Annotated in this window: 50 protein-coding genes (2 of these 50 cut by a window edge); 35 read left to right on the top strand and 15 right to left on the bottom strand. The window is 61.0% G+C overall.

Going from position 1 to position 57,671, the window contains the following annotated elements; translation table 11 throughout:
• The 4 genes from ACIQWS_RS23335 to ACIQWS_RS23350 form a co-directional block, all read right to left on the bottom strand.
• On the bottom strand, positions 1-76 hold the start of the coding sequence (locus tag ACIQWS_RS23335; protein ID WP_403184753.1) for a glycosyltransferase. It extends 2,612 nt beyond the left edge of the window; only the first 76 of its 2,688 coding nucleotides appear in the window; its start codon is at positions 74-76; its stop codon lies beyond the left edge, outside the window.
• Positions 66-1,571 carry a DUF6212 domain-containing protein gene (locus tag ACIQWS_RS23340; RefSeq protein ID WP_346308360.1) on the bottom strand — a complete coding sequence of 502 codons (1,506 nt, stop codon included), beginning with the start codon at positions 1,569-1,571 and terminating at the stop codon, positions 66-68. The genes ACIQWS_RS23335 and ACIQWS_RS23340 overlap by 11 nt, the downstream gene beginning before the upstream one ends.
• Positions 1,572-1,835: 264 nt before the next feature.
• Positions 1,836-3,056 (bottom strand): glycosyltransferase family 4 protein, encoded by a 1,221-nt coding sequence (locus ACIQWS_RS23345; RefSeq protein ID WP_223615918.1) that lies wholly within the window; start codon positions 3,054-3,056, stop codon positions 1,836-1,838.
• Positions 3,057-3,097: 41 nt separating this feature from the next.
• The gene (locus ACIQWS_RS23350; protein ID WP_223615929.1) at positions 3,098-3,667 is read right to left on the bottom strand and encodes a MarR family transcriptional regulator; all 570 of its coding nucleotides are present in this window, start codon (positions 3,665-3,667) and stop codon (positions 3,098-3,100) included.
• Between the two features lie 200 nt (positions 3,668-3,867).
• Here ACIQWS_RS23350 and ACIQWS_RS23355 point away from each other — a divergent pair, with 200 nt between their 5' ends.
• The 18 genes from ACIQWS_RS23355 to ACIQWS_RS23440 all read left to right on the top strand — a co-directional run bounded on the left by ACIQWS_RS23355 (position 3,868) and on the right by ACIQWS_RS23440 (position 27,274).
• On the top strand, positions 3,868-5,637 hold the full coding sequence (locus ACIQWS_RS23355) for a type I secretion system permease/ATPase (protein ID WP_223615917.1): 1,770 nt from the start codon (positions 3,868-3,870) through the stop codon (positions 5,635-5,637).
• Positions 5,634-7,052, top strand: a complete 1,419-nt coding sequence (locus tag ACIQWS_RS23360; protein WP_403184756.1) for an HlyD family type I secretion periplasmic adaptor subunit — start codon at positions 5,634-5,636, stop codon at positions 7,050-7,052. The genes ACIQWS_RS23355 and ACIQWS_RS23360 overlap by 4 nt, the downstream gene beginning before the upstream one ends.
• A gap of 291 nt (positions 7,053-7,343) precedes the next feature.
• Positions 7,344-8,057 carry a calcium-binding protein gene (locus ACIQWS_RS23365; RefSeq protein ID WP_223615915.1) on the top strand — a complete coding sequence of 238 codons (714 nt, stop codon included), beginning with the start codon at positions 7,344-7,346 and terminating at the stop codon, positions 8,055-8,057.
• Between the two features lie 76 nt (positions 8,058-8,133).
• The gene (locus tag ACIQWS_RS23370; protein WP_403184861.1) at positions 8,134-10,395 is read left to right on the top strand and encodes a glycosyltransferase family 2 protein; all 2,262 of its coding nucleotides are present in this window, start codon (positions 8,134-8,136) and stop codon (positions 10,393-10,395) included.
• Entirely contained in the window at positions 10,392-11,234 is an 843-nt protein-coding gene (locus tag ACIQWS_RS23375; RefSeq protein WP_403184758.1) for a class I SAM-dependent methyltransferase, read from the top strand. Before ACIQWS_RS23370 ends, ACIQWS_RS23375 begins: the two co-directional genes overlap by 4 nt.
• Positions 11,231-12,493, top strand: a complete 1,263-nt coding sequence (locus ACIQWS_RS23380) for a glycosyltransferase family 4 protein (protein WP_403184863.1) — start codon at positions 11,231-11,233, stop codon at positions 12,491-12,493. The genes ACIQWS_RS23375 and ACIQWS_RS23380 overlap by 4 nt, the downstream gene beginning before the upstream one ends.
• Positions 12,494-12,514: 21 nt before the next feature.
• Positions 12,515-13,303 (top strand): hypothetical protein, encoded by a 789-nt coding sequence (locus tag ACIQWS_RS23385; RefSeq protein ID WP_403184760.1) that lies wholly within the window; start codon positions 12,515-12,517, stop codon positions 13,301-13,303.
• An 11-nt stretch (positions 13,304-13,314) separates the two neighbouring features.
• Positions 13,315-15,558, top strand: a complete 2,244-nt coding sequence (locus tag ACIQWS_RS23390) for a hypothetical protein (protein ID WP_403184762.1) — start codon at positions 13,315-13,317, stop codon at positions 15,556-15,558.
• Entirely contained in the window at positions 15,555-16,883 is a 1,329-nt protein-coding gene (locus ACIQWS_RS23395) for a glycosyltransferase family 4 protein (protein ID WP_403184764.1), read from the top strand. Before ACIQWS_RS23390 ends, ACIQWS_RS23395 begins: the two co-directional genes overlap by 4 nt.
• 38 nt (positions 16,884-16,921) lie before the next feature.
• Positions 16,922-18,109 (top strand): polysaccharide pyruvyl transferase family protein, encoded by a 1,188-nt coding sequence (locus ACIQWS_RS23400; RefSeq protein WP_403184766.1) that lies wholly within the window; start codon positions 16,922-16,924, stop codon positions 18,107-18,109.
• Between the two features lie 130 nt (positions 18,110-18,239).
• The gene (gene galE / locus ACIQWS_RS23405) at positions 18,240-19,259 is read left to right on the top strand and encodes a UDP-glucose 4-epimerase GalE (protein WP_346308369.1); all 1,020 of its coding nucleotides are present in this window, start codon (positions 18,240-18,242) and stop codon (positions 19,257-19,259) included.
• 190 nt (positions 19,260-19,449) lie between these two features.
• Positions 19,450-20,586 (top strand): transporter substrate-binding domain-containing protein, encoded by a 1,137-nt coding sequence (locus ACIQWS_RS23410; protein ID WP_346308370.1) that lies wholly within the window; start codon positions 19,450-19,452, stop codon positions 20,584-20,586.
• Entirely contained in the window at positions 20,583-21,164 is a 582-nt protein-coding gene (locus ACIQWS_RS23415) for an ANTAR domain-containing response regulator (protein ID WP_403184768.1), read from the top strand. Before ACIQWS_RS23410 ends, ACIQWS_RS23415 begins: the two co-directional genes overlap by 4 nt.
• On the top strand, positions 21,164-22,012 hold the full coding sequence (locus ACIQWS_RS23420; RefSeq protein WP_346308372.1) for an ABC transporter permease: 849 nt from the start codon (positions 21,164-21,166) through the stop codon (positions 22,010-22,012). The genes ACIQWS_RS23415 and ACIQWS_RS23420 overlap by 1 nt, the downstream gene beginning before the upstream one ends.
• A gap of 1 nt (position 22,013) precedes the next feature.
• Positions 22,014-22,934 carry an ABC transporter permease gene (locus ACIQWS_RS23425; protein ID WP_403184771.1) on the top strand — a complete coding sequence of 307 codons (921 nt, stop codon included), beginning with the start codon at positions 22,014-22,016 and terminating at the stop codon, positions 22,932-22,934.
• 30 nt (positions 22,935-22,964) lie between these two features.
• Positions 22,965-24,584, top strand: a complete 1,620-nt coding sequence (locus ACIQWS_RS23430; protein WP_403184774.1) for an ABC transporter substrate-binding protein — start codon at positions 22,965-22,967, stop codon at positions 24,582-24,584.
• A 72-nt stretch (positions 24,585-24,656) separates the two neighbouring features.
• Positions 24,657-25,601, top strand: coding sequence for an acetamidase/formamidase family protein (locus ACIQWS_RS23435; protein WP_403184776.1), 945 nt, complete (start codon positions 24,657-24,659; stop codon positions 25,599-25,601).
• Positions 25,598-27,274: an ABC transporter ATP-binding protein gene (locus ACIQWS_RS23440; RefSeq protein WP_403184777.1), complete on the top strand. Its 1,677-nt coding sequence runs from the start codon at positions 25,598-25,600 to the stop codon at positions 27,272-27,274. Before ACIQWS_RS23435 ends, ACIQWS_RS23440 begins: the two co-directional genes overlap by 4 nt.
• On the opposite strand, the gene pcaF is transcribed toward ACIQWS_RS23440, so the two are convergent.
• Genes pcaF through ACIQWS_RS23455 form a run of 3 tightly spaced genes read right to left on the bottom strand, consistent with a single transcriptional unit; the run spans position 27,275 to position 30,125 of the window.
• Positions 27,275-28,480, bottom strand: a complete 1,206-nt coding sequence (gene pcaF, locus ACIQWS_RS23445) for a 3-oxoadipyl-CoA thiolase (protein WP_403184779.1) — start codon at positions 28,478-28,480, stop codon at positions 27,275-27,277.
• Positions 28,480-29,253, bottom strand: coding sequence for a CoA-transferase subunit beta (locus ACIQWS_RS23450; protein ID WP_403184781.1), 774 nt, complete (start codon positions 29,251-29,253; stop codon positions 28,480-28,482). Before ACIQWS_RS23450 ends, pcaF begins: the two co-directional genes overlap by 1 nt.
• Before the next feature lie 11 nt (positions 29,254-29,264).
• Entirely contained in the window at positions 29,265-30,125 is an 861-nt protein-coding gene (locus ACIQWS_RS23455) for a CoA transferase subunit A (RefSeq protein ID WP_403184783.1), read from the bottom strand.
• A gap of 180 nt (positions 30,126-30,305) precedes the next feature.
• On the opposite strand from ACIQWS_RS23455, the gene ACIQWS_RS23460 reads away from it, so the two are divergent.
• Positions 30,306-31,061 (top strand): IclR family transcriptional regulator, encoded by a 756-nt coding sequence (locus ACIQWS_RS23460; RefSeq protein ID WP_346305940.1) that lies wholly within the window; start codon positions 30,306-30,308, stop codon positions 31,059-31,061.
• Between the two features lie 12 nt (positions 31,062-31,073).
• Here ACIQWS_RS23460 and ACIQWS_RS23465 read toward each other — a convergent pair whose 3' ends face one another.
• Positions 31,074-31,952, bottom strand: a complete 879-nt coding sequence (locus tag ACIQWS_RS23465; RefSeq protein ID WP_403184785.1) for a helix-turn-helix domain-containing protein — start codon at positions 31,950-31,952, stop codon at positions 31,074-31,076.
• A gap of 112 nt (positions 31,953-32,064) precedes the next feature.
• On the opposite strand from ACIQWS_RS23465, the gene pobA reads away from it, so the two are divergent.
• Both pobA and ACIQWS_RS23475 read left to right on the top strand, forming a co-directional pair.
• Positions 32,065-33,237 (top strand): 4-hydroxybenzoate 3-monooxygenase, encoded by a 1,173-nt coding sequence (pobA, locus tag ACIQWS_RS23470; RefSeq protein ID WP_403184787.1) that lies wholly within the window; start codon positions 32,065-32,067, stop codon positions 33,235-33,237.
• 96 nt (positions 33,238-33,333) lie between these two features.
• The gene (locus ACIQWS_RS23475; RefSeq protein WP_403184865.1) at positions 33,334-34,107 is read left to right on the top strand and encodes an APH(3')-II family aminoglycoside O-phosphotransferase; all 774 of its coding nucleotides are present in this window, start codon (positions 33,334-33,336) and stop codon (positions 34,105-34,107) included.
• On the opposite strand, the gene pcaQ is transcribed toward ACIQWS_RS23475, so the two are convergent.
• Positions 34,080-35,027, bottom strand: a complete 948-nt coding sequence (gene pcaQ, locus ACIQWS_RS23480; RefSeq protein ID WP_403184790.1) for a pca operon transcription factor PcaQ — start codon at positions 35,025-35,027, stop codon at positions 34,080-34,082. The genes ACIQWS_RS23475 and pcaQ overlap by 28 nt on opposite strands.
• A 99-nt stretch (positions 35,028-35,126) precedes the next feature.
• Here pcaQ and pcaD point away from each other — a divergent pair, with 99 nt between their 5' ends.
• The 12 genes from pcaD (at position 35,127) to ACIQWS_RS23540 (ending at position 45,571) form a co-directional block, all read left to right on the top strand.
• Positions 35,127-35,933, top strand: a complete 807-nt coding sequence (pcaD, locus tag ACIQWS_RS23485; RefSeq protein WP_403184792.1) for a 3-oxoadipate enol-lactonase — start codon at positions 35,127-35,129, stop codon at positions 35,931-35,933.
• Positions 35,930-36,334, top strand: coding sequence for a 4-carboxymuconolactone decarboxylase (gene pcaC / locus ACIQWS_RS23490; protein WP_346305946.1), 405 nt, complete (start codon positions 35,930-35,932; stop codon positions 36,332-36,334). Before pcaD ends, pcaC begins: the two co-directional genes overlap by 4 nt.
• 12 nt (positions 36,335-36,346) lie before the next feature.
• Complete coding sequence (gene pcaH / locus ACIQWS_RS23495) at positions 36,347-37,087, top strand: protocatechuate 3,4-dioxygenase subunit beta (RefSeq protein WP_403184794.1); 741 nt, start codon at positions 36,347-36,349, stop codon at positions 37,085-37,087.
• A complete protein-coding gene (gene pcaG, locus ACIQWS_RS23500; RefSeq protein ID WP_403184796.1) occupies positions 37,087-37,701 on the top strand; it encodes a protocatechuate 3,4-dioxygenase subunit alpha in 615 nt (204 codons plus the stop codon). The genes pcaH and pcaG overlap by 1 nt, the downstream gene beginning before the upstream one ends.
• Positions 37,702-37,704: 3 nt before the next feature.
• On the top strand, positions 37,705-38,778 hold the full coding sequence (locus tag ACIQWS_RS23505; RefSeq protein ID WP_403184798.1) for a 3-carboxy-cis,cis-muconate cycloisomerase: 1,074 nt from the start codon (positions 37,705-37,707) through the stop codon (positions 38,776-38,778).
• Positions 38,779-38,908: 130 nt separating this feature from the next.
• The gene (locus ACIQWS_RS23510) at positions 38,909-40,081 is read left to right on the top strand and encodes an ABC transporter substrate-binding protein (protein WP_403184801.1); all 1,173 of its coding nucleotides are present in this window, start codon (positions 38,909-38,911) and stop codon (positions 40,079-40,081) included.
• A gap of 225 nt (positions 40,082-40,306) precedes the next feature.
• Positions 40,307-41,170: a branched-chain amino acid ABC transporter permease gene (locus ACIQWS_RS23515; RefSeq protein ID WP_403184803.1), complete on the top strand. Its 864-nt coding sequence runs from the start codon at positions 40,307-40,309 to the stop codon at positions 41,168-41,170.
• Between the two features lies 1 nt (position 41,171).
• Positions 41,172-42,179, top strand: coding sequence for a branched-chain amino acid ABC transporter permease (locus ACIQWS_RS23520; protein ID WP_403184805.1), 1,008 nt, complete (start codon positions 41,172-41,174; stop codon positions 42,177-42,179).
• Positions 42,176-42,940: an ABC transporter ATP-binding protein gene (locus ACIQWS_RS23525; protein ID WP_346305952.1), complete on the top strand. Its 765-nt coding sequence runs from the start codon at positions 42,176-42,178 to the stop codon at positions 42,938-42,940. The genes ACIQWS_RS23520 and ACIQWS_RS23525 overlap by 4 nt, the downstream gene beginning before the upstream one ends.
• Positions 42,921-43,640: an ABC transporter ATP-binding protein gene (locus tag ACIQWS_RS23530; protein WP_403184809.1), complete on the top strand. Its 720-nt coding sequence runs from the start codon at positions 42,921-42,923 to the stop codon at positions 43,638-43,640. The genes ACIQWS_RS23525 and ACIQWS_RS23530 overlap by 20 nt, the downstream gene beginning before the upstream one ends.
• 28 nt (positions 43,641-43,668) lie before the next feature.
• A complete protein-coding gene (locus ACIQWS_RS23535; protein WP_403184811.1) occupies positions 43,669-44,472 on the top strand; it encodes an alpha/beta fold hydrolase in 804 nt (267 codons plus the stop codon).
• 193 nt (positions 44,473-44,665) lie between these two features.
• Positions 44,666-45,571: a DMT family transporter gene (locus ACIQWS_RS23540; protein ID WP_403184813.1), complete on the top strand. Its 906-nt coding sequence runs from the start codon at positions 44,666-44,668 to the stop codon at positions 45,569-45,571.
• 9 nt (positions 45,572-45,580) lie between these two features.
• On the opposite strand, the gene ACIQWS_RS23545 is transcribed toward ACIQWS_RS23540, so the two are convergent.
• From ACIQWS_RS23545 to ACIQWS_RS23570, 6 genes are read right to left on the bottom strand one after another with little or no spacing between them, the layout of a single operon-like run.
• On the bottom strand, positions 45,581-47,311 hold the full coding sequence (locus ACIQWS_RS23545) for a M14 family metallopeptidase (protein WP_403184815.1): 1,731 nt from the start codon (positions 47,309-47,311) through the stop codon (positions 45,581-45,583).
• Between the two features lie 16 nt (positions 47,312-47,327).
• A complete protein-coding gene (locus ACIQWS_RS23550) occupies positions 47,328-48,182 on the bottom strand; it encodes an ABC transporter permease (protein ID WP_130272160.1) in 855 nt (284 codons plus the stop codon).
• Positions 48,183-48,186: 4 nt separating this feature from the next.
• Positions 48,187-49,110 (bottom strand): ABC transporter permease, encoded by a 924-nt coding sequence (locus tag ACIQWS_RS23555; protein ID WP_223615886.1) that lies wholly within the window; start codon positions 49,108-49,110, stop codon positions 48,187-48,189.
• A gap of 57 nt (positions 49,111-49,167) precedes the next feature.
• Positions 49,168-50,703 (bottom strand): ABC transporter substrate-binding protein, encoded by a 1,536-nt coding sequence (locus ACIQWS_RS23560; RefSeq protein ID WP_403184819.1) that lies wholly within the window; start codon positions 50,701-50,703, stop codon positions 49,168-49,170.
• 35 nt (positions 50,704-50,738) lie between these two features.
• Positions 50,739-52,571: a dipeptide ABC transporter ATP-binding protein gene (locus ACIQWS_RS23565; protein WP_403184821.1), complete on the bottom strand. Its 1,833-nt coding sequence runs from the start codon at positions 52,569-52,571 to the stop codon at positions 50,739-50,741.
• Positions 52,572-52,581: 10 nt separating this feature from the next.
• Positions 52,582-53,169, bottom strand: coding sequence for a winged helix DNA-binding protein (locus ACIQWS_RS23570; RefSeq protein WP_105735062.1), 588 nt, complete (start codon positions 53,167-53,169; stop codon positions 52,582-52,584).
• Between the two features lie 120 nt (positions 53,170-53,289).
• Between ACIQWS_RS23570 and ACIQWS_RS23575 the strand changes: the two genes are divergently transcribed.
• Both ACIQWS_RS23575 and efeU read left to right on the top strand, forming a co-directional pair.
• Positions 53,290-56,907, top strand: a complete 3,618-nt coding sequence (locus ACIQWS_RS23575) for a hydantoinase B/oxoprolinase family protein (protein WP_403184824.1) — start codon at positions 53,290-53,292, stop codon at positions 56,905-56,907.
• Between the two features lie 274 nt (positions 56,908-57,181).
• On the top strand, positions 57,182-57,671 hold the 5' portion of the coding sequence (gene efeU / locus ACIQWS_RS23580) for an iron uptake transporter permease EfeU (protein ID WP_346305411.1). It continues 350 nt past the right edge of the window; only the first 490 of its 840 coding nucleotides appear in the window; its start codon is at positions 57,182-57,184; its stop codon lies beyond the right edge, outside the window.

Consider the following 57,671-nt stretch of genomic DNA (forward strand, 5'->3'; position numbering starts at 1 on the left):
GCGCTTCGGGAACGAGGGCCGCGTGACCGTAAAGCGGCATGGCGATGGCGATCAGGTCCTGCGATTTATCGGGCATTGGCCATCTCCTGGGCCGGGCGCGCCTCGATATGCTTGACAAGCCTGAAGTTGAACACCTTGAGCCAGGAGAAATCGACCGAACCGGTGGTCGCCTTGCTGAGAATGACAAGATCCATGGCGCGGGTGGTCGCCGCGTCCAGCATGAAATTGATGTCCACGGGCTGTGCCGCAGTGATGTCGGTCCAGCCGCTGAACAGTGCTGTCGGCCGCTTTTCCGTGGCGCGGCCCAATGCACCGATCTCGCCCTTGATATCCGCCGACAGGTTTGTCAGCAGGAAGCCGACCGCGCCGGGCTGACCCTCGGGATGATCGATGATCGCGCGCGCCGAGATGCGAACCGTCCCCGGCGATATGACGCGGCGGATCGCACCGGCCGTTATGCCCTCGTTGAGAGGATGGCAGACAATAGCGTCTTCGTGTTCCAGAAAGCGCACCGTGGGGAAATCGGGCTCGACGGTATTGACGGAAACATTGGCGACGCTGCGCAGCATTTCCACCGGCAGCCGGTAATCTTCGACGCGCCGTCCGGCGATCAGCGATGTCGGCACGAAGACGTTGCTGAGGGAGGTCGGGCGCACCCCCGGCAGGCCGGTAAAGACGCGGAAAGCCAATGGGCGCATGTCAAGGTCGGCATGCGGTATGCGTGCCCTGGCCGCATAGCGTTCGTTGGTGATTGCGTTGCCGAGGGAAAGCTCCGGCGGCACGCCTCCGGTTGCGGAGACCCGCAGCCGCAGCGTGCGATGGCCGCCGTCGCAGGCCTTGGGCAGGGAGAAGAAATTCCAGTCCGCAGCCACGCTGGCATAGGGCACCAGCCATTCCGCGATGCCTTCGCCATTCTCAACGTAGTCAAGCGTGACAATCAGCTGTCCCGACCGACCCGTGGGCAGGCCGCGAAAATGCAGGGCGAAGCCGGATACCGCATAGCTCGATACCGGGAAAAGCTGTTCGATTTCCGATTCCCGCAGAAGGTTGGCAAAGCCTTCATCCTTCGGGTCGATGCATGGCGTGTGGCCGAAAATCTCGGTGACGGAATCCCAGTTCCTGGCGTGGAAGGCATTTTCGATGGCGCGGTAATTCTCGAAGAGCGTCTCCCGTTCACGCCGCAGCATGACAAGCTCGCCGTGTACCTTGGTCACGTGGCTGGTGAGGCGATCCAGCCCGCATTCAAGCACCTGCGCGACAAGTGCCGCCTGTGTGGCAACCGTCGATGCGTCCAGCCGGACAACCGGTACTTCGGGGACGGTCCTGAACCGGTAGATGCGCTTCAATGCGTTCTGCAGCTCCGCCGCGCCGGTATCCGAAACGGCCACGCCGATCAGCGGAAAGGCATTCAGCAGCCGGAGCTGATCCGCGTCCGGTTCCACGAAAACGATGAAATCGGCCAGGGGCGAAGCTTCGAGCAGCGCCTGATCATGGCTGGAAGCGATGGCGTAGCGGCTTCGGCGAGGTTGTCGATGAACGGCTGCGGGCAGTGATGTGTTCAAAATAGACATCCCGTATCTTTGGCAGTGTAGTTGGTCGATTGTGCAGATGCGAACTGCGTCTCCCGTTAAGAGAAAATATCAACCGAGTAATGTCAACAGAATATCTTCGAGGTCTATAGTAAAATGTAATACAGATATAAGTTTTAATTATTTCAAAAATCGAAATATTTTATTTATACTTTCAATTACGTGGCAAAACCCCAGCATTTCCTGCAGGTTCTGCGGGTGCGCGCTCACAGCGTGGGTGGTATTGGGGGGTGAAAACAGCGCCGTTCAGGCAGCTCGCAAGACCGCGTCGATCAGAGATTTTTGCCGCACAAGACAATCGGTCAGCCGGAAACGGTGCTCGATCGTGCGGCGTGCTGCCGCACGCAGCGGCATGAAATCGTTCGGCCCGGCAAGCACGCGCAAAATGGTGTCGGCGAGCGCGTCCGTATCATAGAAGGGAACGAGCAAGCCATTCTGGCCGGACCGGATGATTTCCTGAACGGGCCTGGTGTCCGAACCGATCACCAGCGCGCCGCATGCCATGGCCTCGATGACGGACCAGGACAGAACGAAGGGATAGGTCAGATAGATATGCGCCGTTGAGATCTGATAGAGCTGGCGCAGGAGATCATGCGAAATCGCACCCGGAAACAAAATCCTGTCGGGCGGCAAATCATACTTGGAAAGCAGTGCATCTTTCCACGAGCCCCCACCGGGCGGCGGTGTGCCATAGCTCACCCCGTCGCCGCCGACAAAGACGAACAGGGCGTCGGCATTTTTCCGGATGACCTTTGCCGCCGCTTCGAGTGCCTGGGGGAAGCCGCGATAGGGCTCGAGGTCGCGGGCAACAAAGGTGATTACAGGCGGATCGCCCGCTCTGAGAATGCGGCCATCGGGCAGTTTCAGCGCTGCGTGCGCGTCGGGGCGAAAAATCCGGGTGTCGACGCCTTCGTGGCAGACGGCAATGCGTTTCTGCGCGGCGGCCGGATACAGGCTCTTCTGCCAGAACGTCGGGCTGATGCCGCCATTCATTGCCTCAAGGGAAATCAGCTGCGCAATGTTGCGCAGCCTTAATCTTTTGCGGGTTTCGGCATCCGGATTGTCATCCGGCGCAAAACCGACATCGGCGCCTTCGGCCCGATAGAAGAATTCGCAATAGCCGAGGGCCGGAACTTGCGGCAGGACATCCTTGACGAACATCATGCTGCCCCAGCCGATATGACCGATGACAATGTCGGGGCGTTCGCCCTGGCGCGTCATGGAATCGAGTGTTTCGGCAACGCGGTGCCCGATCCGCACGTGGTGATCGGGAATGCCGAGATACCTGGCCATCTGGCTGTCCGCCCGAGGGCCAGGTTCCATTCTGTGTCTGATCACGCGGACCGATGGGAGGCGCCGGTCCACTGTTTCACAGATAAGGCTGACATCATGCCCGCTTGCCGCAAGATGTTCGGCCAGGGCAGCAAATTGACCCAGGCCGCGCCTGTGCACGAAAGCCACATGCATGTCAGTCCTTTCCAGACATCAGAACACGAATTGACAGGGGCTCAGATGCCGTAACGCGCGGCATTGCCCCAAACCAGTTCGAGCCTGTGCAATGTCTGGAATGCGATTTCCAGATTGCGAAGATCGTCATCATCCCGGGCGAGTACGCGGTTGTAAGCTCCGCCTGCATTGCGCAGATTGGCGCAAAGCTGTTCGCCCTTGTCGGTCAAGCGGATCCTTGCGGACCGCTTGTCGCGCTGGGAGGCAACCCTGTCGATGTATCCCCCATCGGCGAGCTGCTTCAGATAGTAGGAGATATTGGAGCCGATATAGTGACCCCGGTCCAAGAGCTCCCCAACAGAAAGTTCGACGTCGCCAATCGCCAGGAGAACCATCGCCTGGGCTGGGCCAACGTCTTCGATCCCCAACTTCGTCAGTTCAGTCCTCAGCAGACTGGCGAACCGACGATTTACTCTCTCAATCATTCTGGCCAGCTCGAAGTGTGTCACCACAACGGTGTGAACTGGATGTCTATGTCCCTGTTTTTCCGCTGTAATTTCAGGAAAATCGGCGGCATCATAACCGTCAATAGATGTTTCGACTTCCACTCCTTCGTGTAGAAGTTTTTGTATCATCTTTGTCTCCATCATCAATTTTACTTCAAAATTTGAAGTAAGTTACAAGTATATTCCAAGGTCTCCTTTGCTTTTTTCCCCACCATATGAACTTTTTTCTGTCACATTCTGCACGGTATTACTTTACTAGTCTAATGCTATAGACCAAGTTCAATCGGGCTACCGGGCAGCTGTGTCATTTCCAAGGCAGATTACACATGAGTGATACTCGTCAAAACAATGCAAATGGCAAGAGCAATGTTGGAAAAAATGCGACGACGCATACGGTTCCGGCACCTCGGACCCTCATTCTGCGCGCACGCCGGGTGTTCTTGTCGGGCCTCCTTTATGCTGTTCTGCTGAGTGCGTGTATCAACCTTCTGCAGCTGACCGTACCGCTGTATATGCTGCAGGTGCATGACAGGGTTTTGAACAGCCGGAGCACGGACACGCTGGTCATGCTGAGCATTCTGGCGGCGGGCGCCCTGATCGTTTTCGGCATTCTCGAATTCATCCGCGCCATGTCGTTCCAGGCCATGGGCAGCGCGCTTGTGCGCCGGCTCAATCTGCCGATTCTGACCGCTGCCGTTCAGGCGTCGGTCGATCAGGGGCTGCCCAAAGCCACGCAGGCGCTGCGTGATCTGACGGAGCTGCGGACATTCCTCACCTCGTCAGCGGTCAGTGCGCCGCTTGACGCGGCCTGGTCCCCCATCTTCCTGACCGTGCTTTTTCTTCTCCACCCGGTTTTCGGCATTATCGGTGTCGTCTCGGTCATCGTGCTCGTCGCCTGCGGTGTCATCACGGACATTTTGACGCGAAGCCTGGTGAAGGATGCGAATCAGGCGAACATCGAAGCCGTCTCGAAAATCGGCAGCACGTTGCGCCATGCGGAAGTGATCGAGGCCATGGGCATGCTGCCCGCATTGGCCCGGCGTTGGCGTACGGCGCAGATGAGCGCCCTGGATTTGATGGATGCAGGCGGCGCGCGCAGCCGCGCCATGGGGACCATCGCCCGCACCTTGCGTTTCATGATCCAGATTGGCGCCCTGGGCGCCGGTACGCTGCTCGCCATGCAGCAGGAAATCACGGCCGGTGCGATGATTGCCACGACGATCATCGTCGGCCGCCTTCTCGCGCCGTTCGACCATGTGGTGGAGACGTGGCGCCAATGGGTGAACGCCATCGGAAACTGGCAGCGGATCCAGGCCCTGCTCGCGCAAAACCTCGCCGTCCGCCAGACCATGCCGACGCCGCGGCCCCATGGCGATCTGATCATCGACAAGCTTGTCTATGCGGCGCCGGGCGTCGAAATGCCGATCATCAAGGGCATTTCGTTTTCCCTTTCGCCGGGCGAGGTGCTTGGCATTGTCGGCCCGTCCGCAGCAGGTAAATCGACGCTGGCCCGGCTGATGATCGGTATCGTCAAGCCAACCTCGGGCGGCGTCTTTCTCGACGGCAACAACGTCTATCTGTGGGAGCGCAGCTCGTTCGGTGAAATCGCCGGCTATCTGCCCCAGTCGGTGGCGCTGCTCGACGGCACCATCAAGGACAACATCGCCCGGATGGGTGAAAGCGACCCGCACCGTGTTCTGGAGGCGGCACGCCTTGCCGATGTGCATGAGATGGTCGGCCGCCTGCCGCTGGGCTACGACACGCCGGTCGGCGACGGGCGCCTGACGCTGTCCGGTGGCCAGCGCCAGCGGATCGGCCTCGCACGCTGCCTCTACAACCGCCCGCGCCTGATCGTGCTGGACGAGCCGAATGCCAATCTCGACGCCGTCGGCGAAAGGGCACTGATGCGCGCCATCGAGCAGGCGCGCGATGACGGCGCTATCGTCGTCATGATCGCGCATCGCCCGACCATCATGCAGGTGGCGGACAAGCTGCTCGTGCTGGAAAACGGTCGAATCACCCAGTTTGGCCCGCGCACCGACGTCGTGGCCTCCATCACACCCACGGGTCCCAAAATGGGAGCTACAGGATCATGACCGGCAAATCGATTGTTCCGAAACGGTTCACCCAATTGCTGGCGCCGCGTGCCGAGTCGGGCGGCAAGCAGGCATTGACTAAATTTGGAATGGTGCGCCCGGAATGGGTCATCGATCTTGAGAATGAGGATGCGAAGTCGCCGCTGCGCCGGCTCATCATTGCGGGAATCATGACGATCGTCATCGCGTTCGGCGGGTTCTTCGGCTGGGCCTATTCGGCCGAGCTTGGCAGCGCCGCCGTTGCCCTGGGAACGGTCATCGTCGATTCAAAGCGCAAGACAATCAGCCATCTGGAGGGAGGCATCCTCGACCGCCTGCTTGTGCAGGAAGGCGACGAGGTCAAGGTCGGGCAACCGCTGATCCGGCTGGACGATACGAAAGCCCGGGCGGAACTGCAGTCGCTGCAGTCCCGCCGGATCGGGCTGATCGCCAAACTTGCACGGTTGCGTGCGGAACAGGCGGGTGCGGCGGAGATCACCTTTCCCGAGCATTTCGGCGGGCCTGACAATGTGGCTGCCGAGAATGCCGTCAAGGCGGAACGCATTTTCTTCCAGAAACGCTCGGCCCAGAAAATGAGCCGCACGGACGTGCAGAAGAAAACCATCGAGCAATATACCGAACAGGCAAAATCATCCGCCGCGCAGGTCGCTGCGACGGACAGGCAGACCGAGCTGATCACCGAACAGCGCAACGCCATTGCCGGGCTGGTCGCCAAGGGCTTTGCCCAGAAGTCCAAGCTGACCGAGATCGATACCAAGCTGAGCGAACTGGCGGGCAATCGCGGCCAGTATGCCGGGGACAAGGCAAAGGCCGAGCAGGCGAAGGCCGGCGCAGAGTTTGGCTTGATCGGCATTGAAAGCGACCTGCAATCCGAAATTGCCGGCGAGATCACCACCAACCAGACCGATCTTGCGGATACGGAAGAGCGGATCGTCGCAGCCAAGGACGTCATGCGCCGGGTGGAAATCAGATCGCCGCAGGCGGGCGTGGTTGCCAATATCCGCCTGCGCACGCCAGGCGGCGTCGTGGCAGCCGGCGAAGCGCTGATGGACATCGTGCCAGAAAACGAACCTCTGGTGGTTGAAATGAAAATCAGTCCGCGTGACGTGGACAGCGTTTCGATGGGATCGCAGGCGCAGATTCGCCTGACCGCCTACAATCAGCGTTCACTGACGCCGCTGGATGGCAAGATCAGCTATATCGCCGCCGATCAGGTGATCGATGAAAAGACGGACACGGCCTATTTCGTCGCCCGCGCGGAAATCATGCCAAAGTCGCTGGCGGCCAATCCGTCAGTCAAACTTTATCCAGGAATGCCCGCCGAGGTCATCATCGTGCATAAGGCGCGCAAGGCGATCGACTATATCATTTCGCCAATTTCCGACAGCTTGAATCGAGCATTCAGAGAGGATTGATTAGAATAAAATCCCTTAAACAAAGGGTTTTTGGCAATATTTCAAATTTTGAAATAAAATACAATCAAACAACGCCAATTGATGAAGTATTGTATAGGTAAATATAAATTATAGTTCTTTTTCAAAATGTTGAGTAATACGCATTCGTAATAATTTGTTACTCGCGAATGCCGCATTTATACTCTTAGTCTAGGTTGCATTTCGATTTGGTGCAGCGCACAATCGTCAAAGCATCGATGGCTGGAACATTTCCAGCTGGTCGAAACTCAAAGCAGACAGAAGGAGAAGCAGATGGCCACTTTAGAAGGCGGCGCCTACGACGACGTTTTGTTTGGCTCGCGTTTTGACGATTTCATTCACGCCCATGGTGGTGATGATCTCGTCTTTGGCGGAAACGGAAACGATATAATCTTCGGCGATGAGGGCAATGACATCCTTTTCGGTGGACACGGTAACGACACCCTGTTCGGCGGCACGGGCAATGACATTCTTTTCGGCGATCAAGGCAATGACACCCTGTATGGCGGTGAAGGCGATGACATCCTTCACGGCGGCACAGGCAATGACATCCTGAGCGGCGGCGACGGCAACGATATTCTGTTCGGCGACGCTGGCAATGACATCCTGCAGGGCGGAAATGGCAATGACATTCTGTTCGGCGGTGCTGGCAACGACGTTCTTCAGGGCGGTGCCGGTAATGACTATCTCGACGGCGGTGCTGGCAACGACATCCTCTCAGGTGGTGCCGGCAACGATATCTTCCACTTCAGCGGCGGCGGCGGCAACGACGTCATCCTGGACTTTACCCCAGGTGAAGACATCCTTCAGATTTCCAAGGATATCAACGGTCTCCATATCCATTCTCCCGAGGATCTGGCCGATCGTGTTACGCAGGTTGGCAATAATGTCGTGGTCGATCTCGGCCATGGCGACAGCGTCACCCTCGTAAACACCAGCTATGACGATGTGCAGGCACATCCCGACCAGTATTTCGTCGTACATTGATTTTTGCAAAAATTGGCGTGCCCAGCTTTCCGGCCGGGCACGTTTTTCTTTCCGCTGTGGATGAAAGGGCAACGTGTTGAACCTCGACCATTCGACGGATATTGCAGGCGATACGGAGAATATTTCCATCTCGCGCCTGTGCGGCGATGTCGCTGTCGTGATCTGGGATATTCCCGGCGCGGTGCGGGCCTCGACAAAATGCACGCTTGAAGCACCCGAACAGCTGGTTCCGCTCGTCAGCCTCAACATTCCGCTCGAAACCGGCGGCCAGCGCATCCTTTGGGTTATGCGCACCAAGGACGAGCCCGTCAGTCTGACCCTGTCTGCCGGATCGCTCGGGCCAACGGAACAGGCCATTCTGTATCCCGCCGATGAACTGGTATCCTTTGACGTCAACAGCGCCGTCGCCAATCTGTCCGCTGCCGGCCATATCAAGCTGCTCAACAATATTTTGAGCACATGGCGCAGCACGTTCCGGCTTTCGCAAAACCAGATCTTTGCCAGCGTAGCGCGTGAAATCATGCTGGCGCTGGCACCCGAGCCGCGCCCGGCGCGCCTGTGCGGCCAACCCGTCGACGGTCAATATCTGCTGGAAACGGCGATTGATCCGGTCCTGGGCGAAATCACCACGATCTATGCAATCAGTCCAAGCGCGGTGACGATCCTGCCGACGCGGCTTGTCATGGGAACCCAGTCGAAACGCGGCGGGCAGCCGTGTCACCTCCTGGTTGAATCCGTCCGTCCGCTGCCGCAGTCCTTGCATCTGGTCTTTTCCGGCCGCAACGGCGTTGCCGTCCGCAAGCTCTCCGAGGGAGACGGCCAGCCCGCGGATTTTGAAAAATGGTGGGCGAAGCGTCACGGGGACATGGACCTGCGCGAGTTTCTCATCCGGGAAATGGCGCAGGCGACCGGGCCTGGGCTCGCCACGGCCATCGACATGCAGACGCGCGCGCCTTTGACGGTGCGCCAGATCGCAAAGTCCGCAACGCATCCCGCCGCCGAGATCGATCTTGCCCTCGCGCTTCAGGGCGGGCTGCTGGTGGGCGGCTGGAGCCACGATCCCGCGGCCATGCTGGCGGGCATCGAATATCTTTCCGGCAGCAGCGGCGCCTTGCCGCTGCAGCCCAATTTCTACAAGTTTCCCGGCAAGACGGGGGAGCGGGAAGACGGGTTCGGCGCCGATGTGACGGGTTTTGTCGCCTGGCTTCCCCAGAGCAGGAACCTTGGACCCCTGCTGCAGCCGCGTTTCCAGATGCGGCTGGCTTCCGGCGCAACGGCCGCGCTGGTGCCGCCGCTGCAGCCATTCGAAGCGTCGGCCCAGCGCAACCGCATTCTGCGGGCAGTGCCGCCGCAGCACGCGCGCGATCAGGTCTTCGAGAATATTCTCGCCCCTGCCCTGCAGGAGGTCGAACACAAGCTCGGCAAGACGGTGAAAGTGGCTGACACCAAGGAGTACGGCGTCCTGCCCGAAGCGCCTGCCGTGTCGATCGTCATTCCGCTCTATCGCAACCTGGATTTCCTGCGCTTCCAGTTTTCAGCAATGGCCACCGATCCGTGGCTCGTTGCCAATGCGGAGCTGATCTTCGTGCTCGACTCCCCCGAAATCCAGGATGATACGGAGCACATGCTGGGCGGGCTGCATATCCTGCACGGCCTGCCCTTCCGGCTGGTGACGATGAACCGCAACAGCGGCTATGCCCGTGCCTGCAACGCCGGAGCGGGTTTCGCCAACGGGACGATGCTGGTCATGCTGAATTCCGATGTGGTGCCCTGTGCCAATGGCTGGCTCCAGGCCCTGACGCAGCCGCTGCTCGACCAGAAGAAACTGGGCGCCATCGGACCGCGCCTATTGTTCGAGGATGGTTCGCTGCAGCATGCCGGGCTTTACTTCGCCCGCGACCAGAAAGGCATCTGGCTCAACCATCATTTCTACAAGGGCATGCCGGGCGCCTATGCGCCGGCGCGGGTTTCCCGCACCGTGCCGGGCGTGACCGGGGCCTGTCTGGTGACACGCAAGGACATTTACGATCTCGTCGGCGGTTTCACCGAGGACTACATCATCGGGGACTACGAGGACAGCGATCTGTGCCTGAAAATTCGCCAGATCGGCTTCCACATCGCCTACGCGCCTGATGTGTCCCTCTATCATTTCGAGCGGCGGTCCATCCGCCGCAGTGCCGATTACATGCGGGGGTTGGCAAGCCAGTACAATTCATGGCTGCACACCCAGCGCTGGAACGATGACATTACAGAATTGATGACGACGTACCGGGACGAAGCGGCGCAAGACACGGTTGCGCCCTTCATCGCGGCAAAGTCTGAAAGGAGCGCTGCTTGACCGACGTTGTTGCACTCAAGAAAACCCAGGCCGAGCAGATAAGCCCCGTGAACGATGAGTATGTCGACTGGCTGATGGAAGCCGTCATGCGCAACCGGTTCCTGCCCTGCCCCGATCCGGACAGCGTGTTTGTCGGCGACGGCGATTTCCAGGCGGTTGGCTCGGAGTTTCTCGGCCATTTCATCCGCAAGGGCGGACTGCGGCCGGACAGCCGCGTGCTCGATATCGGCAGCGGCATCGGCCGCATGGCGGTGCCGCTCACGCAATATATCGATCCGGCCAAGGGCAGCTATTGCGGCATCGATCCGGTGTCCGGCGGCATCAACTGGTGCCAGCAGAAGATCACGCCGGTCTATCCGAATTTCGAATTCCGCTACATGGATATTGCCCACTCCCTGTACAATCCGAAGGGAGCGATCGACGGCCTCATGCTCCGTTTGCCCTTCGAGGACAAGCAGTTCGATTTCGTCATCATGACCTCGGTCGTCACCCATCTTCCCGATGAGGAAGTCAGCGTCTACCTGCGGGAAGTGGCGCGGGTGCTTGCGCCCGGCGGGCGCCTGTTCATGACCGCGTTCGTCGTCGACAAGACGGCTGCCGACAATCCGCTGGGCAAGCGCGACAGGCGCCTGGGTTTCCAGCGCTATGACGAGGGGCCGTGCTGGTTCGTGCCGGAGCTGCCGCCGCTTGCCGCCGTCGGCTTCGACGACGGGTTTCTGGATCGCGCCCTGACGCGGGCCGGACTGCAGGTCTTCAGCAAGTCGCTCGGGCACTGGCGCGGTGTTCCCGCCGAACATTATCAGGACCTCTTCATTGCCGGTCCCGGGGGCGACAGATAATGGCCCGTGTTCTCGTTGCGGCCCACAATCATCCGTCCCTGCATCCCGGCGGCACGGAAATCTTCGCGCACGATCTTTTCCGGGCCTATCAGCGGGCGGGATGTGAAGCGCTGTTTCTCGGTGCGACCAATCACATTCACCGGGAAGCCAGACCCGGTACGAGCTTTCAGAGCATCGGCGACAAGGGCGATGAAATCCTGCTGTGGTCCGGCCATTTCGACCGGTTCTTCATGAGTCAGGTCGACCTCTACGGCATTGTTCCCGACATTGTCGAACTGCTGCGGGATTTCAGGCCGGATGTCGTCCACCTGCATCACCTGCTGCTGCTGGGCGCGGAATTCCCGCATATCGTGCGCCAGACATTGCCGGAATGCCGGATTGTCCTGACCCTGCACGATTATTACCCCATCTGCCATCACGATGGCCTGATGGTGCGCACAAGCGGCAAGGAACTCTGCTACGGCGCCAGCCCGGACCGCTGCCACAGCTGTTTCAAGGACATCGCACTCGACAAGTTCGTCCTGCGCGAGCGTCATCTCAAATCGCTTCTGAGCGTGGTCGATGCTTTCGCTTCCCCCAGTGAATTTCTCAAGCAGCGTTATGTGGACTGGGGGATTGCCGCGGAGCTGATCCATGTGATCCCCAACGGGCAACCCGCGCGGGCGCTTGCGGCAAAGCCGACAGCGCCGGGCCGCAGCAAGCCTGTCTTCGGCTATTTCGGCAATCTCAACCCGTGGAAGGGCACGACCGTCCTTCTGGAGGCGGCCAGGCAGCTCATCGCGGAAGGCTTTGATTTCGAGCTGCGTGTCCACGGTGCGGCGCCATTCCAGAGTGAAACCTTTGTCGCCGATATCGACAGGCTCTTTGCCGAAACCGCGCCCTTTGTACAGAGGCGCGGTGCCTATCGGCGCGAGGATATCGGCAATCTCATTGCGGCGGTCGACTGCGCGATCATGCCGTCAATCTGGTGGGAGAATGCGCCGCTGGTGATTCAGGAGGCGCAGGGCCAGGATTGCCCCGTCATCACCAGCAATATTGGCGGTATGGCCGAAATGATCGAGAACGGCGTCAATGGCCTGACCGTCCCCCCGAACGATCCGCTGGCACTGGCAGCTGCCATGCGGCGCATCGCCGAAGATGCCGATCTGCGCGCGCATCTTTCCCTTGGGGCACGCCACCCCGATACCATCGACACAACAGCCGGACGGTATCTTGATCTGATCGAGACGCTGCGGCCCGAACGTGTCGAGGCTGCCTGATCAATCAGAAAGGACTCTCCCATGTCCATAGTGACCAAAGTACCAACGCAGGCATCTGTGAAGCCGACCGCCATCCCCGAACAGGATAATGCAAGACCCGCCAAGCCCGAGCCGGTGCGCGGCGAGCCCTTGAAGGGCCGCGTGGATGCCGTCGATGCCGGCCGGCTGTATGGCTGGGCTTTCGATCCGCAGGCGCCGGGCGCACGGTTGATCATTCGCGTCCTGCTGGATGGCAAGCCGATTGCTGAGGCGGTGGCCGACAAGGAACGTCCTGACCTGAAGCGCAACGGCGTCGGCGATGGTATTCATGCCTTTGACGTGATGCTGCCGCAGTTTGCATCGGCGCGCGCCGGTGAACTGGTTGTCATCGCCATCAACGGCGCAGGCGTCGAGCAGCCCCTGCGCGTGCCGAAGCCGGATGAGCAGGCGGCCGAAGCGCTGATCGCCGCACCGATGACCCGCATTCTCGACAAGCTCGACATGCTGATGGCGGCGCAGCGGCAGCTGCAGGTCAGCCAGCGTTCGCTGCAACGGCCCGCCACCACCATCGACGGCACAGGCGGGGCAACGCCGGGCGATCTTGGCGAGGTCAGCGGCGCGATCGAAGGGCTGCGCGGCGACCTCAATCAGCGCATGACGGAACTCGACGTGCATCTGATGCGGATGGACGGTGTCGTGGCAGGGCTGGAGAAGCGCCTGGAGCTTTTGCACAAGCGCGCCGGCGGCGATGCCAGACCGCTGTTTCTGCTGTTGTTTGTTTTGGTGGGGTTTGCCGCGGGCGCGCTCATGGCCGTCGCGGTTCTCCGTTGAGGGTGGCATAGATGACTCGCGACGACAAAAAACTTCTGCCTGTCCCGACGGGCGGAAAAGCGCCGGAGCGCAATTCCATTGTCATGGAAGGCGAAATGGTCGTCGGTTGCCCGGTCGAGGATACGCTGGTGCTCATCATGGGCATCGGCGGCAATACGCCCGAACAGCTCACGGTCTTTCTCAACGGCGATCCCGCCATGAGTGTCAAAGCGACCTTCATCAACTGGCCGCTGAAAGCCCCGTCGCCGGCCGGCACGCACGGATTTGTCGCAATCGTGCCGACAAACGTGCTGCGCCGCGCGCAGCTCAAAACCATCATGTTCCAGCACAAGGCAAAGGTATCCCGCTATTCGTTTGCCGCCCGTGCCGCCGCCATCGGCGATCTTGCGGCCATGATCGCCGATCTCGCCGGACCGAATTTGCCGGGTGCGATCGACGGGCTTGTTGAAGCGCTGATCTCGGGCCCCATCAGCCGCAAGAAACTGTCGGCCATCACCATTCTGCTGCAGGCTGGCGCGCGCTCCGATGGCGTTATCGAGCTGATCGGCGGCAGCGACGAGGGCGAGATTTTCGTGCAGGGCTGGGCACAGGACCTGACGCCCTCCGTGACGCGGCTGTTGATCAGCGGCCGCACGCCATCCCTCGCCGAATGCGCCATCGGCGTTTTCGCGCGCCCCGATGTGAGCGAGCAGGCATCCGGTTTTGCCGGGTTGTTGCTGGCGAACGAACCCATCTCGCCCAATGATATCGAGCGCCTGTTGTTTCGCGGCCGGCGCGGCTGGCGGTTTATCGAGGTTTATGACCGCCGCCTGCTTGCCGGGTCGCGGGAAACCCCCAACCATGTCCGCGCCATTCTGCCGAACATGCGCAGTTCGACGGAGATTCTGCTCCGCCTGCGTTCTGCCGCCAACCGCTTCGATGGCACGGAAACGATATCCAGCCTGCCCTTTCCGGTGCGCATGGGCATCGACAATGTGTTTCGCGTCGAAGGCAGCGGCCTGCTTGTCTCCGGCTGGCTGCTCGACCCCGACAATCACGTCCAGGGCGTGAAGTTGCGCCGCCACCGCGGCGAAATCCAGCTGGACGGCAACTGGACCCGGGTGGACCGGGCGGATGTGACGCGGGAGTTCGATAACCAGCCGCCGTTCAATGCCGGACTGGACCCCAATCGCCATGCGCACGGTTTCGTCGCCTTTGCCCCGGAGCTTACGGGCGACAGCACGGCTCCCTTCTACATCGAGCTGGAACTCAGCGATTCCCGCCGAGCCTTCATGCCCTTGACGCCAACCCGGATCACATCGCGCGATGCGGTCGTTCGCCAGATTCGCGCCATTGATCCGAATGCCTGGGCGCTGCGCCACATCGTCGACCAGCAGCTTGTCCCGCTGCTGCGCGGCGTCAGCCGGCCGGCTCCCGAGGTTTTCGGCGTGGTCGATCTCGGCGCGTTTGAAAAAGCTGCCGGACCCGCACTGATCATCGGTGTCGACGAGCGCGTCGAGGAGATCGGTCCGCTTCTCGCCCTGCTGGCGCTTGATCCGGAGACGCGCGAGGCGCCGATTGTCGTTGCGGCTGCCACGGATATTATCGACCGCATCGGCGTGCAATTGCGCAGGCTGGCGGATTTCTACGGGCTGCGTGTCCGCCTTGTCTCCGCCAGCGGATCGGAGGATCTGTATGATGCGCTGGAAGTCGGCGCGCGGGCGGTGTCCACCGAAAGCGTGGTCTTTCTTGCCGCCTCACTCCTGCCGCGCAGCACCGGGTGGTTCCGGAAACTGCTTGCGGCCTATGATGCCCGCAAGGAATGCGTGCTATCTCCGACCCTTGCCTATGAGGACGATTCCATCCGCTGGGCTGGAACATGGGTGGCGGGTGCGCAATCCGACCGCGCCCTGATCAGCCGCTATGCCGGCTATCCCATCGATGCCGTGGCGGGGATGGGAACAACGGAAGTGGCAACGGCGACATTCGAATGCTGTGTCCTGCCACGAAACGCCTTGTTCTCCGTCAATGGTTTTACCCGTGGATATCTTGGCACGCATGAAAAGGGCCTCGATCTTGGCCTCAAGCTCAAGCAGGCCAGTCTGAAATCCTATTGGCTGCCGTCGGCGCAGATGCTCGGGTCGGACGACATATCCGTGTCCGACAAGGCCTCAACCATTGCCCTGATCGAACGCATCGACCGGCAGGTTTTCGACGCGCGCTGGGCCAACAATCTTTCCAACAAGCGCAGTGTTTCTGCGGAGGAAACAGCATGACCGAACGGCTTCGGGTTCTGGTGATTTCCCATGCCCATCCCAGCATTTCCCTGGGAGGCGGCGAAATTGCCTCCTACAATCTGCACAAGGGGCTCAACAGCCTGCCCGGTGTCCAGTCCGTCTATCTGGCGCGCGCCGGACACCCCATTCCGCGGCATGGCACCACGGCGCTGATGAGCATGCGGCGCAGCAGCGATGAAATCCTGTTCCATGCCGACGAATACGACCACTTCTATCTGTCAAACAAGAACACCGATGAAATCCGCCGCGATCTCCTGCGCTTTGTCCGCGATCTCAATCCGCAGGTCGTGCATTTCCACCATGTGCTCGGCCTCGGGCTGGAAACGCTCTATGCCATCCGCGAGGCTCTGCCCGACGCGGTCATTCTTATGACCTTTCACGAATATCTGTCGATCTGCAACAATGACGGACAGATGGTGAAGGCAAGCTCGGCAAAGCTGTGCAACGAAGCCTCGCCCATCGATTGCCATGCCTGCTTTCCCGATGTCCCCCCTGCCCGCTTCCTCAAGCGGGAACGCTTCATCCGCGGCATGCTCGAGCTTGCCGATGCCTTTGTTTCACCCAGCGAATTCCTGGCCGGCAGGTACAAGGAGTGGGGACTTGATCCCGCCAAGCTGAGGGTGATCGAGAATGGCATCGCCGTCGACAGCGTGACACCGCCGCGCGAACTGGCGGGCCCAAGGCCGCGGCGCAACCGCTTCGCCTATTTCGGGCAGATAACGCCGTTCAAGGGCATCGACGTCCTGATCGATGCGGTGTCGCGTGTGCCCGAGGAAACCTGGGGCGAGGATTCGCGCCTGATGATCTTTGGCGGCAATCTGGAGAAGCAGCCGCGCGACTTTCAGGATCGCATGCGAAAACTGATCGAGGAAGCCGGGTCGCGCGTGCGCTTTTACGGCGCCTACCAGAATGCGGAAATGCCGCGTCTCATGCAGCCCGTCGATTGGGTGGTGATGCCGTCGATCTGGTGGGAGAACTCGCCGATTGTGATCCAGGAGGCCCTGCACCATCGCCGCCCGGTGATCTGTTCCAATATTGGCGGCATGGCCGAAAAAGTCCGGGACGGGTTGGATGGTCTGCACTTCCGTGTGCGCAGTGCCGAAGACCTGGCTGACCGTTTCACCGAAGTCCTCAGCGATACCTCGATCTGGGACCGTTTGCATCAGACCGTCCGGAAACCCGTGAACTATATCGACTGTGCTCAGGAACACCTTGCTCTCTATGGTGAATTGCTTAAATCTAGCCGGCAGCAGCCACTCACGATCGCTGCAAGAACTGACGTTGTTCTTTCCCAAGCAAGCTGAGGTTATCCAGCTTTCATCGCCAAAAGAAGGAATACCTCATGGCACGCGTCCTCGTAATGATCCCCGCCGGAGAAGTTTACGATCACGACAATGTCCGCTGGTACCAGCACAGTGACATTCAGCGCAGCATCGACCACTATCACAATATCGGTGATGCCTTCGTCTTTGAATCATCCCTGAAGCTCATGAACTACGAGAAGGTCGCGGAACTTCCCATTGCCGGACCGCCGATGGAGAAGATCGACCAGCTGCGCGAGGAGTATGACTATGTCATCCTGCGCGGGTCCAACTACATCAACAGGGAGATGAACTGGCGCGACACCATCCCGGTTCTCAAGCGCCTGGGGCTGCCGGTCATTGCCTTCGGTGTCGGCGCGCAGGCGCCGGTCAAGGGGCAGCTGGAACTGTCGGAGGAGTCCAAGGCGGTTTGGCGCCTCATTGCCGATTCGACCACCTCCGTCGGTGTGCGCGGCGCCTATTCCGCCCAGGTGCTCAACGATATCGGCATCAAGAATGTCCGCGTCATCGGCTGCCCCACGGCGTTCCGGCGCAACAACCAGCATCTGCGCATCAAATTGCCTGAGCTGGACACGGTGGAAAAGGTGGGTGTGACCGTCCGGCGCGAAGTCTCGCCAACCTATGCGCAGGATATCCAGCGCTATCTGACCCTGCACCGCGACCTGATCAAGGCGATGGCGAACCGCTTCGACATTACCCTGATGGCGCAGGGCGAAGTGGAAGAAAAGAAGATGGTCTTCGGCACCGACGAGCAGAAGGAAGACGCCATCGCCGCGCTGAAGGCGAACCGCTGGGTCTCGGACTGGTATTTCGACGATGCAATGGAAAAGCTCTACCGCGAGCGCATGTATTATTCCGACGTGGTCGCGGATTACGAAACCTTGGTTCGCACGCATCAGCTGGTTCTCGGTTACCGCCTGCACGGCAATCTCATGGCGCTGGCCAACGGCGTGCCGTCGATCTATTTCACCTATGACAGCCGCACGGCCGAATTCGCCGAAACCTACAAGATCCCGAGTTATGACGTGTTTGGCGGCAAGCCGTTCCGGCTGGAGGATTATTGGGATCAATCGCTCTTCGACAAGTACAATCGCGCCTGGTTCGAGACCTATGGCGAGATGAACGTCTTCCTGACCGAAAACGGCGTGGATCACAAGATGACCGAGACGGGCAGGCGCGCATCCGACTCCGCCCGACGAGTCGCTTAGACAGCAAACAATCAGAATTTCCCGGGAGGAAAGCAAACCGTAGGAAAGGAAGTGTAAGACAGACTATCGACATGGCATACGCCGCTCCACCCTATCAATCTCTCCAACAAAGTTGCAGGAGTTCCTCCCCATGACTGTTCTTGTTACTGGTGGCGCCGGCTATATCGGCAGCCACATGGTGCTTGCCCTCAAGGATGCCGGCCGCCCGGTCGTGGTCCTTGACGATCTGAGTTGCGGTTTCGCCTGGCTGGTGCCGGATGACGTGCCGTTCGTGCAGGGTGATATCGGCGATCAGGCGCTGGTGCGCGATCTGATCCGCCGGCACAATGTGACGGCGATCCTGCACTTCGCCGGTTCGATCGTCGTCCCCGATTCCGTGCGCGATCCGCTTTCTTATTACCGCAACAATACCGTGCAATCGCGTTCCCTGATGGAAGCCGCCATTGCCGAAGGCATCAGGCATTTCATTTTCTCGTCGACTGCCGCAATTTATGGGGAACCGGAGCGAACGCCGATCAGCGAAGATATGCCGCATCAGCCGATCTCGCCCTACGGTACGTCCAAGCTGATGACCGAGTGGATGCTGCGGGACGCGGCCGTGGCCCATCCGGAATTCAACTATGTGGCGCTGCGCTATTTCAACGTGGCGGGTGCCGACCCGCAATTGCGCTCGGGGCAGTCGTTCCCGCGCGCCACGCACCTCATCAAGATCGCCAGCCAGGCGGCGACGGGCGAGCGCTCGCATATCGAGGTGTATGGCACGGACTATCCGACCGCCGACGGCACCTGCATTCGCGACTATATTCATGTCAGCGATCTGGCGCAGGCGCATCTGTGCGCTCTGAACTATCTGGAGGCCGGAGGGACAAGCACCGCCGCCAATTGCGGCTACGGCTACGGTTATTCCGTTCTTGACATTATCGACGCGGTCAAGCGGGTGTCGGGCGTCGATTTCGAGGTCCGGACCGCGCCGAGGCGTGCGGGCGATCCGGCAGTGCTGGTGGCAGGGAACGAACGTGTGCGCACCGTATTCGGTTTTGAGCCGAAACGCGCCGATCTCGACCTGATCGTCGGCGACGCCCTGGCCTGGGAACGGCAGCTCGCCATCAGGAAGGCGCTTGAACAGTCGGAGGCACGCATCGCCGTGTAATCGCCATGACAGGATTCTGCCTGGTACCCGCTTGACAAGGACCGTATGCACGTATTTTAATCGTGCCTGCAGATTGAGCAATGGCTTGTCTGCATCCACATGACTTTGATAGTCGACGGGCAGTTTCGCCCCATGACGCCCCATCCTCGATGGGAGCTTGCGTCATGGGGTTTTTGGTTTTGGCGGGGACATGGCTGACGCGATAAAAATTGGCATTCTCTATTCGACGACGGGGCCGTACGGCGCTATCGGTCGCGACAGCCGCGACGGGGCCGAATTTGCCATGGATGAGATCCGGGCGGCCTATCCCGGCGCCATCGAACCCGTCTTCATCGATCCGCAGGGACATATCCCCGATTATCTCGAAGGTGCCCGCTCCATGCTGCGTGAGCATGGCTGCCGCCACATTGTCGGAACCATCACATCCATTGCCCGCAAGGAAGTCATTCCGCTCGTCGAAAAGCATGATGGCCTGCTCTGGTACATGTGCCCCTATGAGGGGTTCGAGGCCAATGAAAACGTGATCTATACCGGGGCGTGCCCCAATCAGCATCTGCTGCCGCTGTTCGACTACCTCCTGCCGCGCTATGGTCGGCGGCCCTATCTGGTCGGTGCGAACTATGTGTGGGGATGGGAGATGAACCGGCTTGCGCGCGAGCTGATCAGCAAGGCGGGCGGTGAGGTACTGGGCGAACGCTACTTGCCGCTGGAGGAGACTGCGGTCGAGCGCATCATTCTCGATATCGAACAGCGACGGCCGAGCTTTGTCCTCAACAACCTGATCGGACCGGCAAGCTATGCTTTCCTGCGGGCTTTTAAGGCGCTTGGTGATCGGGATTCCGCCTTCCTGCCGGAAAACTGCCCGGTCGTCAGCTGCGACCTGTCCGAATGCGAACTGGACGAGATCGGCGCCGGTGTGGCGACCGGACATTTTTCCGTCGCCGCCTATTTCGACAGCCTTGTCTCGCCGGAAAATCTTGCCTTCAAGGGCGCGGCATCCAAACGTTTCGGGCCGCAGCGGCGTTTGTCCAATATTTTCGCCAGCGCCTATGCGGCGGTCAAACTCTGCGGCGAGACCATTGTCGCCGCCGGAACGGACGAGCCGCAGACCATTCGCCGTGCCTTGTCCGGCGTGCCGCTGTCGACGGTGTTCGGTCCTGTCCGCATCGATCCCGACACCAACCATATGGCGCTGCCTTTCCTGCTTGGCCGCATCAACGACCATAACGGTTTTGACATCGTCAATGCGCAGCCGGCGATTGCCGCCGATCCCTACCTCACCCGACGCCGCACGAAAATGCCGGTCAGATTGCGGATCGTTTCATGAGAGAGACCCCCAATTTCACCGGGTGGCGCGCCACGATCCTGCATCGGCCGGATGCCACGACCGAACGGCTGACCCGCCAGCTCAAGCTGCTTGGTCTTCATGTATCGGTACAGTGGGAGCCCCTGGCACCCGCCGATCTGCCCGACATTGTCCTCGTCGATGCGGATCAGGGCTGGGACGATCTGTTGCCGTGGCATGACAGCAAGGCGCCGCTGCCTGTCGTCGCCCTGCTCGGGTCGGAAGCGCCAGGCCGTATCGCATGGGCCATGGAACAGGGGGCCGGTGCGATCATTGCCAAGCCGGTTGCAGCGTCGGCTGTCTATCCGACGCTTGTGATGGCGGTTGCCATTCACGCGGAGCGGACCATGGCGTCGAGGCAACTCCAGCATCTTGAAGAACGGGTGCGGCTTCGCCCGCTGGTGCACGCTGCTGTCCAGAAAATCATGGCGGCGCGCAAGGTGGATGAGGAACATGCCTACAGTATCCTGCGCAATTGCGCGATGCAGCGGCGATTCCCCATGGAGCAGATCGCCGCGCTTATCCTTGCCGGGGCTGGACCCTTGCCGGAGGCTGGCTGATGCGCGTTCTGAAAAGCATGCTGCGCCAGCCGTCCGCGCTGTTCGGCCTGATCGTCGTTATGCTCGTGGTGCTTCTGGCACTCGGCGCGCCGCTGATTGCGCCCTACAGTCCCGATGACCAGATGTTTGACGGGCTGTCGCTTGAGGGTGCACCGCTGCCGCCCAGTGCGCAGTTTCTGCTCGGGACCGATACGCTGGGACGCGATCTGTTTTCGCGGCTTCTCTTCGGTGCACGCACATCGCTGATCATCGGCCTTGTCGCCAATGGGATTGCGGTCGCCATCGGGCTCATGGTCGGTATTCTGTCCGGCTATCTGCGCGGGCCCATCGGCGGCCTGCTCATGCGGTTCACCGATCTGATGATGGCATTCCCCGCCCTGCTGCTGGCCATCGTGCTTGCGGCGCTCCTGCATCCAAGCCTGTGGATCGTTGCGATGGTCATTGCTCTCGTCAACTGGGTGCAGGTGGCGCGCATCGTCTATACGGAAACGCGCGGGCTGGTGGAGCGTGATTTCATTCTGGCCGAACGTTCACTTGGTGCCGGTCATCTGCGCATTCTGTTCGTGCATATCCTGCCGCATTTGATGCCGACGGCCATTGTCTGGGGAACGCTCGGTATCGCCACGACCGTACTGCTGGAAGCCACCCTCTCCTTCCTGGGTATCGGCGTGCAGCCGCCGCAGCCCTCCTGGGGCAATATCATCTTCGAAAGCCAGAGCTATTTTCAGGCTGCACCATGGCTGGTGTTCTTTCCCGGTGCGATCATCCTCCTGACAGCGCTTTCCTTCAACCTGGTCGGGGATGCGCTGCGCGATATTCTCGATCCCACGCAGCGCGGGAGGGGTTGATATGGCTTTGCTCATTCTACGCCGCCTTGTGCAAACCGCGCTGATCCTGGTCGGCGTCGCCGCGATTACGTTCCTGCTGCTCTATGCCTTGCCGGCGGACCCCGCGCGCATGATTGCCGGGCGCAGCGCCACCGCGCAGACGGTGGCCAATATCCGCCGCGAGCTTGGTCTGGACCAGCCCCTGCTCGTGCAGTTCTGGACCTATCTGCAGGGTATTCTCCAGGGCAATCTCGGCCGTTCCTACGCGCAGAAGACCGATGTCGGCGCGCTGATCCTTGCCCGTCTTCCCGCCACTTTGATCCTGATGGCCGCGGGCATATTCGTTGAAGTCGTCCTCGGCCTCATCCTTGGGATCATCGCCGCCTTGCGGCGGGGCGGCATGGTCGACAGGGTTGTGATGATGGCCTCGTTCGTCGGCGTCTCCGCGCCGCAATTCGTTGTCGCCCTGCTGTTGCTCTACGTCTTTGCCGTCACGCTCGGCTGGTTCCCGATGAGCGGCTTCGGGACGGCGGCCCACGTCGTGCTGCCCGCGGCAACCCTCGGCATTCTCGGCGCCGGCTGGTACGCCCGCATGGTGCGCTCGGCCATGATCGATGTGCTCAATCAGGATTATGTGCGTACTGCCCGGGCCAAGGGCCTGTCGTCGGCGCGCATCGTGCTGCGCCACGCCCTGCCCAATGCCCTCCTGCCGATCATCGCGATGATCGGCATCGATATCGGCCAGTTCATGGGCGGTGTCGTTGTCGTCGAAGCGGTCTATGGCTGGCCCGGCATCGGTCAATTGGCGTGGCAGGCCATTCAACAGGTCGACATCCCGATCATCATGGGGGTGACTCTCGTTTCCGCGCTCGCGATCGTCCTCGGCAACCTGCTTGCCGATATCATCGCGCCGCTGATCGATCCGCGTATCCGTGCGCGCTGAATTTCAACCAGAACAAGAAAAGGGAACAGAATGTTAAACCGCTGGCTTCGCAACACCACCATGGCAACGGTGCTTGTCCTATCGCCGCTGCCCGCATGGGCTCAGGAAACGCCGAAACAGGGTGGCGATGTGCTCATCACCTACAAGGATGATATCGCCACACTTGATCCCGCCGTCGGCTATGACTGGGTCAACTGGTCGATGATCAAGAGCCTGTACTCACGCCTGATGGACTATACGCCGGGAACGCCGGATCTGGTTCCGTCGCTTGCTGAGACGTTCGATGTTTCCCCCGATGGCCTGACCTATACGTTCAAGCTGCGCAAGGGCGTCAAATTCACCAATGGCCGCGAGCTTGTGGCGTCCGACGTCAAATACTCGATCGAGCGCGCCGTCAATCCGAAGACACAGGGCCCGGGTGCCGGTTTCTTCAGCGCGATCAAGGGCTATGAAGACCTGTCCGGCGGCAAGACCACGACACTTGAAGGCATCGAAGCGCCGGATGCCAGCACGGTGGTCTTCCATCTGTCGCGTCCGGATGCCACATTCCTGCATGTCCTTGCCATCAATTTCGCGTCCGTCGTCCCGCAGGAAGCCGTCGAGGCTGCCGCCGGTGATTTCGGCAAGAAGCCGGTTGGCTCGGGAACGTTTGTCCTGAAGGAATGGACCATCGGCCAGCGCCTCGTCTTCGCGCGCAATCCGGATTATTTCGTCAAGGACATGCCGCATATCGACAAATTCACGGTGGAAGTCGGCCAGGAACCGCTCGTTGCCCTCCTGCGCCTGCAAAAGGGCGAGGTCGACATTGCCGGTGATGGCATTCCGCCGGCAAAGTTCCTTGAGATCAAGAACTCTCCGGCGGGTGCCGGGATGATCGTGGATGGCGACCAGCTGCATACCGGTTATGTGACGCTGAACACCAGGATCAAGCCGTTCGACAATGTGAAAGTGCGCCAGGCGGTGAACATGGCCGTCAACAAGGAGCGCATTACCCGCATTCTCAATGGCCGCGCCACGCCCGCGAACCAGCCTTTGCCACCGGCAATGCCGGGCTATGATAAGGGTTATACCGGCTATGCCTATGACGTGGCGAAGGCCAAGGCTTTGCTGGCAGAGGCCGGTTTCCCCAGCGGCTTCCAGACCATCCTCTATTCAACCAATACCGATCCGCAGCCGCGTATCGCGCAGGCCATCCAGCAGGATCTGGCCGCCATCGGCGTCAAGGCGGAAGTGCGCGCGCTGGCGCAGTCCAACGTGATCGCGGCGGGCGGCACGGAAGGCGAAGCACCGATGATCTGGTCGGGCGGCATGGCGTGGATTGCCGATTTCCCCGATCCGTCGAATTTCTACGGACCGATCCTCGGTTGCTCCGGTGCGGTCAGCGGCGGCTGGAATTGGTCGTGGTACTGCAATGCCGATCTCGACAAGCGTGCGGTCGCGGCGGACTCCCTGTCCGATCCGGCCAAGGCAGCCGAGCGCGCGGGCGTCTGGGGCAAGATTTTCACGGATATCATGGCCGATGCGCCGTGGATTCCCGTGATCAACGAGCGCCGTGTTGTTGCCAAGTCGCCGCGCATGGGCGGTTCGGACAAGATCTATGTCGATCCGACCCGCGTCATCAATTACGACGCGATCTACGTCAAGCAATAAACCGGTCCTGACCTTGACCCATCCCCGGGGAACACGCCCCGGGGACCTGCATCATATTCCGGGAGATCTGACATGTGCATCGCCTGCACCCACACCATTCATCGCGCAAAACATCATTTCGGCTGGAACCGCGACTTCGAGCCAGCATTGGTCGCCAAGGCCGGTGAAACGATTCATTTCGAGTGCCTCGATTCCTCCGGCGGGCAGCTGGGCAAGGGATCGACGCTGGAAACCCTCGGCGCACTCGATTTCGGCAAGATCAACCCCGTCACCGGACCTGTCTACGTGGACGGTGCCAAGCCGGGCGATGCCCTGAAGGTCACCATTCGGCGCTTTGTCCCGTCGGGTATCGGCTGGACCGCCAATATCCCCGGTTTCGGCCTGCTGGCGGACCAATTCCAGGAACCTGCGCTGCACATGTGGACCTATGACCCCGTCAGTATGGCACCGGCGCTTTACGGTCCCGGCGGCCGCGTGCCGCTGAAGCCCTTTGCCGGGACGATTGGCGTCGCACCGGCTGAACCGGGATTGCATTCCGTTGTCCCGCCGCGCCGGGTTGGCGGCAATCTCGATATTCGCGACCTGACTTCGGGCGTGACGCTTTACCTCCCGGTGGAAGTGGACGGCGCGCTGTTTTCCATCGGCGATACCCATGCGGCACAGGGCGATGGCGAAGTCTGCGGCACAGCCATCGAAAGCCAGATGGAGGTGGAAGCCACCATCGAACTGGTCAGGGATGCCCGGCTGCAGAGCCCGCGCTTCACCACGACCGAACCGGTCACCCGGCATCTCGACGGCGCAGGCTACGATGTGACGACCGGAATCGGCCCCGATCTGATGACCGGCGCCCGTGAAGCCCTCATGCGCATGATCGATCTGCTGGGCGCCGAACATGGCATGAGTTCCATCGATGCCTATCTGCTCTGCTCGGTCTGCGGTGATCTGCGTATCAGTGAAATCGTCGATGCGCCAAACTGGGTGGTGTCGTTCTATTTCCCGAGGATCGTGTTCGCGTGATCGTGTCTGCCCAAAAGCCCATCCTGACCGTCCGCAACCTGTGCGTCGACGCCCGCACGCCGCAAGGACGGCGGCGGGTGCTCGACGATATCAGCTTCGACCTCAATGCCGGGGAAACGCTGTGCATTGCCGGTGAATCCGGTTCCGGCAAATCGGTGACATCGCTCTCGATCATGGGCCTGTTGCCGAAAGCCTCGCTGCAGGTGGCATCGGGCAGTATCCGGCTCGGCGACAAGGACCTGGTCGCGCTGTCGAACCGCGCCATGCGGAGCGTACGCGGCGGCGATGTGGCGATGGTGTTCCAGGAGCCGATGACGTCGCTGAACCCGGTCATGTCAATCGGGGCACAGCTGACGGAAGCCATCCGCGAACATCAGGGCAGCGAAGGGGGAATGGCGGATGCCATCGCGCGGCGGATGCTCGATGCCGTGCACATCACCGATCCAGCCCGCCGCCTGTCGCAATATCCACATGAACTTTCCGGCGGCATGCGCCAGCGGGTGATGATCGCAATGGCCCTCTCCTGCCGGCCGAAAGTGCTGATCGCCGATGAACCGACGACGGCGCTTGATGTGACGGTTCAGGCGCAGATCCTGAAACTGATGCGTGAATTGAAACAGGAGTTCGGCGCCTCGATCATCCTGATCACCCATGACATGGGCGTTGTCGCCGAAATGGCGGACCGGGTTGCGATCATGCAGAATGGCCGCATTGTTGAGCAGGGCGAGGCACTGGCGATTTTCGAAAAGCCCAGCCAAACCTATACTCAGGAACTATTGGCGGCCGTGCCGCGCCTGGGGGCCCATGCGGGAACCGAGGGGCCGCCGCGTGTAAGCGCGCAGGCCGCGTCTGTTGTGCCGGTATCAGCCTCGCCGATCCTGCATGTCCGCAATCTGAACGTGACCTATGGCAGCCCGGCGCGGTGGCTGTTCAAGGGCAAGCCGCCGCTTGCCGCCGTCGACGATGTCTCTTTTGCGTTGCGTCCGGGTGAAACATTGGGGCTTGTCGGCGAAAGCGGCTCGGGCAAATCGACCACCGGCAAGGCAGTTCTCGGGCTGATCCCGTTTACCGGCGATGTCGTCATCGACGGCAGGAACATTGCCGGCTTGCATGCCCGGCAGATGCAGCCGGTTCGCCGCTCGGCGCAGATGATTTTCCAGGATCCTTATGCCTCGCTCGATCCGCGCATGGCGGTGGGGGCTGCCATTGCCGAACCCTTGATTATTCACGGTCTGGGCGGGCGGAGCGAACGCGCCGACCGGGTGGCGGACCTGTTGCGGCGGGTCGGCCTGCAGCCGGATGCGGCGACGCGCTATCCGCACGAGTTTTCCGGCGGCCAGCGCCAGCGCATCTGCATTGCGCGCGCCCTTGCCCTGCAGCCGAAACTGATCGTGGCGGATGAAAGCGTGGCGGCGCTCGACGTTTCCGTGCGGGCCCGGGTGCTCGATCTCATGCTGGAATTGCAGGAAACGATGGGGCTCGCCTATCTCTTCATATCGCATGACATGGCGGTGGTGGAGCGCATGTCGCACAATGTGGCGGTCATGCGCGGCGGGCGCATCGTCGAAATGGGAACGCGCCGCGCGGTTTTCGAGAATCCGCAGGATGACTATACAAGGGCGCTGATGGCGGCGGTGCCGATCCCCGATCCGCGGGCCCGGCACTTCGCCTGATCAGACCCGTTCGAGGGCAACCGCGATGCCCTGGCCGACACCGATGCACATGGTGGCCAGTGCGTAGCGGGCTTGCCTGACACCGAGTTCCAGTGCTGCGGTTCCGGTGATGCGTGCGCCGGACATCCCCAGGGGATGGCCGAGGGCAATTGCTCCGCCATTGGCATTGACGTGGTCGGCATCGTCGGCAAGACCGAGTGCGCGCAGGCTGGCAAGGCCCTGCGAGGCAAAAGCTTCGTTGAGCTCGATCACGCCGAAATCCTGCGGTGTCAGGCCAAGCCGCGCGCAGAGTTTCTCAGTGGCGGCAACAGGGCCGATCCCCATGATGCGCGGTGGAACACCGGCGGTCGCACCGCCGATGATGCGGGCGATAGGGGTCAGGCCGTATTTCCGCGCTGCCGCTTCAGATGCGATGATCAGCGCCGCTGCACCGTCATTGACACCCGAAGCATTGCCCGCCGTCACCGATCCGCCCTTCCTGAAGGGCGTCGGCAGTTTGGCCAATTGCTCGAGCGTTGTCTGCGGGCGCGGATGCTCGTCGCGGTCGACGATCACCGGGTCGCCCTTGCGCTGGGGAATGATGACGGGCGTGATTTCCCTGGCGAGCCGGCCATTGTCCATGGCCGCCCCTGCCCTTTGCTGGGAGCGCACGGCGAAAGCGTCCTGATCGGCGCGCGCGACATGAAACTCCTCGGCGACGTTTTCGCCGGTCTCCGGCATGGAATCGATGCCATATTGCTGCTGCATCAGCGGGTTGACGAAGCGCCAGCCGATGGTGGTGTCGTGAATCTCGGCGTGGCGCGAAAACGCGCCTTCGGCTTTCGGCAGAACGAAGGGCGCGCGCGACATGGATTCGACGCCGCCGGCAATAGCAATCTCGATTTCCCCGGCCTTGATGGCGCGGGCCGCCGTGATCACCGCATCCATCCCCGAACCGCACAGGCGGTTCATCGTCGTGCCGGGCACCGTCACCGGCAGGCCTGCCAGAAGCAGGGACATGCGAGCCACATTGCGGTTGTCCTCGCCCGCCTGATTGGCGCAACCATAGATGACTTCACCGATGGCTTCCCAGTCGACGGAGGGATTGCGCTCTATCAGCGCTTTCAGCGGAATGGCGCCCAGATCGTCGGTGCGGACGGAGGCTACGGCGCCGCCGAAGCGGCCGATGGGCGTGCGGATATAGTCGCAGATATAGGCTTCAGACATCAGGCGGCCTCGTGAGCGCGTTTCGTGCGGGCATTGATATCGCGCAGCACGGAAAGTTCGGTTGCAGTGGGGACTGGCGTTTCCACGATCTCCTTAGCAAACCGGACGGGCCAGCCGCAATTCTCTTCGATCTGTCCGCGTGTCACACCCCTGTGGATCGAAACGACGGTCAGCTCTTTGGTGACCGGATCCGGCTCGAAAATGCACAGGTCCGTTATGACGCGGGTTGGCCCTTTGGTCTTCATGCCGAGGCGTGCGCGATGATCGCCGCCCTCGCCATGCCCCATCGAGGTGATGAAATCGAGATGATCGACAAAGCCGCGATTGGTCAGTGCCATGGTGATGAAAATCTGGCCGCAATTGCTGGCTATTTCCGGTGCGCCGCCGCCGCCGGGCAGCCGCACTTTCGGTGCATCATAGGGGCCGACCACCGTCGTGTTGAGATTGGCAAAGCGGTCGATCTGCGCGCCGCCGAGAAATCCGGTGGTGATGCGCCCGCCCTGCAGCCAATAGCGGAACATTTCTGGCACCGACACGGTGAACAAGGCGGTGTCGCAGAGTTCGCCGTCGCCGATGGAAAGCGGGAGCACATCCGGCTTGGTGCCGATGGTGCCGCTTTCGTAGATCAGCGTGATGTCAGGCGCATGGGTCAGCCGCGCCACGTTGCAGGCGGCGGAGGGTGCGCCGATCCCGACAAAGCAGACATCGTCATTGCTCAGCGCGCGGGCAGCCGCGATGGTCATCATTTCCGTGGGGGTGAAATCCTGGGTCATGGTCTTGCTCCTCACGCTGCATTCGCCGCACGCCGGACGGCGTGACGGGCAAAATCTTCCGGCTTGCCGGCAAGGACATTCTCCCTGATCCACGCTGTAAAGCTGTCGCGGTCGCGGGCGATCTTGTCCCAGGCGATGTAGAAGGCATTGGAGCGCTGGTAGTAGCCATGCGCATAGGAGGGGAAGGCGCCGCCCGGCACATGCACGACAGCGCTGATGGCCCATTGGGGCAGGACCACAGCATTGGGCGATGGCGGGTTCAACTGGTCGACGATTTCCTCCACCGTCACGATGGAACGGCTGGCGGCCAGCACCGCCTCCTTCTGCACGCCGGAAATGCCCTCGATCAGCACATTGCCCTGCCGGTCGGCACGCTGGGCGTGGATGATCGACACGTCAGGACGGATGGAGGGAACGGCGGCGAGCACCTCACCGGTGAAGGGACAGGTGACCGACCGGATGTTCGGATTGACCTTGGCAAGGTCAGCGCCGATATAGCCGCGCAGCACGGCGAACGGCAGATTGGCTGCGCCCGCCTCATAGGCATTGGCCATGGCCGCGTGCGAATGTTCCTCGATCTCAAGCGGTCGCGGCCACTGGTTTTCCACCGCATCGCGGAAGCGGTGCAGCGAGCCCACGCCGGGATTGCCGCCCCAGGAGAACTTCATGCCGCGCGCTGCGCCGACGCCGATCAGCTGGTCGTAGATGAGGTCAGGCGTCATGCGCACCAGGAAGAGCTCCTTGCGGCCCTGCCGGATGATCTCATGCCCGGCGGCATAGGGAATGAGGTGGGTGAACCCTTCCATGGCGAGCGTATCGCCATCCCTGACATTGTCCCCGATCGCTTCGGCAAGCGTGCAGATTTTTGCCACGTCTCTCTCCCTGTCGCTGTTCCCGAAGTACGGCGATGGCCGGCATCCGGTGCAAACCTCCATTTGTCCCTATGGCGTAGTCCCGCCGCGTTCCGCCCGTCAATGATTTTGTGCGTTATTTGACATTTGTTCGCATATCGCACAAATTGTGCGGAAATGCAGCGGATAAGGCAGGTGCGGATGCGTGAAACGGACTTCATCAGCGGTTTTGCCAAGGGGCTTGCCGTCATCGAGGCCTTCGATGCGGTCAATACGCGTCTGTCGATCACGGATATTGCGCGGATGACCGGGCTGGAGCGCGCCACGGCCCGGCGCTGCCTGCTGACGCTCACACAGCTTGGCTATGCGGAATATGACGGAAAATTCTTCACGCTGACGCCGCGCATCCTGCGTCTTGGCCATTCCTACCTGTCATCGACGCCCCTGCCCCGGCTGATGCAGCCCTTTCTCGACCAGCTGTCGGAAAAAACCGGTGAAAGCGCCTCGGCTTCGGTGCTCGACGGTAATGAGATCGTCTACATCGCGCGTGCCTCGCACAAGCGTGTCATGTCGATCAATCTCAATCCCGGCAGCCGCCTTCCCGCCTATTGTTCCTCCATGGGCCGGGTCCTGCTCGCGGCGATGAGCGATGACGACGCACTGCGCATCCTTGCAGGCAGCAACCGCCCGGCGAACACGCCGCGCACGAAGACCACGCTGCCGGATCTGATGGATGAAGTGCGCACCGTCAGGGCGCAGGGCTATGCGGTGATCGACCAGGAACTGGAGATCGGGCTGTGCTCCATCGCGGTTCCCGTCCGCAACACGCGCGGCATGACCATTGCCGCCATCAATGTCGGCGCGCAGGCGCCGCGCGTGACGATTGCGGAAATGATCGAGCGCTATCTGCCCGCCATGCAATCGACCCGAGATACCATCGCCGCGGTGCTGGTATGACAGGCCGTCGGTTCAGACAGCCATTCTGGCGCTTTGCTCGGTGCGGTACTGCCGGGGTGTCGCGCCGGTCTCCCGGGTGAAAAACCGGGTGAAATAAGCCGGATCAGCAAAGCCGAGATCATAGGCGATCTGCTTGATACTGGCAGAGGTGAACACCAGATCGCGCTTCGCCTGATCGGCAAGGCGGCGTGCCAGCAGGCCATTGGTGCTCTGCCCCGTCGCCGCCTTGACGATGCGGTTGAGATGGGTTGCCGACAAACCGAGGTGTCCGGCATAGAATTCCGCCGGGCGATGTTCGCGGAAATGCCGGTTGACCATGATGTTCAGCAGTTTCAGGCGCTCTTCCGTACTGGAGCTTTCACCGCCGGGCGGCAGTTCCGGGGCGGTCATGCGCGCGGCCAGAAGAACGATGGATTTGAGATAGGATTCCACCAAATCGTCGTGAAAGGCGCCGCCCGATACCAGCTCAGCGCACAGGCGTTCGAGACTGTGCGTCAGAAACGCTGCATCGGCGTGATCGGGTACGAGCGAAATCAATCGCGGCGGCATGCCGGCGTCGCAGATGGTGCGGCCGGAAGACCCGAAGCGCGCGGCCAGCATGGTGATGACGATGCCATCCATATCCCGGGAAAACCGGAAACCATGCTCGCATTGCGGCGGCACGGTGATCATGACCGGCGGCTGTATGGGATGGCTGTGCGCGCCGAAAACCGCATCGCCGGTTCCGCCGCGAAAGTACAAAATCTGAAAGAATGCCGCATGGCGATGGGTTTTGATCTCCCAATTGTGCAATTGGCTTCTGGAGGCGATTGTCTCCCAATGCAGCCAGAAATCCGGCCGTTTCGGATGGTTTTCGCCGTAGAGATCATAGGTTGGTACTGCGCCGCTCATCGGTTCCTCCCGTCCCCAATGTTCAGATTGTCCTGTTTTTTGCCTGAGAAGTCCATTGTTCAGTTGCGTCCTGCCGCTAGCCTTGCGCAATTATTTCATGCTGGGAGGCATCATGCGCACGCACGTGGCTATCATCGGGTCTGGACCTGCCGGGCTTCTGCTCGGTCAGCTTCTGACCCGGGCCGGTATCGACAACATCATCCTCGACCGGTCGGGCAAGGACCATATTCTGGGGCGCGTGCGCGCCGGAGTGCTGGAAGAGGGCACGGTGCGGCTGCTGGACGAGGCGGGCGCCAGCGCCCGTCTGCATGCGGAAGGCCTGCCGCATGACGGCTTTTCGCTGGCGTTCGACGGGCGCAATCATCGCATCGATCTGTTCGGCCTGACAGGCGGCAAGCGGGTGACGGTGTACGGCCAGACCGAGATGACCCGTGATCTGATGCAGCAGCGCGAGGCAAGCGGCGCCCCGGCATTTTACGGAGCGCAGAACGTTGCCATTCATGATTTCGACGGGGAAAAGCCGTTCGTCACCTTCGAAAGGGACGGCAGACCCAACCGCATCGATTGCGACTTCATTGCCGGGTGCGACGGATTCCATGGGGTCAGCCGCCGGTCCGTGCCGGCGGAGGCGATCCGGACGTTCGAACGCACCTACCCCTTTGGCTGGCTCGGTGTTCTGGCGGAGGTGCCTCCGGCGGCACACGAGCTGATCTATGCCAACCATCCACGCGGCTTTGCACTGTGCTCGATGCGCTCCCTGACGCGCAGCCGCTATTACGTGCAGTGCCCGCTGGACGACAGGGTGGAGGACTGGTCCGACGACCGGTTCTGGGATGAGTTGCGGCGCCGGCTGCCGGAAGAGGATGCGGCCGCCGTCACAACAGGCCCGTCATTTGAAAAGTCCATCGCGCCGCTTCGCTCGTTCGTGGCCGAACCCATGCGCTTCGGCCGTTTGTTCCTGGCTGGCGATGCCGCCCACATCGTGCCGCCGACGGGGGCAAAGGGTCTCAATCTGGCGGCCAGTGACGTGCATTATCTGTTCGAGAGTCTGCGTGACTATTACACCGACAAGAGCATGGCGGGCCTTGATGATTATTCGCGCCGTGCACTTCTACGTGTGTGGAAGGCCGTGCGGTTTTCCTGGTCGATGACGATGCTGATGCATCGCTTTCCCGATACCGGCGCATTCGGCCAGAAAATACAGGAAGCCGAACTCGATTATCTCACCCACTCCCGGGCGGCATCAACGGCGCTTGCCGAGAACTATGTGGGACTGCCGTTTTAGGTTATTGCTTCGGTTCCACCGCACGCATATGCGTGCCTGAGAACACGCCTGAAACCGGACATTCCCATGACCGCGACAACAAATCCGCCGGACGCGATGCTTGTGCCGCCACAACTGCAAGCTCTCGTCGCGGGCTACTGCTGGAGCCGCGACGCGCTCGGCTGTTCCAATGCGCAGGTTTTCATGCTGCAAGGCGAAGGCTTGCCCCGGCTCTTCATCAAGGTCGAAGCCGTTAGCCCTTACGGTGAGTTGCCCGATGAGGCGGCGCGGCTTCGCTGGCTGTCCTCCCGCGATATGCCCTGCCCCGATGTTCTCTTCGAGGGCGCCCATGCGGGCCGCTTCTGGCTGTTGATGAGCGGGGTTCCCGGTGACGATCTTGCCTCGGCCGATTCATTATCCATCGAAACGCGTATCCGGATTTTTGCCGGGGCGCTGCGCCAGCTGCATGCGCTCGATCCCGCGACCTGTCCGTTCGATCACCGGCTTGACGGGCGCATTGAAGCCGCGCGGGCCCGCATGCAGGCCGGGCTGGTGGACGAGACGGATTTCGACGACGATATGCTGGGAAAGACGGCATCTGACCTTTTCAGCCGGCTGGTGGCCGAAAAGCCGATGGTTGGAGATGTGGTTGTTACCCACGGCGATGCCTGCCTGCCGAATTTCATGGCCGGGAATGGCATCTTCACCGGCTATATCGACTGCGGCCGGCTTGGTCTTGCCGATCGCTACCAGGATATTGCGCTGGCATGCCGCAGCATTGCGGATAATTTCGGCGACGAAAGAGTGGAGCTTTTTCTGGATTGCTACGGCCTGATGCAGGCCGATCCGGCAAAGCTGGCTTATTACCGGCTGCTCGACGAGTTTTTCTGATCCGGTTTCATCTCCCCCGCCGCCTCGCGGATGGTCTGCATCAGGATCATCAGCGGCAATGACGGGGTAACGTCCGCGCGGGTTGTCAGGCCAACCGGTCCCTTGGTCTCGGTCGTGTCGATGGGCAGCAACGCAAGCGTTCCGTCGGCGATATCGCTGGCAACCACCCCTGCGGAAATGATCCACACCGCCTGATGCGAGCGGACGAAAGCCCGGCCAAAAGCATCGGAGACCGTCTCGATCTGATGCGGCAGCTTGGCCACGCCATTGGCGATGAGAAACCGGTCGACGAAGGGCCGGATGATGGAGGCCCGCGTCGGCATCAGCACCGGGAATTCGGCAAGGCGATTGAAAATGTCCTCGCTGGCATTGAGCAGGGGATGGCGGGCACTGACGGCAAACACCACCTGTTCGGAATAGAGATGTTCGAAGGAAAAGCCGGTCATTTTTTCCGGCGCCGCCAGCCGTCCGACCACGAGATCGAGATCGCCGAGCCGCAATTGTTCGAGCAGCACGGCATTTTCGCCGGTGACGATTTTCAGCCGGCTCTGTGTCTTCTCCTGCAGGAACAGGCTGATGGCCTGCGGCATGATGCGGGTGGAAACCGTCGGCAAGGCACCCACCCGGACGGGAATCCCCTCGCCCGACTGCTCGTTGCTGACGGAATCGATGCCCTGCCGCAGCGCGGTGATCGCGGCCCCCGCATAGCGCAGGAAAACCTCCCCGAACCGGGTGATGCGGATGCCGCGCCCGTCGCGCTCGAACATGGCAACCCCGAGCACCTCTTCCATTTCTCGAATGGTTTTGGTTACAGCCGGTTGGCTGATATGAAGAATCGCCGCCGCCTTCATCACGCTTTTCTGGCGGGCAACTTCGAGAAAAGTCTGCAGGTGGCGGAACTTGATACGGCCGTCGATCATATATTTCATAACCCCGGGGTTAAGCGAATGCGGCAAGATATCATTTTACTGAACCAAATGCATAATCCATTATCGACATAACTGACCGGGAGGATTTCGGTGCAATTTGCTCACATCAATGGCGTCACGCTGCATTACCAGTTGATCAGCGCGCCCGCAGGCAAGCCCGTGCTGGTTTTCGCCAACTCCCTCGGTACGGATTTTCGCATCTGGCGTGACGTGATCGTGCGTCTGGTCGGAGAGTTTGCCGTCGTCACCTATGACATGCGTGGACATGGCCTTTCCGATCTGGGAGCGCCTCCTTACAGTATCGACGATCATGTCGGTGATCTCGCGGGTTTGCTCGACTACCTCTCGGTCAAGGATGCCGTCATCTGCGGTCTGTCCGTCGGCGGGCTCGTGGCGCAGGGACTTTATGCGAAACGACCGGAACTCGTGCAGGCTCTGGTCCTGTGCGATACCGCGCACAGGATCGGCACGGCCGATTTCTGGAATGCGCGCATCGATGCCGTGACCCGGAATGGCATCGCATCCATTGCCGACACGATCCTGCAGCGCTGGTTCACCCCGGCCTTCCACCGGGAGCGGGCCAATGATCTGACCGGCTACCGCAACATGCTTATCCGCCAGCCTCCCGATGGCTACAGCGGTACCTGCGCTGCGCTGCGCGATGCGGATTTCACCGAAGCGGCAAAGCGCATCGCGGTGCCGGCCATCTGCATTGTTGGGGATCAGGACGGCTCGACGCCGCCGGATCTGGTGCTCGAACTGGCAAAGCTCATCCCGCGTGCGCGCTATGAGGTGATCCGGGATGCGGGCCATATTCCCTGTGTCGAACAGCCGGAAACGCTGGTCGCCGTGATCAGGGCCTTTGTCGATGAATTCAAGCTTGGAGGGAAATCATGACGGATACGGCTGCCCCATCGCGGCGTTATCTGCAGGGCATGGCCACGCGCCGCGTCGTGCTGGGCGAAGAGCATGTCAACCGGGTGGAAACCACCAAGACCGATTTCGATCAGCCCTTCCAGGAACTGATCACCGAGGCGGCGTGGGGGCATGTCTGGTCGCGGCCCGGCTGGACGAAGCGCGAACGCTCGATTGTCACCATCGCGCTCCTGGCCGCGCTTGGTCAGGATGACGAATTGACCATGCATATCCGCGCGACGGCCAATACGGGTGCGACACAGGACGATATCTGCGAAGCCCTGCTGCACGTTGCAATTTATGCGGGTGTTCCGGCGGCAAACCATGCCATCAAGCTGGCAAAACAGGTCTATAAGGAACTCGAGGCCGGACAGGCCGCGTGATGGGAGGCAACTGTGTCCAATAGAAAACCGGAAACCGGAGCATTCTTCCAGCGCGACAGGCAATGGCATCCGCCTGCCTGTACGCCGGACTACAAGACAAGCGTCGTCCGCTCGCCGCAACGGGCGCTGTTGTCGCTCGACAATACACTGTCGGAAATCACTGGTCCGGTATTCGGCCATGCGCTGCTCGGCGAACTCGATGCGGACCTGATCCACAATTTTGCCCGGCCGGGTGAAAGCGCCATCGGCCAGCGCATCATCGTGCATGGCCGCGTGGTGGACGAGCGCGGTCTCGGTGTGGCGGGTGCGCTGCTCGAATTCTGGCAGGCCAATGCCGGCGGACGCTACCGCCACAAGCGCGAAGGTTATCTCGCGGCCCTCGATCCGAACTTTGGCGGCTGCGGCCGCACCATCACGGATGAGGATGGCTATTACCGGTTCCGCACGGTCAAGCCCGGCGCCTATCCCTGGCCGAACGGCGTCAATGACTGGCGTCCGGCCCATATCCATTTTTCCGTTTTCGGGCACGGATTTGCCCAGCGGCTGATTACCCAAATGTATTTCGAGGGCGATCCGATGATCTGGCAATGCCCCATCGTCAAATCGGTCCCCGACAAGGCGGCCATCGAGCAGTTGATCGCCGCGCTCGACCGTCAGAACACCATCCCCATGGATGCGCGCGCCTACAAGTTTGATATCGTGCTGCGCGGGCGCCGTTCCACGCTGTTCGAGAACCGCCTGGAGGGCAATTAATGGTTCAGTCCCTGGGTTTTCTCAAGGAAACGCCGTCGCAGACCGCCGGACCCTATGTGCATATCGGCTGTACGCCGAACTTCTCGGGGATCACGGGCGTTTACGCTACCGATCTTGGCGTTGCCATGGTCAATGACCGGACGCTGGGCGAGCGCATCACCCTGCGCGGCCGGATTTTTGACGGGACCGGCACGCCGCTGCGCGATGCGCTGGTGGAAATCTGGCAGGCGGATGCTGCGGGACTGTACAACAGCCCCTCGGAAATGCGTGGCACTGCCGATCCCAACTTCACCGGTTGGGGCCGTTGCCCGACGGATATGGAAACCGGCGAGTATGTGTTCGAGACGATCAGACCCGGCCGTGTGCCCTATAAGGACGGCAGACTGATGGCACCGCACGTGACGCTGTGGATCGTGGCGCGCGGTATCAATATCGGTCTGCAGACCCGCCTGTATTTCGCTGATGAAGAGGCCGCGAACACCGAAGACCCGGTCTTGCTGCGCATCGAGCACCGCAACCGCGTGCCGACGCTTCTCGCGCGCCGGGAGGGATCGGCCTATCATTTCGATATCCATCTGCAGGGGGAGAAGGAAACTGTCTTCTTCGATATCTGACCGATGAGTATCTCGCCCTTCGATCATCCGTTTCTTTCCGGTCTTCTCGGCGCGCAAGCGGCGACGGACTGGTTTTCCGCCAGCGCCGATATTGCCGCCATGCTCGATTTCGAGGCGGCACTGGCGCAGGCACAGGCGGATGAAGCGGTCATCTCCGCCGATGCCGCGCGGGCAATTGCAACAGCCTGCCGGTCTTTCGTGCCTGACATGACGGCCTTGAAGGCCGCGACCGCCCGCGATGGTGTCGTCGTGCCGGAGCTGGTGTGGCAATTGCGTGTGACAATTCCCGAGGAACATCGGAACGCCCTGCATTTCGGCGCAACCAGTCAGGACGTCATCGATACCAGCCTGATGATCCGGTTGAAGCCTGCCATTGCCTGTCTTGCCGACGGGCTGGACGATGTGATTGCGGGGTTGGATCGGCTCGAGGCTGCCTTTGGCGCAAACAGCCTGATGGGGCATACGCGCATGCAGGCGGCTATGCCCATTACCGTTCATGACCGCATCGACGCGTGGCGGGCACCCTTGTTTCGCGACAGCGAACGGCTCGCCTTTCTCGCCCGGTCTTTTCCGGTCATTCAACTGGGCGGCGCAGCGGGCAGGCTGGAAAAGCTTGGCGATAAGGCGGATGCCGTTCGGCAGCGCCTTGCCGCGGCGCTTGGCCTGCATGACGCGCCGCAGTGGCACAGCCAGCGCGACCGTATCGCCGATTTCGCCGGTTTCCTTTCGCTCGTGACGGGCAGCCTGGGGAAAATCGGGCAGGATATTGCCTTGTTTGCACAATCCGGCGGCGAGATCAGCCTTCGTGGCGGGGGAAGTTCATCGGCGATGCCGCACAAGCAGAATCCGGTTCAGGCTGAACTGCTTGTCACACTCGCCCGCTACAACGCCACGCAGCTTTCCGGCATGCACCAGGCGCTGGTGCACGAGCAGGAGCGGTCCGGCACGGCGTGGACACTGGAGTGGATGATCCTGCCGTCCATGGTCATGGCATCAGCGACATCGCTGCAGGCGACGAGCAGCCTGTTGTCTTCCATAACGGGGCTCGGAAACGGCAAGTCGCCGGAAAAATCATAACTCAGGGATTATGCAATAGCGCATAGTTTTCATTTTACATTACCAACCGGTATGAGACATTGAACGAAACATTCCAAACGGACCAGATGAGGAGAATGATCTGGCCGGCAGGGGATCAAAGGGAGGAATGATGAAAAAGCTTATTCTGGCTGCAGCGGCAGCCGTCCTGCTTGGCGGCGTGGCCTATGCCGATGTGATCAAGATTGGTGTGGTCGGCCCGTTCTCGGGTCCGTTCGCCATTCAGGGCAAGAACTTCAAGGCCGGCATTGACGCCTATATCGCCACCCATGGCAACAAGATCGGCAATGACACGATCGAAGTGCTGTACCGCGACGTGCCGCAGGCCGATCCCGCACAATCAAAGGCGCTGGCGCAGGAACTGGTGGTGAAGGAAGGCGTGCAGTATCTCGCGGGCTTCTATTTCACCCCCGATGCCATGGCTGTCACGCCGCTGCTGCAGCAGGCCAATGTGCCGCTGGTGGTTATGAATGCGGCGACCTCGGCCATTGTCACCAAGAGCCCCTATGTGGTGCGCACATCGTTCACCACCTGGCAGACGTCCGCACCCATGGCCAAAATTGCCCGTGAGCGCGTTATCGAGAAGGCCATCACCGTGGTCAGCGATTACGGACCGGGCGTGGATGCGGAAAACGCCTTCAAGACCACCTTCGAGAAGGAGGGCGGCAAGGTCGTCGAATCCATCCGCATGCCGCTGTCGACCAATGATTTCAGCCCGGTCATGCAGCGGGTGCGCAATTCCGGGGCGCAGGCCGTCTTTGCTTTCCTGCCATCGGGTCCGACGACGCTCGGCTTTGTCAAAGCCTATAATGAGAACGGCCTGAAGGAAGCCGGTGTGCAGTTTCTGGCGCCCGGCGATCTGACGCAGGAATCCGATCTGCCGGCGCTTGGCGATGCGGCACTCGGTATCCTCACCACGTTCCATTATGCCATTGCGCATGACTCGCCAGAGAACAGGGCCTTTGTCGAGGCCGCGCGCAAGGCCATCGGCAATCCGGCAGAACTTTCATTCCCTTCAGTCGGCGCCTATGACGGCATGCATGTCATCTACAAGATGATCGAAGCCACCGGCGGCAAGCAGGACGCCAAGAAGGCAGTCGATGCGGTGAAGGGCCTTGCCTGGGAAAGCCCGCGCGGGCCGGTGTCCATCGATCCGGAAACCCGGCACATCACGCAGAACATCTATCTGCGCGAAGTCGCCAAGGGCAGTGACGGCGCCTATTACAACAAGGAAATCAAAACGTTCGAGAAACAGCCCGACCCCGGTCTGGCTGCGGCCAAATAGGCGATAGCCGATGCGAAATCTATCTGATTCAGGCACCCCTCTCTGTCCTGCCGGACATCTCCCTCGCAAGGGGGGAGATCAGCCTGCATCACTGTTTCAGTCAGTTCTGAGACATCGCAAAGTCAGTACAAGTGCAGATGTCGATGTGATCTCCCCCCTTGTGGGGGAGATGGGCGGAAGCCCGGAGGGGGGTGATAACCTTCTTTCCGTGAGCGGGATGATCTGATGCAGGTTTTCTTCAGCATAGGCGTCGATGCGCTCGCCTACGGGATGGTGCTTTTCATCATCTCCATCGGCCTGTCCGTGACCATGGGGCTGATGCGCGTCGTCAACCTCGCCCATGGCGCCTTCGCCATGATCGGCGGTTATATCGCCTCCTATGCGGCGCGCGATCTGGGGCTCGCCTACGGTTTTGCCATCATTCTCGCCGTCATCGGCACGATCATCATCGCCATTCCGCTGGAGCGCTTCCTCTATCGCCGCATCTATGGCGCGCCGGAACTGACGCAGGTGCTGATGACCATCGGCATCACCTTCTGCGTCATCGGCCTTGCCAATTATGTCTTTGGCCCGACATTGAAAACCATTCCCCTTCCTGCCGACCTGCAGGGTCCGGTCAATCTCGGCTTCCGTACCATTGCCGCCCACAAGCTCTTTGCCATTGCGTGCGGCGTTGCCGTGGCGCTCGGCCTGTGGTTTCTCATCGAGCGCACGTCGTTCGGAGTCAAGCTGCGCGCTTCGGTCGACAACACCGCCATGGCCGCTTCGCTCGGCGTGCGCACGCGGATCGTCTATGCCGCAAGCTTTGCCCTCGCCGTGGGGCTTGCCGCCTTTGGCGGCGTGATCGGCGCGGAGCTTTTGCCCGTCGAGCCCTATTATGCGCTGCGCTATATGGTGACCTTCCTCGTTGTCGTTTCGGTCGGCGGCGCCGGTTCCATTCCCGGCGCCCTCATTGCCTGCCTTCTGCTTGGCGCCATCGATACGACAGGGCGCTATCTCGTGCCAGAATATGGCGAATTCTTCTTCTATCTCGCGGTGATTGCCATCGTCTGGGTGTTTCCGCGCGGCCTTCTCGGAAGGGCGAAATGACATGAGTGCCACCGACATCTCCCCGTCCGCCGCTCCGGCTGTCCGCATGGGCAGGCCATGGCAGCGTGATCTTATCGGCGTTGCCGTCATCGTCCTGGCTGCCATCGGCGGCTACGTCCTGTTTCCGGACAACCTGGCGCTGCTGACCCGCATCATTGCTATCATGCTGCTGGTGCTGTCGCTTGACCTCGTCACCGGTTATTGCGGTGTTGCAACCCTCGGCCATGCCGCATTGTTCGGTGCAGGGGCCTATGCGGCAGGCATAGCTGCCGTCACCTTCGGCATCACCGAACCGATCAGCATGATCGCTATCGGCGCCATCGCCGGAGCCGTGGCCGGTCTTGTCTCCGGCGTCGTCATCCTGCGCGGCCATGGCCTTGCCCAACTGGTCCTGTCCATTGCGGTCATTCACCTCTTCCATGAAGCGGCCAACAAGGCATCCACCTATACTGGCGGCAGCGACGGCCTCTCGGGTATTGCACCCGATCCGCTGTTTGGGCTCTTTGCCTTCGATCTCTGGGGGCGGACGGCCTACGTCTTCGGTATCGTCCTGCTCATCGCTGTCTTTGTTCTCCTGCGTATCCTCGTGCGCTCGCCCTTCGGCATGCTGTGCCGCGGCATCCGCCAGGACCCTGTCCGCGTCAGCGCCATGGGTGCTTCGGTCAAGGCGAGCCTGATCAGGATGTATGTGATATCGGGCGCCGTCGCCGGCATTGGCGGTGCGCTCAATGCGGTGTCAACGCAGGTCGTCGGGCTCGACAGCCTGAGCTTCACCAACTCAGCCGAGGCGCTGGTCATGCTGGTGCTGGGCGGTGCGGGCTCGCTCTTTGGCGCGCTTGCCGGCACGGTCGTGTTCATGTGGTTCGAACATGTGGTCTCCGCCGCCAACCCGTTCCACTGGCTGACCATTGTCGGCGCCTTGCTGATTGCCGTGGTGCTCTTCGCACCGAAGGGGCTCTATGGCACGGCGGCAGATCTCGCCAGACGTTTTGCAAGGAGCAATCCATGAGTGCGGTCTTTGCAGTCGAACGGCTGAAAAAATCCTTTGGCGGACTGGATGTCACCCGGGATGTTTCGCTGTCCATGGCGCGGGGAGACCGGCTGGCGCTGATCGGCCCGAACGGCGCGGGGAAAACCACCTTTGTCAATCTGGTGACGGGGCACCTGCAGGCGAGTTCCGGACGGGTGCTGATGGATGGCGAGGACATATCCCGCTTCAGTCCGATGCGGCGTGTGCGTGCCGGGCTCGTGCGTTCCTTTCAGGTCACCCGGTTGTTCCCGGAGATGACGCCCGAGGAGCATGTGGCGCTGGCCATCCTGCAGCGCGAGGGCAAATCCGGGCGCATGGCCGGGAATTTTCATGCCATGCCGCAGGTTATGCGCGAAATGCGCGGCATCCTTGAAACGCTCAATCTCGGTGCGCTTGCATCCGTGCCGGTGGGCGCGATTGCCTATGGCCAGCAGCGCCTCCTGGAAATTGCCCTGGCAATGGCGCTGCGCCCGAAGGTGCTGCTGCTGGATGAACCGGCGGCGGGCGTGCCGCACAGCGATACGTTCCTGATCGAAAATGCGCTTGCGCAACTGCCCGACGATCTCGCGGTGCTGATGATCGAGCATGACATGGATCTCGTTTTCCGCTTTGCCAAGCGGGTCGTGGTGCTCGCCGCAGGGGCCGTCATCTTCGATGGTTCGCCGCGCGACGTGACCGAAGATGCGCGGGTGCGCGAAGCCTATCTGGGGAGCTATGCCCATGCCAGCAGCGCAGCTTGAAGTGGAAAATCTCTGTGCGGGCTATGGCCCGACGCGGGTGATCGAGAATATTTCTTTCACCGCGGCAGCCGGGTCACGCGTGGCCGTGCTCGGCCGCAACGGTGTCGGTAAGACGACATTGTTCGCAACGCTTGCCGGACAGACGAAGCGCTATGACGGGACCATCAAACTCGGCAACAGCGACCTGACCGCGATGGACAGCGCCGCGCGCGCCTGGAGCGGGCTCGGCTTCGTTCCGCAGTCACGGGCGATTTTTCCATCGCTGACGGTGGAGGAAAATCTGTTCGTCGGTCTGAAAGGCAGGCCGCGCAGCGCATTGCAGGAAGCCTATGACATGTTTCCGCGCCTGTACGAACGCCGCACCAATTCCGGCTCAAAACTGTCGGGCGGCGAACAGCAGATGCTGTCCACGGCCCGCACGATCCTTGGCCGCCCTTCCCTGCTGCTTCTGGACGAACCGCTGGAGGGACTGGCGCCGGTTATCTGCGAGGAACTGATGGCGGCATTTTCACGCCTCGCTTCCAGCGGTGAAATGACGATCCTCCTGGTGGAGCAACGTATCCAGAGCGCCTTGGAATTTGCCGAGCGTGTCATTATTCTCGAACGCGGGCGCATCGTCTGGGACGGCTCGTCGGAGCAATTGTCCAAGGACGATGAAACGGTTCATCAGCTGCTTGGCGTGTCGAGCCTTGCCCATTGAAGCCTTGTTGCGATTGGGAATGGTTACTATGACATTCAAGGACGACGATCTGACGATGTTCGAGGCGGATGGCGCGGCGCCTTTGCCCGCGGCAAGCGGTGAAGGCTATGTCGAGCACGAGGGCGCCCGGATCTGGTATGCGTCCTACGGCTCCGGCGCTCCGGTGATCCTCCTGCATGGCGGCCTCGGTCACAGCGGCAACTGGGGGTATCAGCTTCCGGCCCTGGTCCATTCCGGCCGCCGGGTCATCGTCATCGACAGCCGCGGCCATGGCCGCAGCACGCGGGACGAGCGGCCCTATACCTATCACCTGATGGCGTCGGATGTTCTGGCTGTCATGGATAGATTGCAGCTTGCAAAAGCGGCCCTTGTCGGCTGGAGCGACGGTGCCTGCATTGCGCTGGTGCTCGCCAGCCAGAAACCGGATCGCGTCACGGGTGTTTTCTTCTTCGGCTGCAACATGGACCCGAGCGGCACCCGGGAATTCGTGCCGACACCGGTGATCGACCGGTGTTTTGCCCGCCACAAGAAGGATTATGCAGCGCTCTCGGCAACGCCGGATGACTTCGACGCGTTTGTCGGCGCGGTCAGCCTGATGATGCAGACCGAACCCAATTATACCACCGCCGATCTTGGCAGAATCCGCGTGCCTGTTTCCATCGTGCAGAGCGAGCATGACGAGTTCATCAAACCCGAACACGCTGCCTATCTCGCCCGCAGCATTCCCCACGCCGAACTGATCGGCCTGCCCGGCGTCAGCCATTTCGCTCCACTGCAGAGGCCGGAACTGTTCAACAAGACGGTGCTGAGTTTCCTCGACAAATTGCCTTGAGTCTTGGACTTTAGTCTCAAATACCTCTCGCGCATTCCGTGCTATGTGATTTTGGCTATCATCATGCCGTGCTGTCAATATTTCGACAGGCGGTAGAATTTTCATTTTTGATTTTACTGAATACGCTGGGCTTGCGCCTGAATCACGCAGCCCGGCACTTCAGACCAGAGTGATTTGAAACAGGAAGTTACCCGTGAAAAGTCTTTCGAGTTTTCATGCCGGGATAGGTGCAGCGATGCTCGCGGCGCTGTGCTGGGGAACAGCGACCGTGATGTCAAAATCTGTCTTGGCCGATGTTTCGCCGGTGTCCCTCCTGGTTCTACAGTTGGCTGGCAGTGTTGCGATGTTGTGGCTGGTTGTCTGGGGGCAACGAACTGCGTCCGGACGTTGGCGGGAGATTATGCGATATGCCTGGCTCGGGCTGCTCGAGCCCGGCCTGGCCTATCTGCTTGGTCTTATCGGTCTGACGGACATGAAGGCGGGCGCAGCCACACTCATCCAGTCATCGGAAGCCATCATGATCGTGGTGGCATCCGTCGTTATCCTGCGCGTGGCACCGACGGGGCGCTTTCTGGTTCTATCCGTCGTCGCTCTTGCGGGCCTGGTGGTTGCCTTGGGTCTGCTCAATTTCAGTGAAGCAACGGGCAATGGGGCTTTTGGCGTCACGTTGATGTTTTTTGCGACAGCCGTAGCCGCGATTTATGTCGTTCTATCGTCGCGCATTGCGTTGAAAACCAGCCCGATCGTTATCGTCGCGTGGCAACAAACCGTGGCTCTGGTCTTCGCCTTGGTTTTGCTTCCGGTGGAATGGCTCTTGTCTCCGGACGGTATAGGCTTGCCCCAGTCCCTTCGAATATGGCTGCTGGTTCTTGTATCCGGTATTATCCAATATGCGCTGGGCTTCTCGCTTTACATGCGGGCGCTGGGCTTGATCAGCGCGAACGTCGCAGGCAGTTTTCTTAATCTGACGCCGGTTTTCGGCTTGGGCATGGCCTTTGTTTTTCTGGATGAGATGATGACGCCTCTACAATTGGCCGGTACCGCCGTCACCATCACCGCTGTCATGTTGATCACGCTGAGTGGGCAAACCCAACACTGAGGCCTCCACTCAGGCCACGGATTCGATCATCTGAAACGCATCATATGCGGCAAGAACGGTTTCCATCTGCGCGGTATGTCCGGCGATGAACGCGTCGCCATATATCGTTTCATCGGGATATTCCGTGATCAGCGTCAACGGCACGTCATGCCTGTCATCGACCGAGATCATGCAGGGAAAGCCGTTGATGATGCGGAAACCGGTTTCACCCGCATGGGTTTCGTAGAGGCTGATCTGCGTGTCGTTGAAGGCGACGAGCCCGGGCACGGCGGCCAGGCGCCGGGTCACCGCATCGATGAAGCGCTCGGCCCGCTCTTCCCATCCGTGCTGGTAACGCATGATGAGGAAGAAACCTTTCGGCAGGGTCCACATGGCAAAGCCGCGCGGCACATAACCGGAAAGCGGCCGCGTCCATTCGTGGGCGGGGTAGCCATGCAGGTTGATGTGCAGGCGCGCGCCACTCAGGCGCTGCGCCTCAAAGCGGATCGCTTTCTCATGGGGCTGAGCGGCGGTGCGGTACTCCAGGTCGTCGCCCAGCGCCGTGTAGCGCGCCGCATGGTGCATGTGGCGCGGATTGTCGGCGCGCAGACGATGATGCACGGCGTAACCATCCGGATTTTCCAGCGGCGAAATGGTGAAATGCGCGCCCGGACGGCTCGCAAGTGCCTGCGCTCCGCGCAACGCACCGATGATACCAGTTGTTTCATTCGGGTGCTGGCCGCCGCTGATCATGACGGCGGCATCGGTGCCCCTGTGGTAGCGGGCTTGAACCGCCCTCCCGGCACGAGAGCGTGCCTCGAAGGTTTCACCCTCGATGCCGGAAAGTTCCGTGCGGACCTGTGCAACGAAGATGGGCGCATGCGCCGTCGCAAGAGACTGTGCCTCGCCGGATGTTTCGGATGTATCGAGCGTGCGGGTTTCGATCCGGACCGCAGGAGCACCCTCGCCTTCGGTGATCTCCGGTATGATCTGCCCGGGCTGCAGCCCGCGGTCGCCGAGCGGACGGCCGGATTTTTTCTGGAATACTTCCAGCAGCGAAAAATAGAAGTCTTCGTGCAGCGCCTCGCGCAGGCTGATGACTTCATCGCCGAATGGCAGCGGCTGGTCGGCCATGGGCAGAGTTGCGCGGATGTTGAGCTCGCCGAAATAGGGCTCGGTATTGCCCCAGCCGTGATCGATCACGGCGCGCATGGCATTGGCGAACAGGGCTTCGTAGTCGGTCTCGAGGCGCGTGCCCTCGAAGGCGCCGTTCAGCCGGATCCAGCCGGCGGGCGAGACAAGGGTTTCGCCAATGAAATCCGTATGGATGCGATTGGGGGCGAAAATCGTGTGCTCAGCCTTGCGGCCGTCCTTGTAGACCAGCGTCACATCATAGGTGAAGGGTGCGCTGCTGCCGGTTTCAAAGCGCAGCTCGGCGGTGCCGGTCAGCGCCGCCAGCGGATAGGTTTCCAGGAGAAAGCGGTTCTGCGGGCAGTTTTCGTGCACGGGATAGGCGATGGCGATGCTCTTGAGGGCGGGGATATCGACTTCTTCCAGAAAGAAATGCAGGAGCGGCTTGTAGGCGCTGCGCAAGCGCGCCTTAACGCCGATGGCCGCAAGCTTTTCCTCGGCGGCACGCCGGCTCGGCGCATCCTCAAACAGCCAGGCTTCGAGACGCGTGCCGCGGGCCGTCGCCTCGCCATAGGTTGCGAGGAGCTGGTCGAGGGTGCGGTTGAACCCGCTTTCATAAATAAGTGTCATTTCAATTCACTGTTGATTAGCGCGATGTTCGTCCGGTGGGATCAAGGCTGTCGCGCAGCCAATCGCCCAGAAGGTTCAAGCCCAGTACGGTCAGGAGAATGGCGAGACCGGGAAAGACGCTGACCCACCAGGCATTCTGCAGATAGGTGCGTCCGTCCGCGAGCATGCCGCCCCAGCTCGGGATCAGCGGATCGACGCCAAGGCCGAGAAAGGTCAGGCTGCTCTCCAGCAGGATGTTGGTGGCGACGTTGAGGGTCATCAGCACGATGACCGGACCGATCAGGTTCGGCAGCAGGTGCTGGAACAGAATGCGGTGGTCTTTCACGCCGATAGCGCGGGCCGAGAGGATGAATTCTCTGTCGCGCAGCGACAGCACCGAGCCGCGCACCAGCCGGGCATATTGCACCCATTGCGAGACGATCAGCAGGATGATCATGTTGGTCAGGCCGCCGCCGGCAATGGCAATGAAGGTGATGGCAAGAAGGATGAACGGCATGGCGAGCTGCACGTCGGCAAAGCGCATCACCACCATGTCCCAGAAGCCGCGGTAATAACCGGAGATCAGGCCCATCACCACGCCGATGATGACGGCGCCGGCAACGGAGATGAAGCCGACCTGCAGCGAAATCTTGCCGCCGGTGATCACCCGTGCCAGCACGTCACGGCCGAGCGGGTCGGTGCCGAAGGGATGCGCCCATTTCATGAAAGGCGGCAGCAGGCGCGCCATCAGGTCGATCTTTTCGGCACCGCCCGGAAAGATGACGCTGGAGAAGATGACGGCGAGGCACATGCCGCCGGCGAGCAGCGCGCCGAGGATGAATTCCAGATTGCGGAACCGCGCAAATCGAGGGGTGGAGGCTACGGCAGACATGGGCTTACTCCGTCCGGATGCGCGGGTCGACAAGGCCGTAGGCGATGTCGACGAGAAGATTGACGCCGATGATCATCAGGGAAAGGACCGTGATGACCGCCTGCAGCACGGGATAGTCGCGCGCGCCGACCGCATCGAATGCGAGTGTGCCAAGACCCGGCCAGTTGAACACGCGCTCGACCACCACGATACCGCCGAGCAGGCCGCCGAACTGCAGGCCGAAATAGGTGATGAGCGGAATGGCGCAATTGCGCAGCGCGTGCTTGTACAGGACGACATTCTCGCTGAGGCCCTTGGCCCGTGCCACCATGATGTATTGCGAGTTGAGGGTTTCCAGCATGGCGGTGCGCACCAGGCGCACATTGGTGGCGGTGAGGATGATGCCCATGGTCACGGCGGGCATGATGAAGCTCTCGAAACCGTTCATGCCGCTTGGCGGCAGCCATTTCAACGTGATGGCGAACAAAAGCACCAGCATCAGCGCCAGCCAGAAATTCGGGAAGGACAGGCCGACCAGGGACAGAATGCGGATCGCCTGATCCGCCCACTTGCCGCGCGATGTCGCTGCCTTGATGCCGAGCGGGATGGAAATGGCGATGGAGACGATCAGGGAGGAGAAGGCAAGAAGCAGCGTCGCGGGCAAGGCGGCGGCAAGCAGGGTGGAGACCTTCGTGCCGCCAAGGAAGCTGCGGCCGAAATCCAGCGTGAACAATCCCTTGATGAAGCCGAAATACTGGACAAGAAACGGCTGGTTGAGACCGAGCGCCTCACGGATGCGGACAAGGTCCGCTTCGGTCACGCTGCCTGCACCTTGTGTCAGCATCAGCGCCGGGTCGCCGGTGAGGCGAATGGCGAACGCCACGATGAGCGTCACGACAATGACGACGAAGATCGCCTGCAGAAAGCGTTTGATGAGAAAACCAGCCACGTCTCTATCCTTCAATCCTTGGCCCGCCGCCCCTTGCAAGGCGACGGGCCTGTTTTACTACTCGACCGTGACATCCGTCAGCCGCAGGCGGCTGTCGGGAACAGGCGTAAAATTCTTCACGCGCTTGCTCACGCCGAAAATCGCATTGTAATTGTAGAGCGGAATTTCCAGCGCCCGGTCCGCCGTGTAGTGAGCGATGGACTTGAGGATTTCCTCGCGCTTTGCCCGGTCGGTGATGGAACGCTGCGATTCCAGCAGCGCATCGAGCTTCGGATCGCTGTCATAGGGATTCCACTTTTCACCCGAGTGATACATGGAATAGGCGGTGTTGTCGTAATCGAGCGTCCAGCCGCCCCATGCCTGCTCAAACATCGCGCCGGTCTTGCCCGCCGGAATGATGTCATTGAGCAGGACATTGGTCTCGTAGGGCTTGATCGTGGCGTTGAGCCCGATGACCTGGAGATAGCTGGCGATGGCCTGCGACACCTCGTTGAACGTGGAGTCGTTGCCGCGCACGTCGATCTGCAGCGTGGTGCCGGTCGCAATGCCCGCTTCCTTCAGCAGGGCTTTGGCTTTTTCCGGATCGTAGGGCAGCGGCTTCATGTCGGGATCGTTGCCGAAGGACAGGGCGCCCTGGAAGCTGGCAATCGGCGCTGCCTGACCGCCAAGGATGGTCTGGATAATCGCATCACGATCAACGCCAAGGATCAGTGCCTTGCGCACCCGTTCATCCGCCGTCGGTCCGCTCTTGGTGTTGAAGCGCAGGGCATAGACGGTCGGTCCGGCGGTGCTGACCACTTCCAGCTTCGGATCGGCCTGAATGGTCGGGATCATGCCGACGGGAATGGTGGGGGGAATGACGAGGTCAACGCGGCCTGCCTGCAATTCGGCAACGGCGGTCGCGGGTTCCGCGATGAAGCGATATTCGAGATTGGAGAGTTTTGGTGCGCCGCCCCAATGGTCGGCAAAGGCTTCGAGCTTGATGCCGATCTTCGGCTCGTAGGAGACGACCTTGAACGGGCCGGTGCCGACGGGATGGGCGTTGAAATAATCGTCACCCTTTTCCTGGATGTATTTCGGCGGCACGATCATCGCGCCATAGCCGGCAAGCTTGGTCAGAAGCACCGGATCCGGCGCCTTCAGATGGAAATCGACGGTTTTCGCGTCGATGATTTCCACCTTGTCGATGGCGGCATAGTTGGAACGCTGCGGACCCTTCTTGCCTTCTTCGCCGAGAAGACGGTCGAAGGTGAATTTGACGGCTTCCGCATTGAAGGGTTCGCCGTCATGGAATTTTACGCCTTCGCGCAGGGTGAAGCGGATGCGCTTGCCTTCGTCGAGTTCTTCCCAGGCGGTGGCAAGGCCGGGTACCAGTTTCAGATCGGCGCCGCGATAGGTCAGGCCATCATAGATATTGGTGGCAACCGAGGCCCAGTTGACGAGAAACGTATCGATCGGATCCCAGCTGCCCGGGTCCTGCGGCGACGAAATGGTCAGCGTGCCCGCCGCCCATGCGGGTGCTGCGAGCAAGGCTGTGCCTGCCAGACCCAGCGCCAGAAACGCTGCATGTATTCCCCGTCGTGTTCTTATCATTGTTGTGTTCTCCTCATTATATGTAGACGTTTGGTTCAGGCCGCACTCGCCACAAAGTGGCCGGGTGCAATTTCGGTTCGCTTGAAAATGGCGGGTTCGTCGCCGACGCGGCGAATGGGGCTTGGTATTTCGCCTTCCAGCATGGCCCGGTTGCGCGCACGCGCGGGATCAGCCACGGGGACTGCCGACAAAAGGCGCTGGGTATAGGGATGTGCCGGCGTTTCGAAGATCTGCTGGCGGGTGCCGATTTCCACGACCTGGCCCAGATAAAGAACGGCGACGCGATGGCTCATCTTTTCAACGACAGCCATGTCATGGCTGATGAAGAGATAGGAGAGGCCCTGCTGCTCCTGCAATTCCATGAACAGGTTGAGGATTTGCGCCTGAATGGACACGTCGAGCGCCGACAGCGCCTCATCGGCAATGATCAGTTTGGGATTGGAAGCAAGCGCGCGGGCAATGCAGACGCGCTGGCGCTGGCCGCCGGAAAACTCGTGCGGATAGCGGCTGGCATGGGCGCTGGTCAGGCCGACCCGTTCCAGCAATTCATCGACGCGTTTCTGGATCGGCTTGCTGCCGTCGATCAATGCGTGGGTGCGGATGGGTTCGGCAATGGAGAAGCCGACGGTCTTGCGCGGATCGAGCGAGGCAAACGGGTCCTGGAAAATATACTGGATTTCCTGCCGCAGCTTTTGCCGTTCGGTGCCATTCATCGATGAGACGGGACGCCCGTCGAACAGAATGGTGCCCGACGTTTCCTTCTGCAGTTGCTGGATCGTCCGGCCGATCGTAGATTTCCCCGAACCGGACTCGCCGACAAGCGCAAGAGTTTCGCCGGGATGGATGTCGAACGAAACCTTCTCAACCGCATGGACCCGGTGGGTAACGCCGCCGAAAATGCCCTTCTTGATGTTGAAGCGGGTGACGAGATCACGCACTGAAAGGACGGGCGGCAGGCCGTAGCGGGCCGTGTCCTGAACATGTTCGCCGCCGACAAGGCGGGGTGTGTCACCGTCCATGACCGTCAGCGGCAGGCGCTTGGGATAGGCCTCTCCGGTCATGCTGCCGAGTTTCGGTACGGCGGCGAGCAGTGTCTGGGTGTAGGGATGCTGCGGGCGGGCGAAGATATCGGCAACCGGGCCTTCCTCGACCTTCCGGCCTTTCCACATCACCACCACGTCGTCGGCCATTTCGGCGACAACGCCCATGTCGTGGGTGATGAAGATCACCGCCATGCCGAGTTCGGTCTGCAATTCGCGGATGATGGTCAGAATCTGCGCCTGAATGGTGACATCGAGCGCGGTTGTTGGCTCATCGGCGATCAGCAGTTTCGGACGGCAGGCAAGCGCCATGGCGATCATGACACGCTGGCGCATGCCGCCAGACAGCTGGTGCGGGTAGCGGCCAAGCAGATCGGCAGCGTCGGGCAGGCGCACCATGTCCAGAAGCCGTTTAGCCTCGGCCAGCGCCGCCTGTTTGGACATGCCCTCATGCAGGATCAGAACTTCGGCGATCTGGTCGCCGATGGTGAACACCGGGTTGAGCGAGGTCATCGGCTCCTGGAAGATCATGGCGATCTCCTTGCCGCGAATGCCGCGCATGGTTTTCTGCGTGGCGGTGGTCAGGTCGATCCGCCCCTGGCGGCTTTCGAACAGCACCTGGCCGGTGGGGAACTGGCCGCCCATCATATCGGCAAGCCGCATGACGGAAAGCGAGGTCACGGACTTGCCGGACCCGGATTCGCCGACAATGGCAAGCGTGCGCCCTGCCCGCACCGAAAAGCTCAGATTCTCCACGACACGCGACGGACCGAACGCGACGGAAAGATTGTCCACGGCCAAGAGCGGGGCTGAAGCAGTATCGGTCACGCAGCTATCCTTAAAGTGTGGTGGCGGCGCGGGCCGCCTGATCGTAGGCGCCGGAGAGAAAGCGCAGGACGGCGGCGATTTCCGACAGCGTATCCTCGGCTGGCCGGGCATTGGTCGTCGATGCCACGAACAGCCGCTCGCGAATCTGGGCGTAACGCGTGCAGGCATCGGCGCCCTTGTTGGTGATCTTGATCGTCTTTTCCTTGGCGGCCTTGCCGGTGGTGACGAGCCCGGCCGCTTCCAGCTTGCGGATGGCATAGGTGGCGACGTGCGTGTCTTCGATATCGAGAACCAGACAGATGTCGGCGAGCTTCTTTTCGCGGCCGCGATGCCGCACGGAGTGAAGGATGAGAATTTCCGTGGCGGAAAGCCCTGGCAGTCCGGCGGCCGCCATGCAGCGCACCATCCAGCGGGAAAAGGCATGGGAGGCGAGGATCATGCCGTATTCGACTTCGGAAAGGCCGGGCGAACCGCCCTCGGCAAGATGGGCTGACGAGACAATGGGACCAATGGAGGAGACGGGTTTGAGATGCTTCGGCAATGCCGTTGCAAATTGTTCGAGATCCGCCGTGGTGTGGTCTTTCGGACCAGTCGTCATTCTGCTTGCCTCCGCCTTGACGAATTTATATCATCATTTTATCGACATATTGTCAATGACGCTATAGTCTATTAATTGGGCATGCTTACAAATGTGGCAGTCGATCAAGAGGAGTGCGGGATGAGCATCGGAAGCTGGGATTTCTGGGTCGACCGGGGCGGCACGTTTACCGATGTCATCGGGCGCGATCCGCACGGCGTGCTGCATGCCCGCAAGGTGCTGTCCGAAAATCCCGAGGCTTACAAGGATGCCGCCGTGCAGGGCATCCGCCTGCATCTCGGGCTGAAGCCGGGCGAAGCCATTCCGGCCGGACGAATCGGCGAAGTGCGCATGGGCACCACCGTTGCCACCAATGCCCTGTTGGAGCGTAAGGGCGAACGGCTTGCCCTTGTGACGACCAGGGGATTTCGCGATGCGCTTCGCATTGGCTATCAGGAACGCAAGAACATCTTTGCCACCGAGATCATCAAGGCCGAAGCACTGTATGATCAGGTCGTGGAAATCAATGAGCGCGTGCTCGCCGATGGCACGGTTGAGATCGCCTTTGACGAAGTGCAGGCGCGCGCAGCCCTGAAGGCGTTGAAGGATGAAGGCTATGACGCGCTCGCCATCGTGTTCATGCATGCCTATAAATTTCCGGCGCACGAGGCTGCCATGGCCGCCATCGCCCGAGAGATGGGTTTTGCCCAGGTATCCGTCAGCCATGAAGTCTCCCCGCTGATCAAGCTGGTCGGGCGCGGTGATACAACCGTCATCGACGCCTATCTCTCGCCGGTCCTGCGCCGCTATGTGGCACAGGTATCGGCGGAGCTGGACATTGCCCGCACCGGCGCGCGCGTCATGTTCATGATGTCCTCAGGCGGTCTGACCGCTGCCGATATGTTCCAGGGCAAGGATGCCATCCTGTCCGGCCCGGCCGGCGGCGTTGTCGGCCTGGCCCGCACCGGCGAAGAAGCCGGCTTTCCCAACGTCATCGGTTTCGACATGGGCGGCACATCAACGGATGTCGCGCATTTCGATGGCGAGTATGAGCGCGCTTTCGAGACGGAAGTGGCAGGGGTGCGGGTGCGCGCGCCGATGATGCTCATCCACACGGTTGCCGCCGGTGGCGGATCGATCCTGCATTTCGATGCGGGTCGTTTCCGTGTCGGCCCGGATTCCGCCGGTGCCAACCCCGGCCCCGCCTGCTACCGCAATGGCGGCCCGCTGGCCGTGACCGATGCCAATGTCATGGTCGGCAAGCTCCTGCCCGAATTCTTCCCGCCGATCTTCGGACCGGACCAGAATCAGCCGCTGGATGTCGATGCCGTGCGCTCGCGCTTTGCCGAACTGGCAGGCCGGATCGGTGACGGCCGCAGCCCCGAAGATGTGGCTGACGGTTTTATCCGCATCGCCGTTGCCAATATGGTCGAGGCGATCAAGAAGATTTCCGTGCAGCGCGGTTATGACGTGACGCGCTATGCGCTGAGCTGCTTCGGCGGTGCCGGCGGCCAGCATGCCTGCCTGGTTGCCGATGCATTGGGCATGAAGAGCATTCTCGTTCATCCGATGTCGGGTCTGCTGTCCGCCTATGGCATGGGACTTGCCGATATCCGGGCGACCCGGCAAAAGGCACTGGGTGTGCCGCTCGATCCGGCCGCCCCTGCCCCGCTTGCCGGTCTGGCCGCGGAGCTCCAGCAGGAATGCCTGTCCGAGCTCAATGCGCAGGGTATCGCCGAAAATGAGATCACCACCATCGTGCGCGCCCATATCCGCTACGCCGGTACGGATACCGTGCTGGCCGTCGAGGCGACCTTTCCGGCGCATGACGATATCGGCCGTTTGCGGCGCGAGTTCGAAATCCTGCACAAGCGCCGTTTTGGATTTGTTGCCGAAAACAAGGCGCTGGTCATTGACGCGGTGGAAGTGGAGACCGTCGGCGGCGGTGCCGGTCAAGCCGAGGCGGCCGTCGATGCGACAGCAACCGGCGAGCCGGATGCGGTGCGGCACAACCGCTTCTATTCGCAAGGGGCAGCGCATGACGCGGCCGTGGTGCTGCGCGATGCGATGCAGCCCGGCCAGCGCCTCACCGGTCCGGCCATCGTCATCGAGCCGAACCAGACGATTGTTATCGAGGACGGCTGGCAGGCGGAACTGACGGCCAAGAACCATATCGTTCTCAAGCGCATCAAGGCGCTGCCGGACCGCTCCGCCATCGGCACGAAAGCCGACCCGGTCATGCTGGAGATTTTCAACAATCTCTTCATGTCGATCGCCGAGCAGATGGGCGTAACGCTGCAGAACACCGCCTATTCCGTCAATATCAAGGAGCGGCTGGATTTCTCCTGCGCCGTTTTCGATGCGGAAGGCAATCTTGTCGCCAATGCACCGCATATGCCGGTGCATCTCGGTTCGATGGATGCTTCCGTCGCTGCCGCCATTCGTGAGAATCCGGTCATTCATCCCGGCGATGTCTTCCTCATCAACGCCCCCTATAATGGCGGCACCCACCTGCCCGACCTGACGGTCTGCACGCCGGTGTTCGACGATGCCGGTACGACGATCCGTTTCTGGGTGGCGAGCCGTGGCCACCATGCGGATATCGGCGGCATCGCGCCGGGTTCCATGTCGCCGCTGGCAACGAACATCGAAGAAGAAGGCGTCTACATCGACAATTTCAAGCTGCTGGATCGCGGCCGTTTCTGCGAGGATGAGCTGGCGGCCCTTCTGACCGGCGCCCGCTATCCCGTGCGCACGCTGTTGCAGAACGTCAATGACCTGAAGGCGCAGGTTGCTGCCAACGAAAAGGGCGTGGCCGAGCTGCGCAAGATGATCAGTCATTTCGGCGAGGATGTCGTCGAGGCCTATATGGGCCATGTGCAGGACAATGCCGCCGAGAGCGTGCGCCGCGTGCTCGATCAGCTGCAGGACGGCAGCTTCACCTATGAGATGGATCAGGGGTGCAGCATCGTCGTCAAGATCTCGGTCGACAAGGTTGCGCGCGAGGTGACCGTCGATTTCACCGGCACGTCGGAACAGCGGTCCGACAATTTCAACGCGCCGCGCCCGGTGACGCGCGCTGCCGTGCTCTATGTCTTCCGAACACTGGTGCAGAGCGACATTCCGATGAATGCCGGATGTCTGCGCCCGATCCACATCATTGTTCCCGATGGCACCATGCTCTCGCCGGAATATCCCGCTGCGGTTGTCGCGGGGAATGTCGAGGTCAGCCAGGCCGTCACGAACTGTCTGTTCGGTGCCGTGGGTGCGCAGGCTGCCGCGCAAGGCACGATGAACAATCTCACCTTCGGCAATGACCAGTACCAGTATTACGAGACGATCTGCTCCGGCGCCCCGGCTGGCCCCGGTTATAACGGCGCCGATGCCATCCACACCCACATGACCAACTCCCGCCTGACCGATCCGGAGATTCTCGAAACGCGCTTCCCGGTGGTGCTGGAAGATTTCCACATCCGCGCCGGTTCCGGGGGCAAGGGAAAATGGTCCGCCGGGAATGGCACGCAGCGGACGATCCGTGCACAGGAAAAGCTCGACTTCGCCATTCTTTCCGGTCATCGCCGTGTGGCGCCGTTCGGCCTGCTGGGCGGAGAGCCCGGGCAGACCGGCTCCAATGCGGTGCGCCGCAGGAGTGGGGCCGTCGAAGCGCTGCAGGGCTGTGCGCACACCGTGCTGGAAGCAGGTGAAGCCTTCATCATCGTCACGCCGACGGGCGGCGGCTACGGCAAGCCCGAGGCATGAATTTTCCGGCAGGTGCGCCTTTCCTCTTGGTAAAACCTGCCTGAAGACCTCATGTTCTGCAACCAGTGGTATTTGCAAGCGCTGCAAAGGGCGCATTTTCGTGTCGCAAAATAGTGGACAAAACCACTCAACATACGGAAAAGATTGCAGAAATTCGCCATCGCATCTTCTTAGAATTCTTCTAATATATTGTTATTGCTTCGTTTTTCGTCCCGGTTTATGACTTGCCCAGCGCTGCGCAACATCGGGCTGGCCGCGCCGAGGATTGGTTTTAATGCTTGTTCCATTTTTGATTATGCTGCGCGAGGGCATTGAGGCCGCGCTGATTGTCGGCATTGTTGCGAGTTATTTGAAGCAGACTGGTCGCGATGCCTGGATGCCTGCGGTGTGGGTGGGCATTCTGCTTGCCGTTGCCCTGTCCCTGTTCGTGGGCGCGGGCCTGCAGATGGTCAGTGCGCAGTTTCCCCAGAAAGCCCAGGAATTTTTCGAAGCCCTTGTCGGCTTCATCGCGGTGATCGTGCTGTCGTCCATGGTCTTCTGGATGCGCAAGGCTGCCCGCTCCATCAAATCGGAACTGCACACATCCATCGACGATGCGCTCGCCCATTCCTCCGGGCAGGGAGCGGCGCTGGTTGCCATGGTCTTCTTTGCAGTGGCCCGCGAGGGACTTGAGTCCGTCTTCTTCCTCCTGGCCATTTTTCAGCAGAGCGCGAACTCCGATGCGCCGCTCGGTGCGCTTCTGGGCATCCTGGTCTCCATCGGTC

The sequence above is a fragment of the Phyllobacterium sp. NPDC097923 genome (genome assembly GCF_044760925.1).
In the GTDB taxonomy this organism is placed as follows: Bacteria; Pseudomonadota; Alphaproteobacteria; order Rhizobiales; family Rhizobiaceae; genus Phyllobacterium; species Phyllobacterium calauticae.

Coding starts and splice junctions, on each gene's coding strand:
- ACIQWS_RS23395 (WP_403184764.1), top strand. CDS start 15,555: ATGACCGAACGGCTTCGGGTTCTGGTGATTTCCCATGCCCATCCCAGC.
- ACIQWS_RS23560 (WP_403184819.1), bottom strand. CDS start 50,703: ATGATAAGAACACGACGGGGAATACATGCAGCGTTTCTGGCGCTGGGT.
- ACIQWS_RS23525 (WP_346305952.1), top strand. CDS start 42,176: ATGAGTGCGGTCTTTGCAGTCGAACGGCTGAAAAAATCCTTTGGCGGA.
- ACIQWS_RS23425 (WP_403184771.1), top strand. CDS start 22,014: ATGGCTTTGCTCATTCTACGCCGCCTTGTGCAAACCGCGCTGATCCTG.
- ACIQWS_RS23415 (WP_403184768.1), top strand. CDS start 20,583: ATGAGAGAGACCCCCAATTTCACCGGGTGGCGCGCCACGATCCTGCAT.
- ACIQWS_RS23460 (WP_346305940.1), top strand. CDS start 30,306: ATGCGTGAAACGGACTTCATCAGCGGTTTTGCCAAGGGGCTTGCCGTC.
- ACIQWS_RS23360 (WP_403184756.1), top strand. CDS start 5,634: ATGACCGGCAAATCGATTGTTCCGAAACGGTTCACCCAATTGCTGGCG.
- ACIQWS_RS23520 (WP_403184805.1), top strand. CDS start 41,172: ATGAGTGCCACCGACATCTCCCCGTCCGCCGCTCCGGCTGTCCGCATG.
- ACIQWS_RS23355 (WP_223615917.1), top strand. CDS start 3,868: ATGAGTGATACTCGTCAAAACAATGCAAATGGCAAGAGCAATGTTGGA.
- ACIQWS_RS23575 (WP_403184824.1), top strand. CDS start 53,290: ATGAGCATCGGAAGCTGGGATTTCTGGGTCGACCGGGGCGGCACGTTT.
- ACIQWS_RS23345 (WP_223615918.1), bottom strand. CDS start 3,056: ATGCATGTGGCTTTCGTGCACAGGCGCGGCCTGGGTCAATTTGCTGCC.
- pcaQ (WP_403184790.1), bottom strand. CDS start 35,027: ATGATCGACGGCCGTATCAAGTTCCGCCACCTGCAGACTTTTCTCGAA.
- pcaC (WP_346305946.1), top strand. CDS start 35,930: ATGACGGATACGGCTGCCCCATCGCGGCGTTATCTGCAGGGCATGGCC.
- ACIQWS_RS23450 (WP_403184781.1), bottom strand. CDS start 29,253: ATGACCCAGGATTTCACCCCCACGGAAATGATGACCATCGCGGCTGCC.
- ACIQWS_RS23420 (WP_346308372.1), top strand. CDS start 21,164: ATGCGCGTTCTGAAAAGCATGCTGCGCCAGCCGTCCGCGCTGTTCGGC.
- pcaF (WP_403184779.1), bottom strand. CDS start 28,480: ATGTCTGAAGCCTATATCTGCGACTATATCCGCACGCCCATCGGCCGC.
- pobA (WP_403184787.1), top strand. CDS start 32,065: ATGCGCACGCACGTGGCTATCATCGGGTCTGGACCTGCCGGGCTTCTG.
- ACIQWS_RS23400 (WP_403184766.1), top strand. CDS start 16,922: ATGGCACGCGTCCTCGTAATGATCCCCGCCGGAGAAGTTTACGATCAC.
- ACIQWS_RS23410 (WP_346308370.1), top strand. CDS start 19,450: ATGGCTGACGCGATAAAAATTGGCATTCTCTATTCGACGACGGGGCCG.
- ACIQWS_RS23505 (WP_403184798.1), top strand. CDS start 37,705: ATGAGTATCTCGCCCTTCGATCATCCGTTTCTTTCCGGTCTTCTCGGC.
- pcaG (WP_403184796.1), top strand. CDS start 37,087: ATGGTTCAGTCCCTGGGTTTTCTCAAGGAAACGCCGTCGCAGACCGCC.
- ACIQWS_RS23435 (WP_403184776.1), top strand. CDS start 24,657: ATGTGCATCGCCTGCACCCACACCATTCATCGCGCAAAACATCATTTC.
- ACIQWS_RS23570 (WP_105735062.1), bottom strand. CDS start 53,169: ATGACGACTGGTCCGAAAGACCACACCACGGCGGATCTCGAACAATTT.
- ACIQWS_RS23385 (WP_403184760.1), top strand. CDS start 12,515: ATGTCCATAGTGACCAAAGTACCAACGCAGGCATCTGTGAAGCCGACC.
- ACIQWS_RS23510 (WP_403184801.1), top strand. CDS start 38,909: ATGAAAAAGCTTATTCTGGCTGCAGCGGCAGCCGTCCTGCTTGGCGGC.
- ACIQWS_RS23515 (WP_403184803.1), top strand. CDS start 40,307: ATGCAGGTTTTCTTCAGCATAGGCGTCGATGCGCTCGCCTACGGGATG.
- ACIQWS_RS23545 (WP_403184815.1), bottom strand. CDS start 47,311: ATGACACTTATTTATGAAAGCGGGTTCAACCGCACCCTCGACCAGCTC.
- galE (WP_346308369.1), top strand. CDS start 18,240: ATGACTGTTCTTGTTACTGGTGGCGCCGGCTATATCGGCAGCCACATG.
- ACIQWS_RS23365 (WP_223615915.1), top strand. CDS start 7,344: ATGGCCACTTTAGAAGGCGGCGCCTACGACGACGTTTTGTTTGGCTCG.
- ACIQWS_RS23465 (WP_403184785.1), bottom strand. CDS start 31,952: ATGAGCGGCGCAGTACCAACCTATGATCTCTACGGCGAAAACCATCCG.
- ACIQWS_RS23390 (WP_403184762.1), top strand. CDS start 13,315: ATGACTCGCGACGACAAAAAACTTCTGCCTGTCCCGACGGGCGGAAAA.
- ACIQWS_RS23430 (WP_403184774.1), top strand. CDS start 22,965: ATGTTAAACCGCTGGCTTCGCAACACCACCATGGCAACGGTGCTTGTC.
- ACIQWS_RS23475 (WP_403184865.1), top strand. CDS start 33,334: ATGCTTGTGCCGCCACAACTGCAAGCTCTCGTCGCGGGCTACTGCTGG.
- ACIQWS_RS23530 (WP_403184809.1), top strand. CDS start 42,921: ATGCCAGCAGCGCAGCTTGAAGTGGAAAATCTCTGTGCGGGCTATGGC.
- ACIQWS_RS23550 (WP_130272160.1), bottom strand. CDS start 48,182: ATGTCTGCCGTAGCCTCCACCCCTCGATTTGCGCGGTTCCGCAATCTG.
- ACIQWS_RS23340 (WP_346308360.1), bottom strand. CDS start 1,571: ATGTCTATTTTGAACACATCACTGCCCGCAGCCGTTCATCGACAACCT.
- ACIQWS_RS23535 (WP_403184811.1), top strand. CDS start 43,669: ATGACATTCAAGGACGACGATCTGACGATGTTCGAGGCGGATGGCGCG.